Here is a 55,831-nt window from a genome sequence, read left to right as displayed (position 1 = left end):
CTGCCTGGGCTGCAATGCCCGAGGTGAACTGGGCGATGACCAGGGCGGCCAGGAAGATCGCGCCGAAGAGGTTGCCGCCGATATGCTGTGCGATCTCAAATCCGGCAGCGTCAGAGTTTTCAAAGACTCCGCCCGGGTTCACCAGCTGCACCGTGTAGGCCACGACAACAAAGATGCCGCCGCCAATCAGCGCAATCAGCATGATCGCCTTGGGCACGGTGCGGCGGGGCTCCACGGTTTCTTCGGTCAGCGTGGTGACCGCATCAAAACCGAGGAAGGAATACGCGGCGATGGCAGCTCCGGCTGCGATCCCGGCGGGGGTCGCGCCGATCCCGGTGAAAGGCGTAGCGCTCACCAAGGCGCCTGCGCCGTGGTCACCGGAAACGCTGGCTATGGAGAGAATTACGAAGAACACGATGACCAGGATCTGGAATGACATCAACACCAGATTCACCCGGTCGGCCACCTTGATGCCGATGATGTTCAAGATCGTGGTCAGCACGATGAACCCGAGAATCCACGCCGGCATGGGCACCGCCGGGAATTGGGCCTGCAGGTAGGATCCGCCGATCAGCCAGATGACCATGGGCAGGAACAGGTAGTCGAGCATGGTGGCCCAGCCGACCAGGAATCCGACCCGTCCATCGATGGTTTTGCGCACGTAGGTATAGGCGGAGCCAGCTACCGGGTAGGCGGCAGCCATCCGGCCATAGCTGTTCGCGGTGAAGAGCATGGCCAGCAAGGCGATCACGTAGGCGCTGGCGCTGGCGCCACCGGTTTCAGAAGCAATGACCCCGAAAATGCCCAGGACAATCAAGGGAGTCAGGTAGGCCAATCCGAAAATAACCAAGGACGGCAATTTCAGGGTGCGAGTGAGTGCAGGGGTGGAAGACATGGAAAACTCCGTCGTTTTCTAAGAGCGATGTTTAGGTTGCTGCGGGGCCCAGCGCGCTGGATCAAGTTCGCCGTTGTAGAGCGGAAGCTTGATCGAGGCATCGCCGGGATGGAATTGCGACCAGACGCGGTTGGTGCCAGCGGTGCCGTGCTCGCGGACCCTTTGCACTGCCGCCGGATCAATGCGAACCACCAGGGTGTCTTCGCCGAGACCGGCTTCGCCGAGGACCATGCCCTCGGGATCCACGGCGATGCTTCGTCCGCGTCCTATCGGGGAGGCGCAATTGACGCTGAGCATGTAGACCTGGTTCACGATGGCATTGGCGCGGGCCAGGACCAGCTCTTGTTCGCGGTCTTCGCTGGTGGTCTTCACGATATTCAAGATGGCGTTGGCGCCCATCCATGCAAGGTGGCGCGAGTGCTCGGGGAACCATGCGTCGTAGCAGATGGACAGGCCGACGGCCCCAGCGCCGGGCACCTTGGCCACGACAAATTCTGTGCCCGGCTGGTGCGGCTCGAAAGGGCGCCACGGGAACATCTTGCGATAGCTGGCAACGAGGGTGCCATCCGGGGCGAAAAGCAATTGGGTATTGCGGAATCCTCCGTCGGCGTCGCGCTCGCCGATGCTTCCCGGGCAAAGCCAGATCTGATGTTCTGCGGCGATGGCGCCGAGGGCGGCGACGAACGGATCATCGAGCGATACGGCGGCTGCTTCCAGGGCCGCGCTGCGTTCTTCAACCGGCAGGTGCTCTGTACCCTGCAGATGCAATTCCGGGTAGACCAGCATCTGCAAGGGGCCGTAGGTCTCCAGGGTCTTGGCGACATCATCGGCAAAAAGCTGGAGCGGATCCTCCAAGGGCAATGGGACCCGCTGGGCCAGGCCTGCGGTAATCATGTGGGGCATCGTGAGCTGCTTTCGAAAAACCTATAACTGATCAATATGAACAGTTATTCAAATGTATGTGACGCAGCCGATAGACTCAATACATGACGGCGAAAAATATTTCGGGGCTAACCCACGCCGAAGAGCGAGAAATCGACCGGCTGCTCCATGCGGCACCCGGCGCTGCGGCAGTAACCCGCTTGTCAGCCGTGGAAACCGTCAGGGCGAGAATTCTGCTCTCGGTGGAGCATGGACTGCTGGTTCCGGGCGGAAAACTTCCCGGTACCGAATTGATCGCTGCCGGCCTTGAAGTCAGTGTGATCACCGCGCGCCGCGGTTTGGAAAGCCTGGTTGAAGATGGCGTGCTGGAGCGCCGCAGGGGGCGAAACGGTGGCACCTTCGTGGCCCAGGCGCCGCCCGAACTCAACGATGTTGCTGTGCAAGCTTTCCATGATGACGTGCCAGAGGTGCTGCGCTTGATAGACCAGCGAAGCCTGATGGAAAGCGCCATCGTCGCTCAAGCGGCCTTGAATGCCACCGAAGCCCAATGCCAGCAGCTGGAAGAACTGATTCGGCTCTCTGCCAGCGCAGCCAACTGGCATGAGCACCATATTCCGGATACCAAGTTCCATCGCCTGGTAGCCGAGATCAGCGCACTGCCTGAAGTTCCCACCTATTTGTCCAGCTATGAATCCTTGCTCAAGTATTTTGTTCCCTACCCCCAGGAGAAGCTCAACGAGGGGCGAGGGCATCACCAGCAACTCGTGGAGGCCTTCCGCAAGCGGGATCCGCTGGCGGCGATCGCGGTCACCAGGGAACATGTGGATGCTTTGCGGAGGGAAATGTTCTTCGGGCTTCACGCTGAACCGCCGGCTGAATAGGGCAAACCGGTTAGCGGCCAGCTATTCGTCACGTAGGTGGCGATACCTACCGTCAATGAAAGCAAGAGATAGGATCACACCATGATCCGTGCTTTCTTTTTCCTTGGTGTGGGGTTAATAGCCGGTGGCTTCATTGGCAGCTATATTGGCGAACCGGGAGCTGGTGCATGGGGCATCGGGTTCGGAATTCCGGTAGCGTCCATGGCCCTGGTGTTCTGGCTTGTCAGCCGTACCTTGCGAGGGATCCATCCAGATAACCCGGTGATGGCAAAAATGGCCGTGCAAGCCGGGCGGGTGGGCATGGCCCGTGTTGAGCATGTCGGAGAAACCGGTACTCGAATCAACGAGCGGCCGCTTTGCGACATTGAGCTAACCGTGCAACCACGACATGGGCAGCCCTTCCGGACGAAATTTCGCAGAGTCCTGAACTTTCAAGCGAACGTTGCCCTGACGCCCGGCTCGGTGCATCCGGTGGCCATCTTGATCGAGGGGGAGCCGGATGTCAGCTTCCTCAAACCCGAGGAACTGAGCGATCCCGGCTTGCTGAAGCTGCCAATCCCTTCTGCTGCTTCCGCCGGAGAAGTGCGCATTCCAAAATCGGGGAGACTGCGACCCAACGGGACGCGGACCAAGCCATTGATCGGAACCAGCAAGCGATGGTTCCCGCTGCGCGCGGTGCTGTATCTCGTCATGATCTGCGTTGGTGCTGTTATCGTGCTGCTGCCGATGCGCGGTGCAGTGGAACTAAGCGTCGAATCCAAGGAACTCACCGGCTCCTGGATACCCGACATGAGAACAGAACCAGGGGTGAGTGCTGCGCTCAACGCCCTGGAGCAGAAGGTCGGACATGACCGGGTCAGCCGGGTGAGCCTGTACAAGGACTTTGTTCTCATCGATGCCCCGGTGGGGCCAGGCACGCTGAACACCGATAGCTGGCAGTTCCGCGGCGGGAAACTGACCAGTAGCGGACCTGCTTCCACCCAGCCTGAATCCGAAGAGGAACTCTTCAGGATCCCTGATGTCCACTGGCAGGCCTATTGGCCTGCCGTGCAGTCCGTCAGCTCTGGACTGGACAAAACAATTACCGATGACATCGGAATCTTCTCGGAACGGGAGACAAATTCTGATCTTGGCGACGATTCATTCATGCAGCACACCGGGGATGTTATTGCCCGATTCACCGTCGATGAACCGTATTCTTCCATCGCCTACACAATGGACGGACAGGGTGAAAATATCTCCGATGACTGACTCTCAAGACTTGAAGCCGCGTAACCGCCTGGCTTGCTGGCTGTCCATCCTGCTGGACACCTGGGTTCGAATCGAAGTCGAATAGTTCCACCTAAGCGAGACGGTGGAACTATTCGACCGTTTCGGCAGGCATCGGAAAGAAGCTCCGGCAATAGACCGCGGCGCTACCCGAGGGGCATCTCCATGGACTGCTGGGTCTCTGGGGTGAAGACCGGAACGGCGTTGGCCACGGCGCTGTACTTCCAATAGCGCGCCCTGAACGACAACATCCCTTGCCCCTCGGATTGATCGAACAAAGCGCGTGTCCGGGTATTCCGGGGCAGCTCGTCGACAATTTCCAAGGCAGCATTGGGAGGCGAGACATGGATGAAGCGCAATGTCTCGCACGGCGTGTCCAACATAGCCACGAGAACCGGGCAATTGTGGACGGAGACCAGAGCCATGACATCTTCTGCAGGCTCATGGGGTTGTGCAATGATCACGGGCATGCCTTGAGCCCATCCGTACCGGCTGAGATGGCGACGACCATCTCGTGATCCCAGAAGTTCCGCGACGCGTTCAGCAGTTTTCGACCTGACGATACGTCCTGGCATTATTACTACCTCCACTTTGCTCGTAACTTTCGAGTGAATCCCCACAAGTCACGCCACTTCCAATCTTGCGCAATGCCCCGTCATGCAGGCAAGGTTCGCCATCGAGAGGAAACAGAGTGTACCTCCAATCTAATTCACCCGGGCAGTGGGCGAGATGGGCGGCAAATGGCTCACAGCGTTCTCTCAGCTTTTGTGGTGGTTGAATAAGATTTTTCGACTTTACTAGTTGATGACTATATTTTCAGCAAGTCAGGCCGATCTGCTCGATTCATGTGGCTCGTCGGCCCTCAAAGCGTTCTAAGTCCAAGCTTGCTCGCCCATCTGCCAGCGATTGGTGGGAAAAGGATGGGAATGCATCGTCTTGCGGGGTGGGCAAGCAGGCAAGATGTAGGGTGTCAGAATCCAGCGCCCCGTGGTAACGGGCATCCGCGGAGGATTTTGCCCTTCGCTGAATCCACAAGGCGGATCACTCAACTGAATAGCGGCAGGCACCGCGCCGAGCCTGGCTAATCCATCCGGAGAACGCGAGGGCGGCTGAAGTCTCGAGTATCACCAGGGAGGCATGAAATGAGCACTTTTGGCATAGAAGAAGAATTCTTCTTGTTCGATGGCGAAACAGGGCTGCCTGCTGATTCAGCAGGGGAGCAGTTTCGGCATGTCTTGGATATCCGACGTGATGGCGAAGTGCAGAATGAATTCTTGGCGTGCCAGATAGAGCACGCCAGCTCCATATGCCATGACCGGGAACAGGCTTTGGAAGAATTAGCCGGTTTCCGCAGGGACCTGGCGGCACAAGCGGCTTCTCTTCAGCTGCTGGTCGGCGGAGTGGGGACGGCGCCGATGGCTGCACCATGGCCCCCGGAACTCACCGATAATGAGCGGTACCGTCAGATCGGGAATTTCCTTTCCGGAATCGCCACGGAGCATTACGTCTGTGGCTTGCACGTACACGTTTCCATCCCTGATCCGCAATCGGGCGTCATGGCGCTCAATTTCCTGCGCGGCTGGCTGCCCTTCCTATGCGCGCTGGGCGCGAATTCTCCATATTGGAAGGGTGCGGACAGCAACTTTTCATCGTGGCGGACGATTCATAGCCGGCAGTGGTCAGTGCAGGGAATTCCGCCATATTTCAAGGATTACGAGGACTATTCCGCGAGGCTCGAAAGGATCAACGGAATGCCGGCCGTGCCCGATTCGGGCCATATTGGATGGGCGGCGAGGCTTTCGGACAAGTACCCAACGATTGAGGTCCGCGTTGCTGATTCGCAGTTGCGGGCACAAGACTCGGTATTGCTCGCGGTGCTGATGCGCGGGCTGGTGGATACCGCGGTGGCGGGGAAGCATCCTCCCGCCGAGTACCTGCCGGAGATCATGGACCTGTCATTGTGGCAGAGCGCCAAGCATGGAACCAGCGGAGCGCAGGTGGACACGGAAACGGGACGCTTTGCCAGCGTGGAAGATTTGGCCGGCAGGATGCTGCGGCTCATTGAACATGCCTTGAAAGCTCATGGAGATTACGAATTTGCAGTGATCTCCCTGAGAAACCTGCTGGAGGCCGGCAACGGCGCGGTGCGGCAACGGGCGGCTTTCGACCAAGGAGGCATTTTGCATCTGCTGGCCAACGCCCACGCTGAAATGCAGGTGTAGGCAGGCTGCATCGCGAGGCCCGCCCCTCCTTCGAAGTGTTGGGGCGCCAGGCAGGTGTCAAACGCCAGCAGGCCCCTGCCGGAGTGGGTCCGGCAGGGGCCTGCTGAAAGTGGTTTCTAGACGGCGAGGGAGTCGCGAAGGCGTGCCACGTGTCCTTGGGCATCCACGCCGTATTCGATTTGGCGTATGGTGCCATCCGCGTTGATGACTGCTGTCGAGCGGAGGGTTCCCACCATGGTTCTCTCGCCGAAGGTCTTTTCTCCGTAGGAGCCGTAAGCGATAGCAACTTCATTGTCAGGATCGGAGAGCAACGGGAAATTCAGCGATTCTTTGCTGGCGAAAGCAGCAATTTCTTCGGGTGCGTCCGGGGAGATGCCTAGCACGGAGTAGCCCGCAGCCTGCAGCGAGTTGAGGTTGTCGCGGAAATCGCAGGCCTCTGTGGTGCAGCCAGGGGTTGCGGCCTTGGGGTAGAAGTACACGATGACATTCTGGCCGGAGTAGTCCGACAACGAAATGGTGGCTCCCGTGGAATCCTTCAGCGAGAACGAAGGAGCAGGCTGGCCGGGGGTCAGTGGGGAAGAATGAGAAGCCATGAGCATCAACTTTCGTATAGTGATAATTTATTTTCATTCTAAGTGATGGGAGGCGTTGATTGCCAGAGCCCTGGCGAGCTTGCCTGCCTCGAATTAAACACCACGCGAGTAGACGTTCAGTCCGCTGGGACAGGTCCAAGAAGGAAAGATCAACCATTAGCGCGGCTGAGCTTCTGCGCCCTACCGCGCGGATGGTGCTGGGTCGGCGCTATGGCGCGCACGTTGAAGCTGCCGATGCTGGCCTCTCCGCCCTCGCCCGACTGCTCTTCCGTATCTCCAAGACTGCCGAACTTTCCAGGGTTGCGCTTGTCGGCCGTTGCGGCGCTCCTTTCGCCAGCTCTCCTGCGGCTTCCGGAAGCCGACTCTGGGACGACGGCTACGTCCTACGGGTCTGCAGCATAACGAGAACTGCGTGGGTCCCGGGATGAGGGCATTAGACAGCCGAGGCCTTGTCCTCAAGTGATCGTGTCCATCGCTTGGCCAGCGCCTGGATCGCCGCAGCGCTGGCTCCGGAGATCACCGCGAAAGACAGCACCTTGCCCAAGGCCGCTTGCTGCTGTTCCTCAGGATGCGCCACGGATGGCGGCTGCTCGCCTGTTGCCTTCTTCCAGGCGCTGGCGACCAACTTGGCCCCAAGCCATCCCGCTCCCAGCGAGAGGACTGACCCAAAGATCTTGGCTAGAGTTTTCATTCCATTCTCCTATCTTGTTTCGATGATCGAGGTGGATTCCCACCGGACCTCGTGCGGTTCCTTGTCCTCGCGCAAGCCTCGCCACACCGGGTGGCGCAGCAGCCCGGTGCCGGTCAACTCGCTGTAGCGCACCTCGCCCACGAGCTTGGGGCTGGTCCAGTGGGCATCGCGGCGGTGCGCCGCCGGGATGTCCTTGGCAGGAGGAGTCTTGCGCCCCAGCTTTTCAAGCCGATGGCGTATCGCGGTGAGCTGGGCATCGCTGAATCCGCTGCCCACCCGGCCCGCGTAGCGCAGCCCATCGCGCCCCGGGACGGCCAGCAGCAGCGAAGCGAAGCTGCTGCTTCGTGCGCCGAGGCCTTTACGCCAGCCGATGACAATGACTTCCTGGTGGATTTCGTGCTTGAGCTTGATCCAGCTCCCGTTGCGGCTTCCGGGCTCGTACAACGACGCGCAATCCTTGGCGACTACGCCTTCCAGGCCGATGTCCTGGCTGATCCGCACGGCTTCGGCAACCGTGCCGTGGTAGGCCGGAGGGATCTTGGCGCTTTGATGCTCGAGCGTGAGGGAATCCAAGCGGCGGCGGCGTTCGGCATAGGGCAGGCCGGTGAGGTCCTCGGGTCTGCCGGACGCTGAAGGCAGCTGCAGCGCATCGAAGAGCAGGTACTGGATGCTGATGGCGCGGGCTTGCCGGGTCTGCTTCTTGCGCATCGCGGCGACGTAGCGTTGAAGCAAGGAGAAATCCGGCCTGCCCGCCTCATTCAATGCCACGATTTCGCCATCGACCACCGAACCGTCTGGCAACAGGCACCCCAGTTCTGCCAATCCCGGAAAATCAGCGCCCAGTTCGTGGCCATTGCGGCTGAATAATGAGAGCGTTCCGCCTCTGGCAACGCCGATGGCACGGTAGCCATCCCATTTCATCTCAAAGCTCCAGTCCTGCGTGCTGGAAATGTCCTCGGCGGTACCTGCGGTGGCGAGCATCGGTCGTGGCGGCCGCCGGGACAGGTATGCCGCGGCCTGGACAGGTTCTGAGGCCAGATCATCCGTTGCAGTGTCCGCGGCGGGCTGGTCCTTGGCCAGCTGCAACAGCCAGTTGTTCTTCCCTCCCATACCCGGTGCGTGGACCAGCACGAAACGCCGGGGAATAGCGCCGAGCCCACCCCCGGGCTTGCCCTGGAGTACCGCAATGACTTCCTTGCCTTCACGCCACTTTTCAATCCTGCAGGTGCCCGCATCCCAGATGGCCACTTCACCGGCGCCGTATTGACCCTTGGGGATCCTCCCTTCGAAGCTCCCATAGGACAGGGGATGATCCTCGGTCATCACGGCCAGCCGCTGGATCCCGGATTCCAGCGGCGGCCCCTTGGGTACCGCCCAGGAAACCAGCACCCCGTCGTGCTCTAGGCGGAAATCCCAGTGCAGCCGGCGGGCATGATGTTCCTGGATGACAAAACTCGACCCTGAATCCGCACTCTGGCTGCTGCCGGTTCGTCCTGCGGTGGCGGTTTGCCGGGGTACCGGCTCCGGGGTCTGCAATGCATCGCGCTTGGAACGATAGACGGCCAGCCGGTCGGGATCTTCCCTGGCCGATTCGCCGGCGGCCAGCGGAGCCAGCGGGTCGATCCCGTCCTGCAGCCGGTCCAGGACTTCGGGGTACTCCAGCTGCTCCAGCCCGGTGGCCTCGACTTCCTGCCAGGTCCGGGGCGCGGCGACGGTGGGCCGGGAGCGGCCGCGCAACGAGTAGGGGCAGACGGTAGTTTTCGCTGCATTGTTCTGGCTCCAGTCAACCAGCACCTTGTTCTCCCTCAGGGAGCGCTTCATGCTGGAGACCACCAGCTGCGGATGGTCCTTTTGCAGCGCGCTGGCCAGCTCCTTGGCCACTTCGCTGATCTGGTCCGAGCTGTATTTTCCATCCAGGCCCGCATACAGGTGAATGCCTTTGGAACCGGAGGTCACCGGGATACTGGGCAACTTCATGCCCTCGAGGATTTCCCGGCAGATCAAGGCGACTTCCGCGCACTGCTCCAATCCGGTTCCCGGGCCGGGATCCAGATCCAGGACCAGGCGATCCGGGTTGGCAGGGTCCAGGGAGGAATCGAAACGCCACTGGGGCACATGGATTTCCAAGGCGGCCACTTGGGCTATCCATGCCAGCACGGCTTCGTCATTGACCATCGGATAGGTATTGGCGTGGGTCTTGTGCTCAAGTTTGGCGCGGGGGATCCAGTGGGGCGCGGACTCTTCCAGATCCTTGCGGAAGAAGACCTTCCCGGGTTCCGCGGCGGTGCCGACCCCGTCCACCCAGCGCTTGCGCGTGGCAGGCCGCCAAGCTGCGTGCGGCAAGAGGGCCGGGGCAACCTGCTGGAAGTAGTCCATCACCTCGCCTTTGGTGGTTCCGGTGGCCGGATACAGGACCTTGTCCAAGTTGCTGACCTTGAGGGTGCGTCCAGCGACCTCTACAAATTGCTCCTTGCGTGCCATACCAGTCCTCCGCTTGGGGTGTGCAGCCCAATCTTCCGGGGCTGGAGCAGATAAGCCAGCGTTCCAAGCAAGCTTTGTGCTTGGTGCCGAAGCTTGGGAGACCCTGCCAATATGCCTTGGGCCGTGACGGTCCTGGGCATCTGATGCTTCACTGGCTCCATGCGAGCTATCTGGACTGGATCAATTGCCTTCGGGCTGGTGAACGTCCCGGTCAAGGCGTACGGCGCCACCGAGGACCACGACATCGACCTGCACCAGGTCCATGACAAGGACGGCGGGAGGATCCGCTACGAGCGCCGCTGCGAAGTCTGCGCGAAGAAGATCGCCTATAAGGACCTGGACAAGGCCTTCGAAGATGGCGAACGGACCATCGTGCTCACTGATGAGGAGATGGAGGAGCTGCCTGCGGAGAAAAGCCGCGAAATCGAAGTGGTCCAGTTCGTTCCGGCGGACCAGATCGATCCCTTGATGCTGGAGAAAGGCTACTATCTGCAAGCCGATTCCACATCGCCCAAGGCCTACGAATTGTTGCGGCGCACCCTGCAAGACACCGAGAAGCTGGCCGTGGTGCGTTTCGCCCTGCGCCAGAAGACCCGGCTGGGGATCTTGCGGGTGCGCTCCACGACGATGGTGTTGCAAGCGGTCATGTGGGCAGACGAGTTGCGTGATGCAGAGGCGCTGGCACCGGAGAAGTCACCTCGGATCAGCGAGCAAGAGCTGAAGATGTCGTCCAGCCTGGTGGAGCAGTACAGCGGGGATTTCACGCCGAATCAATTCCAGGACGACTACCAGGTCCAGCTCAAGAAACTGATTGAAGCGAAAATCGAACAAGGAGAGCAGCTGGATACCGAAGCGACCTTCGGAGAGCCGGAAACTTCCGAAGGGTCCGGCGAGGTCATCGATCTGATGGAAGCGCTCAAACGCAGCATCGACGGGCGCAAGGCAAAGACCCCGAACAAGGCATCCACGGAGGGGAAAACCTCAGCTATGAAGAAGGCCTCCAAGAAAGGGCAGGCGAAGAAAACGGAGACGAAGAAATCGGCTTCGTCCTCATCGGGCAAGAAGAAGGCCTCCGGCTAAGCGGGGAACTGCGGTACATTATTCGAATCCCGTATGGATGAAGGCGTACGGGAAAGTTCCACGAAAAACATGCGCGCCGGAACCGGGGCCAGCAAGCCGTCCGCGCCACACCGGATATCCAAGGCAGGGACAACATGAGATTTCGGCATTTGACTATCGACTGCGTTGAACCGTACGCCCTGGCGGTCTATTGGAGCCAGCTGACCGGTTGGCCTATCTCGGAGGTTGATGTTCCAGGTGATTCAGAGGTGCTCATCGAGGCCCCCGCTCCGCTGCCGGGCTTGTTGTTCATCAGGGTGCCTGAAGCGAAATCGGTGAAAAACCGGGTGCACATTGACTGGCAGCCCACCGGCCGCAGCCGAGATGACGAGGTGGAGCGTGCGGTGTCCCGGGGCGCGTCGATCCATGAAGACCACCGTTCAGCAGATGGACGCGGGTGGGTGACCCTGCATGATCCCGAAGGGAACGAATTCTGCATAGAGCGGAGCGAAACCGAATTGGCTCGTTGACGCGGGTTGGCCCTTGCCTATCGCGCTTCGGATAGCGAGATTCTCTCGACTATGCCCCTTATACGCAACATGGGATCGCGGACCTGTGCAAGCGGTGCAGTCTTGAGGGCCGCTCGGACCACTTTGATCAGGGGTTGAGCGCGTACTCGGCGAAGTGGCCGCATTCGCTGAATCCAAGGCGCCGGTAGACGGGTTCTCCGTCGTGGGACGCTTGTAGCGCTGCGGTGTCGTAGCCGGCAGTGCGGGCAGTGTGCAAGGCGGCCAAGGTGATGGCTGTTCCGTATCCTTGGCGGCGTTCCGATTGCAGTGTTGAGATGTTGTAGATGCCGGCGACTCGGGCGTGGAGGAAGACTTCTGCCGAGCAGACCGGGTGGCCGTTGGCATAGCCGACCAAATAGCGGGCTGGTGCATCGGCGGACAGCGCAGTTGCCGAGGCGCGGGCGTAGAAGCCCTGCACCGTGGTGGCCGGCGGGTTCCAATTGGCCGAGAGCACGGTTGCGTAGTCGGCGAGTTCCTCAGGGGTGCTCACTAGGCGGATGTCCAGGCCTGCGTCGTGGGCTTGGGGGAGTGCTCCGCGCAGGTCTTTCCACATGCCGGTCTCAGTTTCAGAGGCTTCCAGCCCGGCGTTTTCGAGGTGCTCGGCCAGATTGCCGGGTGTGCTGGCCGGGCCGACCCACCAGGAAAATGGACGTCCATCAGAAGCCAGGCGCTGAAGTGTCTGCGCGATGCGGGTGGGCGCGGTCGCTGCGGTGAATCGGGCGGCGGCGATGATGTTGAAGGTGTCGTCGTCGAGGCCGCTATCAGCGATCATCAGGTCGCTAGTTTCAATGACTGTTGCGCCGTCCATGCTGCGGTGAAGGTGGCAGGCGTGCTCGGCCAGGTTCTGTTCCATGGCGAGTCGAGGATCGGTCCTGCCGGGTGATGATTGCTTATCGCGTTCCATGATTATCCATACTAGACATCCAGGTTAGGCGGCCTCCTTGGGGAACCACGAAAAACTGGATGATTCCGGGTACGTGCCATCCCAGGCGTTCAGTCTCTTGCCAGCGTGCTCCAGCAACGGCCGCGCGGATTTTGCAGCGAGGCAGGATAGCCGGGAGAGGAATCGGCAGGTTTCAGCAACGCCAAAGGCATCGCCTTCCTCCAAAAGTAGTATTGACATGAATCAATAATTAATGAATTTAGCCCTTCCACTAGTTATTAAATAGAAAGTCATTCAGTTAAAACCGTAATATTTGCGAATATTGGTCAAGAGTTCGCTTCCGGTTGCTAGATTCCCTTACATCAACACCTGTTGATACATCGCGAATCGCTCGACCTCAGATACGGAGAACATCATGGAATTGATCAACACTCTGCTTGAAATCATCAAAGGCCTTCTCGGTGGCTTGGGTGGCTAGAGTAAACCTCTAGAGCTTGCTTCGAGGGGTCCTGCACTATTAGCGGTGCAGGACCCCTCTGCGTTGTTGGTGCATGCCGGCAGCCCGGCAGTCGCCGATTCCGGAAACGTTATTCGAGCCTCGGGCCAGCACCCCGTGGTGTCCTTCCGTGGTAGTTGAGAATCCAGCTCTAAGGAGCTTGTGGCCGCTCATTTGGCTATCCGCGCCGACTGACTAAAGGATGTCCCCTGAGCAATGCGGGAATCGGGTCGCTAGCGGAGCTGTGGAATCTGGGCAATTCTCGAGCCGCCCGGCGGTCTCCACGACTGGTCAAACTAGCCGCGCGCGACGAGCGCCATTTGGAGCCGACCTGATTGCTGATTGCTGGCGCTGCTGCCTGCCGCCCCTCTGCATGTCGAGGCCTGTGCAAGTGCGGCGTTCTTCAGTTTCCCCCCCGTTGCAGCATCTTCGGGCGGCCGTCTGTCAGATCTCGGGTTATATTTAATTCCCACTAATGTTGTTGTATTAGCATGAATGCGGATAATAAGGACTGCGGGCTGGACCCGTCCTCTAAATACGTTGACCTGGCCGCCGAGGTCTTCGGATTCCTTTCCGATGTCACGCGCATCAAGATCGTGCTGGGGCTTCGCCGCGCTGGTGAGCTGTCAGTCAGCTCGATTGCCGAGCTTGTCGAGAAGAGCCCCTCCGGAGTGTCACAGCACCTGGCTCGGCTGCGCATGGCCCGCATGGTCACGACCCGCCAGGAAGGGACCATAGTGCTATACCAGCTGGCAAACGGTCACGCTGCCACGCTGGTAGCCGAAGCGGTCAAGCAAGCCGAGCATTCCGTAGCCAACGGACTTCCTCCCCATCACCATCAGCCACAGGGCTGAGGCAGATCCCCCGCGTTAGGCATTGTGATGCTCGAAGTTCTGCGCAACCGTCCCTACGCCAAGCTCTTCAGCGCCCAGGTCATCGCGCTGCTCGGCACGGGACTGCTCAACGTGGCCTGGGGCTTCTGGCTTTTGGCGTGGCCGGCAACCAAGCTGGCCGGGTGCTCGGCTTGGCCATGACCATTAAGATGGCCGCCTATGTCCTTGTCACTCCGTTGATCAGCGCCATCGCGGCCCATATTCCGCGCAAGCCGCTGCTTATCGGATCCGACGCCATCCGCGCAGTGGTTGCGGTATGCCTGCCATTCGTCAGCGAGGCCTGGCAGATCTATGTGCTGATCTTCGTGCTGCAATCGGCCTCTGCCACTTTCACGCCGGCGTTCTAGGCCATCATTCCCTCGATACTTCCTGATGAACGCGAGTACACCGGGTGCTGTCGCTTTCCCGTCTGGCCTATGACATGGAATCGCTGATCAGTCCGCTGTTGGCCACGCTCCTGCTGGCCGCCACGAGCTATCACAGCCTCTTCTTGGGAACGGTTCTCGGGTTTTCCTGCTCCGCGGTGCTGGTCTCAGTTACGGAATTCCCGGAGAGCATGGCGCCAGGCAACACCAAATTCTTCCATCGGTTCACTGGAGGCGTGCAGGCATTCTGGGCCCGTCCCGAACTGCGCAGCTTGATGGCGTTGAATCTGGTGGTGGCCGCGACTACAGCCATGGTCATTGTCAACGCGGTGGTCCTGGTGCAAGGCGGGCTCGGCCGCTCCCAGACGCATTCCGCTCTGCTGCTCGGTGCTTATGGCGCCGGATCGATGATGGTGGCTTTGACCGTACCCGGCTTGCTGGATCGTTTCCCCGACCGCCGGGTCATGCTCTGCGGTGCAGGCTGCTTGCCCCTGCTGCTTTTGGCTGCATCCGGCACAATCCATTGGGGACGGGGGACAAGCCAGTGGATTGCGCTGATGGCCACCTGGCTGCTGATCGGCGCCGCGATCGCGACAATTCTCACCCCTTCCTCGCGGCTGCTTCGGCGCAACAGCACAGAACAGAACCGGCCGGGCATCTTCGCGGCCCAAATCTCGCTGTCGCACGCGTGCTTCCTGATCACCTACCCCTTGGCAGGAGCAACGGGAGCGGTGCTCGGGCTTGCCGAAACGGCACTCGTCCTCGTGACCATAGGCCTGCTGGGCTCAGTCCTCGCCGTCTTTTCCTGGCGAAGCGGCATTGAGCCCTGCACCTTGGATGCCTCCACGGGAATCAGCTAGCTGGCCAGATGGCCCGCTCCAAGGCGCCAGGATGGAATCAGTCGGGATTGAACTGGCTGGTGTCCACCTGGTCCGGATCCTGGTCCTCGGGTTGCTGCTCAACATCGAGCTGATGGCCGTCATGATCATGTAGATGTTGGGACGGTGAGAGAGGCTCGAAGAGTGGCCACACAGGTGTGGCCGTCCGCGGAATCTTCGGGACTGCCCCAAAGCAGTCCCGATTCCGGAGGTGGCAGTTCCCAGTTGTTCGCCACGAGTGGGTAGCGCTGGAACATGGGAACTAGAGTCATGGCTAGTGGTGGTGTTCTTCCTGCTTCATCTTGTCGATGATGCCCGGCTCAATGCCTTCCGTATGGTGGGCTCCATGCTCAGAATGCGGTACCGCCAGATGGCCCGCGGCGGAGGCCGCTAATCCCATACTGGCGATCGTGGACACCACCACCGATGCGGCAAATATGCCTCCGACCACTGCTAGGCTGCCGGACCGAGCGGGTCCGCGTGTCGATTTGCGTTGCCGTTTTCGCTGCCACATGATGGCTGCGACTACAGATAGCTCCAGCAATAGCAGGGAAACGACGGTGAGATCCAGGAATTTCTCCCTTCCCGGGATTCCCGCAAGACCCAGGGCGATGCTGGCCAGATGTGCTAGCGAGACTACCGCCAGGCAGCGAACCGCGATCTTCGGCGCTGGCGCTGATGACTTGCGCAGGCTGGCCACGGAGTAGATCAGTGCTAGCCCCGCCCAGGCGGCGGACGCTATGGCGCCGAGCCACACCCACCAGGGAGCCGTGGTGGCTTCGACCGAGAACCTTGATGCCAAGCTGGAGGAGGATGCCGCGGCCAGAGCCGCGATGCCCAGTCCAGCGATTCCCGCGTAGATGCCGCCGATGGCACCGGAGCCTGCCACCGCACCTTGCCTTTGGACGGTGGGTTCGATGGCAGGCCGCCGGCCTAGTCGGGAATTCATGACCGTGCAGTACGTGCTACGGGTGCTTTGTCCTGGGACAGGCCCACCGACAACAGGACGATCGCGCTGGCCAGGTGCAGGACGTTATCGGCACCGTTCAGGGCAATGATGTTCAGGGACGTCGATGCTAGGAAGAGCCCCAAGATGCCCACCAGAAGGTAGACGGCGCCCACGGTCGAGTTGGCGAGTTTGGACGCCCTCACGGATCCGAGCCCGGCGATGAGCAGTACTGCGCCAATGGCCAGGTGGATGACGTTGTGCAGTGGGTTGACCTCGAAAATGATCAACTTGCCACCCTCTGTGGCGAAGAAATCCACGCCCGCGGTGACGAGGAACCCGAGCAAGCCGACGAGGAGGTATACAGCTCCGAAAGTCGTTGCGAGCAAGCGATTAGGTGATGTGCGCATTGCAATCAGTCCTTCCTGGGACGCGGAGTGGATTCCGCGTCGAGTTGTGCAGGTTCCGGAACGAACCCTGTAGAAGTACTTCGGAGAACCCGCGGCAGTGGATTGGGTGCCGCTGAATTTATTTGCCTGCATGGTTGCTGCTGGTGCCTCGGCTGCACCAGGTTCTGCTGTGGGCAAATAGGCGAGGTGGGCTACGGGCTCGGGGCTCAATCTGGAAGGGCGGGCGTTCGCCAGCTACGAACATGGCCCGTTATTTGGGAAAATGCCTATGGTGCGCCCCCGCGAAATGACAGTGTTGGAAGCAAGCACAACAACGTCTGAGGAACAGGAGCAGCATGAGCATGTACGCAGTGACCAATCCAGCTACCGGTGAAATCGAAGCAGAATTTGCCACGGCCAGCGATGAGCAAATCCAACAGGCCTTATCCAGCACGGATCAGGCCTATCAGGCATGGTCGGTGTCCGCGCTGGAAGATCGAGTAGCCTTGCTCAACCGTGTGGCGGACATCTACGAGGCCCGCGCGGACGAGCTCGCGGCGATCATCACCCGGGAAATGGGCAAGCCCATCAAGCAGTCGCTGGGTGAAATCAGCATCGTGGTGGCGATCTACCGCTACTACGCGAAGAACGGCCCGAAATTCCTGGAGGACGAAGAGCTGGAGATCGCTTCCGGCGGCCGCGCCCTGGTACGCAAGGAATCCGTGGGTGTGCTGCTGGGGATCATGCCGTGGAACTTCCCGTACTACCAGGTGGCCCGGTTCGCCGCTCCCAACCTGATGAACGGCAACACCATCCTGCTCAAGCATGCCCCGCAATGTCCGGAATCGGCGCTGGCCATGGAGCAAATCTTCCAGGAGGCAGGTGCGCCACAGGGCGCGTACGTGAATATCTTTGCCACCAATGACCAGGTTGCAGACATCATTGCCGACCGCCGGGTGCAGGGAGTTTCGCTGACTGGTTCGGAGCGGGCTGGTTCGGCCGTGGCGGAAATCGCCGGGCGCCACCTTAAGAAGGTCGTGCTTGAGCTGGGTGGTTCTGACCCGTTCCTGGTGTTCGCGGACGCCGACATCGCCCGCACCGCCAAGCTGGGGATGCGCGCACGATTCGGGAATACCGGCCAGGCTTGCAATGCGGCCAAGCGCTTCATCGTCGACTCCTCGGTCTACGAGGAATTCTCAGCGGCGTTGGTGGACCAGGTGGCCGGCATGAAGGTCGGGGATCCGACCCAGGGTGAAAACTTCCTCGGACCGCTGTCCTCGGCCGCGGCGCGCGATGGCCTGGCGGCCCAGGTCCAGGACGCCATCGACAAGGGTGCGACGGTGTTGGCCGGCGGCAAGCAGGTAGAAGGGCCTGGCGCCTTCTACGAGCCAACCATCTTGGCCGGGGTCACCGAGCAGATGCGTGCCTTCTCCGAGGAACTCTTCGGCCCGGTGGCGGTCTTATACAAGGTGCACGGCGAGAACGAAGCCGTTGAACTGGCCAACAACACCGATTACGGGCTGGGTGCCTCCATCCACACCCAGGATCTGGAGCAGGCCGAGCGCATTGCCGCCCGGTTGAGCAGCGGCATGGTGGCCATCAATGAGCCTTCGGCGTCCTCTCCTGAGTTGCCTTTTGGCGGGGTGAAGCGTTCTGGCATCGGACGTGAGCTGGGTAAGTACGGGATGGATGAATTCATCAACCGCAAGCTGGTGAAAATCGCCGGACGCTAGATCGCACCATGAGCTGCAGCGCTCCGGTGAAGTGCAAGACACCCTTGCTTCACCGGAGCGCCGCCGCGTGAATTCCGGTTCTTCGTCCTAGAGACCGAGCGGCTGCCTCAGGCGCGCGACGTGGCCCTTGGCATCCACCACTTATTCAATCTGGGAAATCTTCGCGTGCGGATCGATCACCGCGGTGGAGCACAGGGTGCCAGAAAACATCTTGTCGCGAATAGTCTTTACCCCGAAGGAACCGTAGGCCTTGCCCACGGCATTGTCCGGGGGTGACAGGAGGGGGAAGTTAGGGGATTCATCGTCGGCGAAGCTGGCTGAAGAGTCGGGGCTTCGGGGAAGTGCCCAGCACCGCGTAGCCAGCGGCCTGCAGCGAGCCCAGGTTGTCGCGGAAGTCGCAGGCCTCGGTCATGCAGCCGGAGTGGCGGGCTTGGGCTAGAAGTAGACGATGACGCATTGCCCTGCGTAGTCGGCCAGCGAGACGGTCATTCGGCGCGCGTCGTCGAGGCTGAAGGCTGGTGCGGCATCGACAGGGGCCAGGGCAGCGGTGGACTAGGAGATGATCTCCAACTTTCTTATTGCGGAATTTTTATTTTCACTCTAACCCCAGGGTAGATGGGGCTGCGTCAACTTTCCTGCAAGATTGCTGGAGCGGCCTGCGGCTGTCCGAATTGCTTCCTAGGGTGGAAGAAGAAATCATTCCAGGAACACAGAGACCATCAGGGGTGCCTATGAACGTGCCAGAATCCTCGGCCTGCGTGGTCGGACTGATAGCCGACCCCGGCACAGCCGATGCCATGGCCAATCGCGTAGCCAGGCGGCTCGAAGGAGTGCTGGCGAAGCTGGAAGAGCATGAAGTCCATTGGGAGGTGCAGGTCGCACCGTTCTCCCTGCCCTTGGGAGACTCGGGCAGGGTGGCCCTGGAGGACAAGGTGCCGAAGCTGCGCGAGAAACACGGTTGGGACTACATCATCTACCTCACCGATGCACCGCATTACGTACAGCAACGGCCGGTGCGCTCGGTCGTGGCATCGGAATCCTGTTCGGCGGTGCTCTCCATGCCCAGCCTGGGACTGGCCCGGCCGCGCACCGTGGCCTCGGCACTGGCCGAGCTGGTCAAGGAATTATCCACTGGCCAGTCCCCCGGCTCGGCGCCCACACCGCTCGGGCGTGCCATAAGCGTGCACGCAAGCTGGCAGGATGCGGAAAACGAGCAGAACCGGATCTCGAGCATCGAGGGGCTGCGTGGACGGCTGCTGCTCATCGCCGGCATGGTGCGCAGCAACCGCCCCTGGAAGCTCGTTCCGCGCTTGTCTTCAGCGCTGGCCGGCGCCGTGGCGACCGGGGCCTTCGGCGTGTTCTACACCAGCATCTGGTCCATGGCCGATTATCTTTCCACCCAGCGGCTGTGGCTGATCACGCTCTCCAGCATTGCGATCCTCACCCTGTGGCTGCTGCTGCATAACCGGTTGTGGGAAAGCCCCAAGGGCAGCCGCCGCCGCGAGCGCCTGGTCGTCTACAACGCCGCCACCGTGCTGACCGTGGGATTCGCCGCCGCGGCCATGTACCTGCTGATGTTCCTGGCTCTGCTGGCCGGCGCGCTGATCGTCATCGACCAGGAATACCTGGCCTACCAGCTGCGCCACGGCGTCACGCTGGCCGACTACGTGAACCTGGCATGGCTGGCATCATCGCTGGGGACCATGGGCGGCGCCATCGGCTCCAGCTTCGAGAACGTGGAAGAAGTCCAGCGTGCCACCTTCAGCCAGCGCGAATACGAGCGGCGCAACATGGACTTCTCGATTTCCGCACCGGGCGATGAACCCAGTTAGCCCGCCTGGCTACGGCTGGTTCTTGCCGCCATTGACATGCACCGTGGAGCCCACCACGTAGGAAGCATCGTCGCTGGCCAGGAAAACATAGGCCGGGGCGACTTCCACCGGCTGGCCCGCGCGGCCAAGCCAGGTATCGTGCCCGAATTCCGGCAGCGCCTCGATGGGCTGGCCATCCGAAGGCTGCAGGGGAGTCCAAATGGGGCCCGGGGCCACGGCATTGACCCTGATTCCGCGCTTGGCTGCCTGGGAGGCCAATGATTTGGTGAAGTTGCTGATCGCGCCCTTGGTCGCGGCATAATCCATCAGGTGATCCGAGGGATCAAAGGCCTGGATGGACGTCGTGTTGATAATCGAGCCTCCCTCGGGCAACACCTTCAACGCGGCGCGGCTCAAGGCGAACATCGCGAAGATATTCACATCGAAGGTAGCTTCCACCTGTTCATCGCTCAGCTCTTCCAATGACTCGACGCTGATCTGCTTGCCGGCATTGTTGACCAGGATGTCCAGTCCGCCCAAGGCGGCCGATGCTTCGTCCACCAGCGAGTCGCGGTAGCCGTGGTCGCGCAGGTCGCCGGGAAGCCGGTGCACATCGATGCCCGCATCATCAAGCACCGCGGCGATCGCCTGGGCATCGGGTTCCTCGGAGGGCAGGTAGGCCAGGGCCACGTCTGCTCCTTCGCGGGCGAAAGCAATGGCCACCGCCGCCCCGATACCCGAATCGCCACCGGTGATCAGCGCCCGCTTCCCGGCGAGCCGGTCCCGGCCCTGGTAGCTGCGCTCGCCGTGATCCGCCGTGGGCTGCAGCTTTTGGTCCAGCCCCGGCTCTGGCTGGCGTTGTTCTGGCGGGCTGATGCGTTCCTTGCCGGCGCGGCTGGACTGCGGTGAATTCTCGGACATGGGGTTCCTCCTCCTAGGGAAACAGGACGCCGAAGTTGCTCGTGTGCCGGCGTCTGGGAGTTCCCACCCTGCTCCCCAAGGGGGATCAGCTGAACCGGCGGCCCTGGTTTTAGCGCGAATGGCCAGCTGGCATTCGGCCGCGATCCAGCTTCCTTCCTGCTGGCGCACTTTGTGCTAGAGCGGAAGTCTGGGATTTAGCGCAAAGACTCAGGGGGCCGCTGTCCTCGGCTGCGGGTTAATGCCTACGGTAGGGTTCCACCCGCCAGCAAGGAGGATGAGAATGGCCAGCGAATCAAAGAGCAGGATCAAGGACGAAGAACTCTACGAAGAACTGCGCGACGAGGGAAACTCCAAGGCGAAGTCAGCGCGGATCGCCAATGCCGCGGCCCGGGACGGGCGTTCGGCGGTTGGCAAGCGCGGCGGAAAATCCGGCGAGTACGAAAGCTGGACCGTTGAGGAGCTGCAATCACGGGCCAAGGAAATTGGCATCGAGGGCCGCTCGAAGATGCGCAAGGCAGAACTGATCGACGCATTGCGCAATTCCTAGCCCATTCACGCAGAGAAAGGCAGGGCAATGGCTGATCACGAGAATCCGGAGAACCTGGAACCCGAGGAAAACGACGAGCAGGTGGTCCGCGCAGGCCACATCAATGATGAAGACAAAGAACTCACCGGGGAAGACGAAGATCGCTTCGATGCCGGATAAGCCGCTTGATGCAGGGAAGGAAATGCCATGCAGGAAAACCAGATCAATAGGAATCGTCCTCGTCCCGGGCTTTGGCTGATGGTCATCGGCGGGCTGCTGGCGGCAGGATTCGCCGTCTATGCCGTGGTGGCAGCGCCGGACAGCACCTCCGGGCCCTTATGGATCGTCGTGGGCTGGGGTGCACTGGTGTTCCTCTACGGCCTGTATCGGGCCGTGCGCGGTCGCAGCAGCGTGGATCATCCGCGAGGGGGAACCGACGCGAACGGCGTGTGACCCGGCGCTGGCGGGAGAGCCAGCACCATGACCTCCGCGCACGAACACCTCGGGGCACCGAGGGGAAAATCTTCCGCCAGGTGCCTGGTGTGCCGGGCTTGGTGGGCCGGAGCATCCGCCGCGTCGCTGGCAACAGCTGATTAAGCATGTACCGCGGACCGCTGAAGCTGGTACCCGTTAGAAGAGCAAGCAAATAATCCGGCAAAGGAGAAGGACCATGGGAATTCTGGACAAGGCAAAAGACCTGATCGGGCATGCCGCAGAGCGCTTGAAGGATCCGGACAAGGACCTGGTGGAAAAGACCTGGCCAGCCGGCCAGCCTGACGACGAGCATCTTCCCGCACAAGCCGATGGCTCCGAGGACGACGTGGAACAGGGAAATGCCCAGCCCGGACCACAGCCGCCGCACACCGAGCCGGTGGCCGGAGCAGACCCTGAGCTCGACGATTCGATCCAGGACCAGTACGAAGCCGGGCAGAACGAAGACGAGGCCGAACGCTAGGATGCTGGCGGTCGCCGCAACGCAGGAGGTTATTGATGCCAGCTTGCCGGGCCAAGCGCTGCCGGCGATCCACCGTGCGCAGCCAGCATGGCGCGGGGAACACCTGAGATGGGCGCTACCAGCGATTTCACCCGCCCTGCCCTGGTGCTGATCGACCTGCAGCAAGGATTTTTCGAAGCGCCGGAACTGGCTGCGGTGCGCGAGCGCATGCTGTCGCACTGCAACCAGCTGGCCGCCGCCGCCCGCGCATCCGGGGTCCTGGTTCTCAACGTGCGCACGGTGCACCAGGAAGACAAATCGACCTGGACGTTGAAGATGCTCGAGGACGACCAGGGCTATCTTTTCGAGGGAACACCGCAAGCAGCCAATCTTCAGGGGCTCGATCTATCCCTGAGCATTGAGGTGATCAAGCATCGCGATAGCGCGTTCTGGAACACCGGGCTGCTCGCGTTGCTCTCGCAGCACCGGGCCACATCCATTGCCCTGGCCGGAGTCTCGCTGGACACCTGCATCGCCGCCACTGCGGCCGATGCATTTGCGGCGAACCTGCCGGTGGCCTTGGGCATCGATGCCACTGCCTGTGCAGAGCCGGATCTGGAGCAGAGCACGCTGAAGTTCATGGAGGAACAGCATCGGCAGAAGCTGATGGACACCAGTCAGCTATGCCAGATGTTCTCCTCGGCGCACTAGCCGCCGGGAAAATCAAGGAAAGGAACAATGATGACACTGGAAAATCCCGAATTCTACGACTTGCGCCAAGACCTGGACGCCGAGGAGCCACTGGATGGCCGCAACAGCCAGCCTGCAGAAGGTTCATCGGATGCGCCCCAGTCGCTGGATGCCGAGGATCCCTTGCATGGCGTGGAGAAGGTATTGGCCGACAATGACCATGACCCGCTTGCGCTGAACCCCGAACCGCTCGATGAGCAGCGAATTGCCGACCCGATTCCCCTGGATGACGAGGCGGAGGAGGACCGGGCGGGCATTGACGCGCAACGGCTGGCCAACCTGCCCGACCAGCGCCAGAGCCCGGATCAGCAGTAGCGCGGCAAGCTTCCCTCTTCGGCGGAGCTATGCCTTCGCCTCTTGGGTGAAGAAGGAGATCTTGCCGCTGGCTTCCAAAATAGCCAGCCTGACAGAGGTGTAATTCTCGATGCCTGATTGCCGGGCCAGCATGCTCAGCTCATCCAGGCCGATGCGCTCCTTATGCAGGGCCTTGCGATCCACCACGCCATCGCGGATCAGCACGATAGGCCGGCCCTGCATCAGCTTGCCCACTTTCGGCCAGCGCATATTCGCATAGTTCAGTCCTGCAGCCAGAACCAGCATGGTGAACACCGCCAGCAGGCTGCCGGTGAGCGAACGGTCTTCCATGGTGATGCCCTGCTGCACCAGATCGCCCAGGACAACAAAGAGGATCAGCTCGAAGGAGCTGAGCTCGCCGAGGGTGGACCTGCCGGAGGCTCGTGTCACCAGCCACAGGATGATGAACGCAACGGCCGCGCGGATGACAATTTCCATCAGGGAGCCCTCCAGGTTTCAAGGTCAATGCTCGTGTGCAGGTCTTCAGCGGTGATGCCCAGCGAACCCTTGGTTTTCGGTTTCCACTGGTCTGAAGCGCGACCGGTCAGCGTGGCCACCATCGACCGTCCCCCTTTCGCCGGGGCCACCTCGAATTCCACCGTGCCATCGCCTCGGCTTGACTGGGATTCCGGTTCAGGGAAAGCAGAGAAATCCTCGAAGAACATGAGGTAGTCCTCGCTGATGGAGATCTTGACCGTTTCGGGCAGTGGCTGAGTCGAGCTGAGCGCTATCCGCAATTGGATTTCATTCCCGGCCCGCACCACCAACGGATATTCCACCTGGATGTCCAGGTTGCCGGCGCGCTGCCCGGTGGTCTTCTCCCGGTCGAATGCGCCAAAGAGGGCCACAAGAACAAGGGCAGCCACCGCGAACAGCGTTGCCAGCCTAATCCGGCGCCGCCCCTTATTGTCTTCTTCTGAAGTGATGTCATCCAAGGTCGAGTCATCGACCGTGGCCTGGTAGATGTTTTGCATGGAACTGGGTCCTCCTTGCGCCTCTGATTTCGAGGCTAATTCGCCCTATCGCTATGAACGACAGCAGGATCCCACTTCACAGGAGATTTCCAGAACTCGACCCTGCCTGCCCCGCGGCGCGAACCTGTGCATTTGGGCAAGGTGCTTGAGCCAGCCAGTAGATGGTGCCACCGTGGCATCAGGAGGAGATCACCATGAACAACCAAGACGTACTCGACAAGCAGCAAATCAGGGACTATCTCAAGGACCTGCCGCACTGGCGCGAAGTGCCCGGATCCATCGCCGCGGTCTTCCAGGCCAAGACCTCGGCAGCAGCCATCGAACTGGTGAACGAGATCGCTAGTGCGGCCGAATTGGACCAGCATCACCCGGACGTCGACTGGCGGTACAACAAAGTCTTCGTCACCACCACCTCCCACGACGCCGGAGGGGCGGTGACCACCCGCGATATCGCACTGGCCAGCAAGATCTCCGAGAGGGCCCAGGCGCTGGGGGTCGCCGCGCACCCCGAGCTCATCGCCGTCGTGGAAGTCTGCATCGACAGCGATGATCCGCAGAAGATCGCGCCGCAGTGGGCCGCCGGGTTGGGCTACCGGGTGATGGATGATGGTTCACTGGTGGATCCCGACCGCAGGCTGCCGGCCATCTGGTTCCAGGAAACCGCCTCGCCCAACCCGAACCGGTTCCATCTGGATGTCTGGAAGCCCTATTCCGAAAGCTCCAGGGTGCTGGAGAAGTTGCGGGAGCAGGAAGCCGCCCTTGATGACCAGCAAGCACCGAGCTTCGTGGTGGCTACCGACCGGCAGGGCAACCGCTTCTGCATCTGCACCGAGCGGGAGCGCTAGCGGCGCCGGCGCTCGCCGTGCCTATCGCCGGCCGCGTTCGGCAGGCCGCCGGCGAAGGCAGAGTTTGACAGCAACTGAGTCAGCTGGAACCTTGGGCTGGACGCTGCTCAGGGAGATGGCAGGACAACCAGTGGGCGTTGCACAAGAAATCATCGCTTCGATTATGGTGCAGCTGCCCTGGAACGCCGAGCCCTACAAGCATTTCCACCGGCAGCCCGGACTGGGACTGGAAGAGCATGGGACCTCGGCGCGGATCGTGTCGGAGCTCTGTGCCCTGGGCTATAAGATCCACAAGATCGGCGGCACCGGAGTTGTCAGTGTGCCGGCCATCGGGGCCGGGCCGGTGGTGCGGGCCCGCGCCGATATTGACGCCCTTCCGGTCACCGAGAATACCGGGTTGGACAATGCCTCCAGTGTCCAGGGCGTCATGCATGCCTGCGGCCGCGACACGTACATCGCCACCCTGTTCGGGGCCGCGAAGATACTCGCCGAGCACCAGGAATCCGGGTCCGGCACCCATATCGCGCTCTTCGGGCCGCCGAGGAAACCGCCGCAGGCACCAAGGCCATGGTGGCCGACGGGCAGGTGGAGAAGATCCCGAAGCCCGACATGGCGCTGGCCCAGCACCTGATGCCCGTGGAAGCTGGGAAGATCGGCACCAGCACGGGGCCGATCCTTTCCGCAGGCGACAACCTGCACATCACCGTCTGCGGGCACGGATCCCACGGCTCGATGCCGCACAACTCGGTGGATCCGATGGTCCTGGATTCGTCCATCGTGCTCATGCCGCAGACCATTGTTTCGCGTGAAACCCGGCCCGGGCAGTTCGCCATTTTGACTGTGCGCGCGTTGAACGCCGGCAGCGCCGCGAGCATGATGCCCGGCGAATGCCAAGCCGCCGGCTTGCTGCAGGAACCTGATTTCTAGTTCTACGACCAGTTCCCGCTGACCGGCAACGACGCCGTGGCCAACGACCGGGTCACCAAGGCCTTCGAGGCCCACTTTGACCAAAGCCAGTTCTAGCAGGCTGACCCGGTCACCGCCTCGGAAGATTGCAGCACCATCCCCAATGCCTTCGGCATCCCTTACATATACTGCACCGTGGGCTGCGCGGATCCGGATGCATATCGGGCCGCGGCCGCCGAGGACACCGTCGCCTCGAAGATCCCGGCGAACCACTCGCCGTTCTTCGCCCCCCGTCATCAACCCAACACTTGAAACAGGAACCCGCACCCAGGTTCTGGCCGCGCTGTCCTACCTGGGCGCGGGAGCCGTAAACTACACGAGTGGCGCTAGGCCACCGGGGTGTAGAGCAACCAGCACAGCGCAAAGCTCATGACACCGATGGCGGTGGCAATCACAGTCCACGTCGACAGGGCAATCTTGGTGGAGATGCCCAGGAAGCGGCTCACCAGCCAGAAGCCCGAGTCGTTGACGTGGTAGAGGGTGATGGAGCCGGAAACAATGGAGACAACTATGCAGGTCAGGGCCAGCGAGGACCTAGTCGCCGAAGGCGGAGACCGCCGACGCCACGAGCCAGGCCGCGGTGGTGTCGGCCATGGTGGCGGAACCCTGGGCAACGCGCATGATCAAGGCGTTCAGGAATCCGGCCAAGATCAATGGCATGCCCACCGATTGCAGGCTGGTCTTGCGCCACACTATAGCCTTTGGATGTCTCCGCCGTTGACCACGGTACGCCAACGCCAACCGTTGAATTCAATGGGGTAAATTGCTGTGGAACGACTGTTGGCCTTGGCGGATGATCCAGGCCGATTTGCCCGCCCTTTTCTGCTGGAGACTCGGCTTGTTGTTCGCGAGTCAACCGCTGCCTCGAAGTAGCGTCGCAAAGGTAGGCGGGTATTCCTTAGGATGCGGATAGCTGTCTGGATGTGACTAATAATGGGCGGTCAAAAGCTCCGGGAGGCTACTGATTCAGAAATCTTCGTAGGGGTTCGCTGGGCTTAGTCGAGTATCGGTTCAAGCACTACGGGGCTACGAAGGGACTATAGCGAGCGTCCATGGAGCCATTAAGCGGAACTAGCCTCGATGCATCCCTGATCGAAAGGGTCGGCATGGAGGCTCTCCACTGCGTAGGGCGAGAACATGAGATGAGTTTCTTGTCGTCAGTGTGTACTGGTATCGGTGTGGGAATTGGTCCGGGGATGACGACCCACGATGAGAACCATTCCAGCACTCGCCTCTGGTGGTCATAGATAGGGTGGGAAAGAGTGTGTACCCGAACGGCGAGATTCCAAATCTCACCGTGCGCGAGCGAGCAATGTAGGGCCGGTTGGTGGATAAACCGATGATGTTCATCGTGGAATAGAACCAACGGCTGGGGAATAGACGATACCGTCCCGGATATCTCACTGCTAGTTAGCTAGTGGCACGATATCCGCGACGGTACACATCGCACAATTGGTGCAGGGCCGCTGATGGTTCGAAAGATCTACAGCAGCAGGCGGCCCAATCACCAACTTCTTCAGTTCTTATCCATGCCTACGGTGTTTCCGAAGTAAGATCAGCACGATTCCTGAAGCTAGAGCCAGCGCGGAAATTCCAAGAATAATCCCGCTAGACGTTCCCGTATTGGCCAGGTGTTCTTCCGGAGACCGTGGTATTTCGCTTGGAGTTGGTTCCGTTGGCGTTTCGCTTGGGGTTGGCTCGGTTGGAGTTGGTTCCGTCGGCGTTTCGCTTGGGGTTGGTTCCGTTGGAGTTGGTTCCGTCGGCGTTTCGCTTGGGGTTGGTTCGGTTGGAGTTTCGCTTGGGGTTGGCTCGCTTGGGGTTGGTTCGGTTGGAGTTTCGCTTGGGGTTGGTTCGGTTGGAGTTTCGCTTGGGGTTGGCTCGGTTGGAGTTGGTTCCGTCGGCGTTTCGCTTGGGGTTGGTTCCGTTGGAGTTGGTTCCGTCGGCGTTTCGCTCGGGTTGGTTCGGTTGGAGTTTCGCTTGGGGTTGGTTCCGTTGGAGTTGGTTCCGTCGGCGTTTCGCTTGGGGTTGGTTCGGTTGGAGTTTCGCTTGGGGTTGGCTCGCTTGGGGTTGGTTCGGTTGGAGTTTCGCTTGGGGTTGGCTCGGTTGGCGTTTCGCTTGGGGTTGGCTCGGTTGGAGTTGGTTCCGTCGGCGTTTCGCTTGGGGTTGGTTCCGTCGGCGTTTCGCTCGGGGTTGGTTCGGTTGGAGTTTCGCTTGGGGTTGGTTCCGTCGGCGTTTCGCTCGGGGTTGGTTCGGTTGGAGTTTCGCTTGGGGTTGGTTCGGTTGGAGTTTCGCTTGGGGTTGGTTCGGTTGGCGTTTCGCTTGGGGTTGGTTCGGTTGGCGTTTCGCTTGGAGTCGGTTCTACAGGGACCGGCGTATTCTGGACAGCGCCAAAGGTGACTTCTTGCTCCTCTTTGCTGATGGTTACAGCCAAGACATCTTCAGATAAGACGTAGCCTTCGGGAGCTTTGGTCTCCTTCAAGGTGTATTCGCCGAGAGGCAAGTCGAGAACCTTCAAACTCCCCGCGTCAGAGTCGGCATCTCTTTGGCCATTGTCGATCACTGCCATTGGCTGACCATCAGGACCGGTCAGTTCCCACTCGGAGCCCGGCAAGGTATCGCCATGTGGGCCAACTTTCGTCCATAGAACGCTTCCATGGACCTCGGGAGCAACCTGTGCGTTATTGGTCAGGGCCAGCTCGACTCCGGCAGTACTTTCTGGCGTTACCTCGTATGTGCCATCTTCAAGCTTGGTGACCCCTGGGCCATCAAGGGTCCACTCGCTCCAAATTACCCCGTCAATCTCCGGAAGATCGATCTCTTCAACAATGAATGTCGACCCCAGTGGCTCGCGGTCACTTTTAGTGGGCTGGCCGACTGGAACGGTCATCAACTTCGGAGCCGCGTCTGACCCCTTGACGCTGTATTCAACCGTAAAGACTGCGTCATTAACAAGAGCTGAGCCGTCCCCCTCGACAGTTTTAGTAACGGTGAACCGGGTGTATTCCTCGCCTGTGCCCGTGCCGCCGCCTTTAGACTTCACGTGGTGCTGCGAGCTAGTCTTCGTAGATCCAACGACAGCTTGATTGCCGAAAACATCGCCTTCAAGAACTACCCCGTCGGCTTCCGTCCAATACTGAAGACGGTACGTGTTCTGATCGCTCACACCGTGAGCCTCAAATTCAAACGACTTCATGTCTTGCGACCATGTCATCGAGTAAAGCGATGGGTCGACAACTTGCCAATTGCCAACCAGCTGACCATCTTCAACTGGTCGTTCGATGAGTTGTGCATCGCCCGTGTAATGGTGGTTTTCATGCGTCGGGTCCAGTTGATCCGAAATCCTGAATCCGCCATCTTGCACGAATCCCGCAGGAACAGCGATAGTCCAGCTAAACCGACCCTCGGTATCAGTTTCTCCGCCCCACTTCACTGGATACTCCGGGGCCGTCATGTCCTCGGGGACAATCCCGCCTTCGCCTGGAAGATCGACAATAACGAACTCGTCGCCGACTTCGAATTCCACTTTTTCTTCTGACGTGGACTTGTCTACTTGGACACTCATCCAGAAGGAGCCACCAATATTCTCTTGGTCGTCAACTACGTTGGTCAGAGTGCAAATGACCTCCGGGCTACCTGCATCGGAGACTTCACAAGTTGCCATGACTTCATTGGTCGCTGGGTCGACAATATTGAAATTTCCCTGACCCCAGCGCGAAAATTCTGCGGGCAGAGTCATGCCAAAGGTATCCCCAGCTTTGGCTCCATTTGGAACAGACCAGTCAGCGGTAATTTTTGCTGATTCCCACTGATTAAGTGGGCCGTCTTGACCATTCTCACGCTCAATCTTGATATTGGAGATAGCGTCAGGATACGTAACGTTAGTCGCGGCATTTGCGGCTGTCGTTCCGGTTAAAAGAGTGCCGATGACAAGGAACAAGGCTAGAAGCCCCGCTCCATATCTATGCATTGGCCTTGCATGTCTTAATTGGTGCATACCCAGTCCTATTCGGATGCGTGCCATGGGGAGATGAACGGTTGCCCCATGGGCAGACGCGATGCGTCCAAGCACATGATTCTGTTTCATTTCCACTCCAAAGCGATCGTTGTCGAATCTAGCGAGCTCGCCGCCGGATAGTCAGTGCGACCAGTCAGGGCATGTGGCAGCGCGAGATCCATCGAGCAAATAGACCTTTGTCTCAATACGGTAGATAGACGATTGCTGTAATCGTGACGCTGTCATAGGAAAGTTCTTGCAAGTTTTGACGTTCTACATCCGCAACGTAGAAGAACGCTCAGCAGGGGGCTTAGGTTCAAGACCATTACCTAACTGATCGCACAGGCTGCAGTGAGCCATCGGTTGAGCCGGATCTAGACTGCAGGCCGTGAATGAGTTGTTTTGTTCCAGATTGGTCCGCACAGGTTTCTGCGTTCCTACTCGTGGGGTATCGACTGGCGCACCGGCTATTCCGCCACTAAATCAATAAGTTATGATTAACGCCATTACGCCCGGGATTCTGCGGAAAGCAGTTGCTTGGTACTGGTTGAGAAGAATCAATCGCAAGGATGACTCCTACTGTCCTATTGTCAAGCTAGACTGGCAAGCGCCCTTCAATCATCGCGCCCTTAATCCGGAGCGGCGCGGTGCCGGAGGGCCTGATGCCAGCGAGGATTTTCCACATGCTTCTCAAGCTCATCTTGAAACATTCCAAGCCCTATACGGGCTGGATTATTGCCGTTATCATTTTGCAGCTGGCCACCACCATGGCCACTCTTTACCTTCCAAGCCTCAACGCCAAGATCATCGACGTAGGTGTGCGAACAGCTGATATCGATTACATCTGGCGCACCGGCGGACTAATGCTCATGGTCGCCCTGGTGCAGGTGGCCACCGCTGTGGCCGCCGTGTACTTCGGGGCCAAGACCGCCATGAGCGTCGGCCGCGACATCCGCCAATCGGTTTTCGAGAAGGTCTCCACCTTCTCGGCCCAGGACGTGAACAAGTTCGGCGCCGCCACCCTGATCACCCGCGGCACCAACGATGTGCAGCAAATCCAGATGCTCACCTTGATGGCGTTGAACTTCATGATCAACGCGCCGATCATGTCCATCGGCGGCGTGGTCATGGCCATCCGCGAGGATCCCGGGCTCTCCTGGCTCGTCTGGGTTTCGGTGCCCCTGGTGCTGATCGTGGTCGGCCTGCTGGTCATCAAGCTGATGCCGCTGTTCCGCGAGATGCAGACGCGCATCGATGGGATCAACGGAGTGCTGCGCGAGCAGATCACCGGCATCCGCGTGGTCCGCGCCTTCGTTCGCGAAAACCACGAGACCGAACGCTATGACGATGCCAACCAGAAGCTGACCGACCTCGGCGTGAAGGTCGGCAACCTGTTCGTCTTGATGTTCCCTGCCATCACCATGATCCTGCACCTGTCCACGGCGGCAGTGCTCTGGTTCGGCGGCCACCGGGTGGACAACGGCGATGTGGAAGTCGGCGCCCTGACCGCTTTCCTGCAGTACATGCTGCAGATCCTGATGGCCGTCATGATGGGCACCTTCATGGCCATGATGATTCCACGTGCCATGGTGTCGGCCGACCGCATCTCCGAGGTCCTTGGCAGCGAACCGTCGATGCAGGATGCGGCAGACCGCGAGGTCCAGCTTCCGGAACCAGGCACCGTTGAATTCAAGGACGTGACTTTCGGCTACCCGGGGGCAGAAGCTCCGGTCCTCTCGGGCATTTCCTTCACCGCCAAGCCGGGACAGACCACCGCCATTATCGGTTCCACCGGTGCCGGCAAAACGACCCTGTTGAATCTGATTCCGCGGCTCTACGACGCGACGGAAGGCGAGATACTCATTGGCGGCGTGCCGCTGAAGGAATTGGGCCGGGAAGCAATCTCGCGCAATATCTCCGCAGTGCCACAGCGCCCCTACCTGTTCTCCGGAACCATCGCCAGCAACCTGCGCTTCGGTGCACAGGATGCCAGCGATGAAGAACTGTGGGAGGCGCTGGACATCGCGCAGTCAACTGACTTTGTCACCGAACGCGAAGGCCAGCTCGAATCCACCATCTCGCAGGGCGGCACCAACGTCTCGGGTGGCCAGCGCCAGCGGCTGTGCATTGCCCGCGCCCTGGCGGCCAAGCCGATGACCTATCTTTTTGATGATTCTTTCTCGGCATTGGATGTGAACACCGATGCCAAGCTGCGTGCAGCCTTGGCTGAACCAACCAAGGACGCAGCGGTGATCATCGTGGCCCAGCGTGTCTCCACGATTACCGAGGCAGATCAGATCCTGGTTCTGGACCACGGCGAAATCGTGGCCCGGGGAACCCACGAAGAACTGCTGGAATCCTCGGAAACCTACCAGGAAATCGTGACGTCCCAGCTGAGCGTGGAGGAGGTGGCCTAAGTGGCGAAGAAACAGAAAAATGCGCAGCCGGAGCAGCTTGATAGCGAGCTGGCCGCAATTGACGAATTTGAAGTAGCCGCCGGTGCCGATGACTGGAGCGGTGGTGCTCCAGCGCGCAAGGCAGAGCACTTCTGGCCATCGGCCAAGCGCCTTGTCGGCCTGATGTCCCCGTACAAGTGGGGCATGGTCCTGGTGTTCGCGCTGATCACCGTGTACGTGGTGCTGTCGGTGATTGCCCCGCGTGTTCTGGGCAAGGCCATGGACGTGATCTTTGCCGGTTTGATCGGCAAGAACATCCCTGCCGGGACGCCGGCCGATGTTGTCATCCAGCAGCTGCGCGATTCTGGCCAGGGCACCCAGGCGGACATGCTCTCGAAGGTCGATTTTGTGCCCGGTCAGGGCATCGACTTCACCCAGCTCTCGCAGTTCATCCTGATTGTCCTTTCGATGTACTTCGTGGCGTCGGTCTTCTCCTGGGCTTCGGGCTGGCTGCTGAACAAGCTGGTCATGCGCGTGGTCTACAACCTGCGCAAGGACGTCGAGGACAAGCTCAACCGCCTGCCGCTGAACTACTTCGATACCCGCCAGCGCGGAGACGTGCTCTCGCGCGTGACCAACGATGTGGACAATATCCAAAATGCGCTGCAGCAGGCCTTGAGCCAGCTGGTGCAGTCCATCATGACGGTCATCGGCATTGTCATCATGATGTTCGTGGTGTCCTGGCAAATGGCCTTGATTGCCCTGGTTGCCTTGCCGCTGTCCGGTATTGCCGCCGGTGTCATCGGCTCCAGGGCGCAGAAGCTGTTCACAGCACAGTGGAAGAACACCGGAGCGCTCAACGGCCAGATCGAGGAATCCTTCTCGGGCCACGAGCTGATGAAGGTCTTCGGCCGCGAAGAGGACATGGTTGATCGCTTCACCGCCCGCAACGAAGAGCTGTACAAGGCCAGCTTCGGTGCCCAGTTCGTTTCCGGCATGATCATGCCGGTGATGAACTTCGTGTCCTACCTCTCCTACGTCGGCATCGCCGTCGTGGGTGGCCTGCGCGTGGCTTCGGGTGCGATGAGCCTTGGCGATGCCACGGCCTTCATCCAGTACTCGCGCGAGTTCACCCAGCCGCTGGGCCAGATCGCCGGCGTGGCGAATATGCTGCAGTCCGGTGTGGCCTCGGCAGAGCGGACCTTCGAGCTGCTGGACGCCGAGGAGCAGGATCCCGAGGACGCCCAGGCAACCCTGCCTGAGCGCACCGACGGCCATGTTTCCTTCCAGAACGTGTCCTTCTCCTACACCACGGACAAGCCGCTGATCGAGGACCTGTCCTTTGATGCGGACCCTGGCCACACGGTGGCGATTGTCGGTCCGACCGGTGCCGGCAAGACCACCTTGGTGAACCTGGTGATGCGCTTCTACGAGTTGAACTCGGGGAAGATCATGCTCGATAACCATGACATCACCCAGCTCTCGCGTGCTGATCTGCGTTCCAAGGTGGGCATGGTGCTCCAGGATGCGTGGCTCTTTGGCGGCACCATCATGGAGAACATCCGCTACGGACGTCTGGATGCCACCGATGAGGAAGTCATCGAGGCCGCCAAGGCAACCTTCGTGGATCGTTTCGTGCGTGCATTGCCCGATGGCTATGACACCATCATCGATGAGGAAGGCACCAACGTGTCGGCCGGTGAGAAGCAGCTGATCACGATCGCCCGTGCGTTCGTGGCCAACCCTTCCCTGCTGATTCTCGATGAGGCCACCAGCTCGGTGGATACGCGTACCGAGTTGCTGGTGCAGCAGGCGATGGCCGCATTGCGCAGCGATCGCACCAGCTTCGTGATTGCCCACCGCCTTTCGACGATCCGCGATGCCGACACCATTCTGGTGATGGAAGCGGGCAAGATCGTTGAGCAGGGCAACCATGAGCATCTGTTGAAGACCCAGGGCGCGTACTACCGCTTGTACCAGTCGCAGTTTGCTGGTCCAGCCGAGGACGTGGATGCGAATCCGGATACCGCAGCGGTGGCCGCGGTGTCCGCTGGAACTCCGGTGGCTTCCGAATTGGCACCGGAGGCCAAGGAGGAAACCGAGTAGTTTTCCTCCCTGGAGGCCCCGGGTTCTGGCAGTTCAATCCTGCCGGAACCCGGGGCCTTTGCCGTGCTCGGCCAGGGGTTTCAGAAGCCGCCAAAGTGCGCGACCAGGTCACCAATAGCGCATCTTTCCGCGGATGATGATGCAATGTGATCATGATGCTTAGACAGTTGGAATATCTGGTGGCGCTGGCCAATGAAGGGCACTTTGCCCGGGCAGCCGAGGAATGCGCGGTCTCCCAGCCAGCATTGTCCGAAGGCATCCGAAAACTTGAAAAGGAACTGGGCGCGCCACTGGTCAGGCGCAGCCATGCCTTCCAGAGCTTGACCGTTGAAGGGGAGACTGTGCTCAAATGGGCTCGAAAACTCCTGAAAGACCACGAATCGCTGAAACAGGAAATTGCCCATTACCAGCATGGGCTCAATGGAACCCTGCGCATCGGCACCGTTCCTGCCGCCTCCTCCACGGTCGCAACGCTCACCGACAAATTTGCCCGGGCCTATCCGGAAGTGGGCATCAATGTCCAGGCAAGCCTCCGGTCGGAGGAGATTGTCCGCCAGATCAGGAACTATGAGCTGGACGCGGGGCTGATCTATGCGGAGCCGCAGGACGTGGCCGGGCTGCTGGTATATCCGCTCTATGCCGAGGAGCATGTGCTGCTCACCGCGACGGGCGTACTCGCCCAAGACGCGGTGGTGCCATGGAGCTCAGCCTTGGAGCTGCCTTTGTGCCTTCTCGATTCATCCCTGAGGGGACGCCAAGTGCTGGACCAGACGCTCAGCGAGCATGGCCTGGAAGTCTCTCCGCGCATCGAATGCGACTCGATAGTCACGCTGCTCGCGCATGTGTCAACGGGAAATTGGGCCAGCATTGTCCCGCGCCAGTGGCTGCCTCCGCTGGGCACCCTTCCCGGAATCGAGTTGACCCGGCTGGATGATCCGCAGGTCACGTCGCAGATTTCCCTGGTGATGGAAGATGACAATCCGTTAACTTTGATGACGCGAGCGCTCCAGAAGATTATTTTTGAGATTTTTCCGTCGGCTAATAGCGCTCCCAGTAGTCGTCATAACTAATGTTTATTGGATCATCGGATCTGATTGTTGGATTTGATCAAGGCATATCCCTGAACCTAGAAACAGGCCCGAGCTCATGACCGACTCAGGCCATGCGACGGGAGGCGGGGATAAATCAATGGAACGAGGCAGCGCTTCAGTGCTCCGGGGGCCAAGCGAAAGCGGCAACCGGCCAGGTGCCACGCTGGTCCCAGGGCTGCGCTGACGATGGGCAGAGCAACGCCGCTCCTCACGGCCATCCGGAAGTCCACGCCGAAGCCCGCTTCATTGATTGACTGGCAGCGTTTTGCCATGGCGCACAGCCCGGAGATCCGTCCGGCCGTCCGCGTTGGCCTGGGCCTGGGGATCCCCGGCAGCGTATTGCTGGCAACGGGCAGAACAGACCTCCTCGCCTACGCGGTGTTCGGCTCCATCGTCGGAATGTACGGACGCGCTCCGCATCGTTGGCAGCGGCTGAAGAACCAGCTGCTCGGGGCGGCCATGATGCTCTGCGCGGGAATCTGCGGGATCGCCATGGCTCCCCTGGGATTGCATGGGTGGGTGCTGCTTGCCGGAGGAATGTTCTGGTCAGCCTTCAGCTCGGTGATCGCCGATCGATATGGGATCAAGCCAGGCGGAGCCTTCTTCCCGCTTTTTGCCTTTGGCGCTTTGGGGACCTTGCCGGTGGGGGAGCTGCCTGCAGTGGATGGGCTGATTGCGTTCGTGGCGACCGCGCTGTTCAGCGTTTTGCTCGGCCAAGCCGATCGATTTGAAGCCATGGGCGAACGCAGGAGGGGCGCCACGGTGATTCCCTGGCCCGCCATCCTGCGCAGGGCAAGAACCTACCTGCTGGTGATTTTCCTGGCTGGAGCTGTCGGGATCTTGCTGCACGTGGAACATCTCCAGTGGATCCTGGCCGGGGCGGCCGTTCCGCTGGCCGCTGGCAATGCCCGAGGGCGCTTGCGGCGAGGCGCTCACCGGCTCGCCGGTACCCTGGCTGGCATTGGCGCGCTGTTGGGAATCAGCTACCTGGCGCCCAGCGAGCCGGTGATCGGGTGCTTGATCATCTTGCTGATGTTCCCTACCGAGGCCTATATGGCTCGAAACTACGGTCTTGCCCTCAGCTTCTTCACCCCGCTGATTATCTTGATGCTCCAATTGGCCAATCCGAAGATCGGATCGCAGCTGGTGTGGGACTGCGCCATGGGAAATCTGCTGGGCGTGGTGGTCGGCATTGCGGCGGCCGCCGTGTTTGAACGGCGCCCTTCATCCATGAAAGCCAACCTAGGCGAAGCGCGGAAATCGAACAGCAGCATGAACCCCGATGAAAAATAAGACAAATGAGTTCTATTAAATAGTCTGAGGTCTACCCGAATCCGGCTGTCAGGACATAAGCTGTCCTTGAACTCGCATATTTTCATCGAGGAAAGGAAAAGAAAGCATGTCTGATGCATCCGTGCCTACTGTGGGCGCAAAACTTTCGGCAGAATTCTTGGGCACCTTTGTGCTGGTCTTTGGTGGCTGCGGTTCGGCCATTTTCGCGGCAAAAGTCATGGCAGATGAATCCGTCAACATGGGGATCGGATTCATGGGCGTCGCTTTGGCCTTCGGCTTGACCGTATTGGTCATGGCCTACGCCGTCGGGCATATCTCCGGAGGGCACTTCAATCCTGCGGTCACCCTGGGCACCGCCTTCGCTGGCCGCACCCCATGGAAAGACGTGGCACCTTATATCGTCACGCAGATCATTGCCGCTTCGGTGGCCGGCGCGGTGCTGTTCTGGATCGCCTCGGGCAAGGATGGCTTCAGCGCAGTTGATTCAGGATTTGCCTCCAACGGCTACGGCGATCGTTCACCCGATGGCTATTCCCTGGTTGCGGCCTTGGTTGCTGAAATCGTCCTCACCGCTATTTTCCTCTACGTGATCCTGGGTTCCACCGACGAGCGCGCGCCCAAGGGCTTTGCCCCGATTGCCATCGGCCTGTCGTTGACCCTGATCCACCTGGTGTCGATTCCGGTCACCAACACCTCGGTCAACCCCGCTCGTTCGCTGGGCGTAGCCTGGTTTGCCGGTCCTGAGGCCTTGGGCCAGGTCTGGCTGTTCATTCTCGCGCCGATTATTGGCGCGGCTATTGCCGGTGTCAGCTACAAGGTCTTGTTCCCGGCCTTCGTCGACAAGGGCCGCGAAGGATTCGACCGCAACTAGGGTCTGATCCTCTCTGGCGCCTAGTGCCAGCTCTCTGCGCCCGAGGGTGATCACTGATCATGCAGTGATCGCCCTCGGGCGTTGTAGCGCCTGGGCACCGGCAAGGACGGCGATCTGCGTCTGCTCGCTCACGGTTGAGGCAAATCCATAGGCAAGCCCATTAGGCTTGTACCATGCAACAATGGCCAGAGCACCCAGTTCGATACATGGCTGTACGGCCCAGGCAACGCGTCTTCAACGCCGGCAAGTTCAGCAAGGGCGATGCGTGGACGATGCTGGCCTACCTGGTCTTCTTCATCGGGGGAGCAGCCGGGCTGATTGCGCTCGTCCCGGGCTACATGGCGGCGTTCGAAACCCAGGAGCAAGCGCTCTTCGGCATCAACCTCATCCTGTATGTCGGCTTCTTCATTCTCGCGATGTTCCAATGCGGTCCGCAGTTCTTCGATTCCTTCAAGACCATGCGCTACCACCCGTGGGCGAAGTGGCTGATGCTGCCCGGAGGCTGGCTGCTGACCATCATGGTCAACGCGATCATCGCAGGACTCACCGGCCAAGTGGTGACCAGCGAAAACCAAGCCGCCCTGGAAGGCATGGCCACGACCGTGCCGCTGCCCGTGATGCTGGTCGTCACAGCGCTCTTTGGCCCGTTTGTCGAGGAATACTTCTTCCGCCACCTGCTGATCGGCAAGCTGTCACGCAAATTCAATATCTGGATTTGCCTGCTGTTCTCCACCGTCCTCTTCGCGGGGATCCACTTCGTCGGCGCGGGCGTCGGGTCCTGGCTGGAAGTCGTCCCCTATTTCATGCTCGGCATCACGATGGGCCTGGCCTACATCCTCAGTGGCAAGTCGATGGCCTACTCCTACATGCTGCATGTTCTGAATAACACCATTGCCCTGCTGGTCGTCTATCTTCTCTACCCGCTACTACCTGCAGGAGCCTGAAGCAGTGCCGTTTGCCGGACATGAACCACGCACTCCTGCTTACCGCGGCATGCTGCTGGCCCTCTTTGCCAGCGGCGTGGCCACTTTCTCCCAGCTCTACGCAGTGCAGGGGCTGCTGCCAGTCATCTCCAATGACTTCCGCATCACCTCGTCCCAAGCCGCGCTGGCGGTCTCGTCAGCGACCTTGGGGCTGGCCCTTGCGGTGACGCCGTGGGCCATTATCTCGGATCGGATTGGCCGGCGCAGGGTCATCTGCGCGGCGCTGGTCGCCTCGGTACTGCTGGGACTGCTCAGCACCCAGTCGCCGACGTTCCAGTCGCTCGTTGTCATCCGGTTCTTTGAAGGCATCGCCCTGGCCGGGGTACCCGGATCTGCCCTGGCATTCCTCGTGGACGAGGTCAGCCCCAGGGCCGTGGCCGTAGCCAGCGGCACCTACATCTCGGGAACCACCTTGGGCGGACTGGCCGGAAGGCTGGTGGCCAGTTTCGTTGGCGAGCCTGCGGGGTGGCGTTGGGGGATCGCGGCGGTGAGCATCATGGCCGGACTGGCCACGCTGTTCTTCTTGCTCAAAGCCCCCGCAGCCCAAGGCTTCGCACCCATCCGGGACCAGAACCTCAAGGCGATCGCCGCGAAGTTCGGCCAAGCGCTGCGCGGGAAGATGATTCTGGTCTATGCCCAGGGCTTCTTGCTCATGGGCGGCTTCGTCGCGGTCTACAACTATCTGGCGTTTCGGCTGGAAGCGCCTCCCTATCTCATCCCGTCATCCCTCGCGGCCCTGGTGTTCTTGGCGTATCTGTCTGGCACCTACACCTCGGTGGCCAGCGGGAAGGTGGTGGCCAGAATTAGGCGCCGCAATACGCTGCGCCTGAGCATCTTGTGCAGCGCCGCGGGACTGGCCTTGACCCTTGCGGGCAATCTCGTCGTCATTGTTGCCGGGCTGCTGGTCTTCACCGCGGGCTTCTTCGCGGCCCATGCGGTGGCCAGCGGCTGGGTTCCGGTGCTCGCCTCAGGCGCGCGAGCCCAGGCATCGAGCCTCTACAACCTGTTGTACTACGTCGGTTCCTCGGTGCTGGGATGGCTCATCGGCATCCCGTTCATGCACTACGGGTGGGGCAGCGTGGTGCTCTCGGTGGTCGTGCTGCAGGCGGTGGCGATGGTCTTGGCCTCGTTCCTCTCCAAGCGCGATCCGTCATTGGGCAAAGCCTAGATATTCCGCAGGAGGAATATCTGAAATCCCCGCCAGATCAGGTCAGATGGTCGAATTCTCCCGACACCCAGCGGGCGTAGCGATCCGCGGAAAACTGGACAATCCGCTGCGCATCCGTGAGGACGCAACTGGCGAAGTTGTTGTAGAGGCGGTCAAATTCGAGCTCTTCCAAGCTCTTGGCCATGCGGCGCACCACGGGCGCCGAAAGCGGAATCCGGTTGGGGTAGCTGCGCAGAAAAGTCACGTTGCCATCAGCCACCGGGAAGATGGCATCTCCAGCCAAGAGCACACCACGCCCATCGGCGCCGGCCTGCCAGCAGGCGACGGTGCTGCCAGGGAAATGCCCGCCCAATTGCTTCAGCGTGATGCCGGGCAGGACCTCAAAGGCATCCTTCCAGAGCTTGATCGCCGAAGATGAATATTGGACCCACCGGGCATCCGCCTGTGCCACGTAGATCGGGACGCCGCCAAATGCCTGGCTGTACTGCTGCTGCACCCCGTACATGTGCGGATGGCTGGCGACGATCCCGGCCAACCCGCCACAGGACTGCAGCCAGGCGATGATCTGCTCGGTGATCAGCCCGGGAACATCGAAGAGCAGATTGCCGCCGGTGGTCTGAACCAGCAAGGCGCTTTGCCCAATGCCGATTTCCGGGGAAGCGATGGCCGTCAGCCCGGGTTCAAGTTCCGTGAGGGTCAGCTCGTGGCCGTCCGCCACCAGATCACCGGTCCGCATCCAGCGTTGGGTGCCTCCGGGAATGTATTGGCGCTCGTCGGCGCAGATCGGGCACAGCCCCTCAGGCTGCGCGCCGGGCGGGAACTCCACGGCGCATCCTGCGCACTGCCACTGATCGAGGTGCTCCTGGCTCATGGGCACTGCTGCTCCTTCTGGCCGCGTCCCCACGGCCTCTTGGGTTGCTTCCAACCTAATGCGTTTCTACTCCATCCGGTAGACGGCATCTGCCTGAGGCATCTCGCCCAGCGATATTAAATGGTGAAACGTCCTTGCGCTTCGTAGAGTGGGAAGCGTGAGTTCCTCAACCCCCACCGATTCCCCGAAGAACATTTCCCGGCAGATCCTGGCCCTGGCAGTTCCTGCCCTTGGCGCGCTGATCGCCGAGCCGCTCTTCTTGCTCGCTGATTCGGCCATCGTCGGCCACCTTGGCGTGGACGAATTGGCGGGTGCTGCCCTGGGCACCACGGTCCTGCAGACCGCGGTGGGGCTGATGATCTTCCTGGCCTATGCCACCACCCCTGCGGTCGCCCGCGCGATTGGCGCGGGGCGTCCCGGGCAGGCGATGGCCGCCGGACGCGATGGCATGTGGTTCGCGGTGGTCCTGGGCGTGGTGCTCTCAGTGCTGGGATACCTCACCGCCAGGCCCCTGGTGCAGGCCATGGGTTCTGTGGGGCCGGCCACGGATTTTGCGGTGGACTACATCCACTATTCGCTGCCGGGGCTGACCGCGATGCTGCTGGTATTGGCTGCCACCGGCGTCCTGCGCGGAATGCAGGATACCAAGACCCCGCTGGTGGTTGCCACTGCCGGTTTCGGCTTGAATATCGTCCTGAACTTCGCCCTGGTCTACGGGGCGAACATGTCCGTGGCCGGTGCCGCCCTGGGCACATCGATCGCCCAGTGGATCATGGCAGCGGTCTATTTGTGGATGCTCTTGCCGCGGATCCGCCAGCAAGGAATCGCGCTGGCTCCCAGCTGGGCCGGATTCATCTCCACCGGCCAGGTCGGGTCCTGGCTGATGCTGCGCAACCTGACCATGCGCGCGGCCCTGCTGCTGACCGTCTTTGTCGCCACCAGCTCCGGAACCCAGACCCTGGCAGCCCATCAGCTGGTCTTCACCATCTTCAGCTTCCTGGCTTTTGCGCTGGATGCGCTGGCCATTGCGGCCCAAGCGATGATCGGCCAGGAGCTGGGGCGCGGGGATGCGGTGCGGGTCCGCAAGCTCACCGGCATCATGAGCCGCTGGGGAATCTATTTCGGCGTGGCCACCGGCCTGCTGCTGCTCGCCTCGTCATGGGTTTTCCCGATGATGTTCACCCCCGACGAGCAGATCCGCGAGCTGACCACCGTGGGACTGTGGGTTCTGGCTTTGTCCCAGCCGCTGTGCGGACTGGTCTTCGTGCTCGATGGGGTGCTGATCGGCGCCGGGGATGCCCGCTACCTGGGCCTGGCCAGCGTGGTGAATCTGGCGGTCTACGCTCCGATGCTTTGGGCGGTCCTGGCCTTCACCAGCGATCCGCGCTCGGCAATCTGGTGGATCTGGGTGGCCTTTGCGCTGGGATTCATGGCTTCCCGCGGGATCACCTTGTGGGTGCGCGCCCGGGGAACCGCCTGGATGCGCTTGGGCCACTAGCTAGGACGCTGGCTGCTGGTTGCCCAGACCAGCACCTTTCATGTCCACCCCGTCCACTGGGGCTCTGGGAACTGTGCCGGAGCTGGGCGACCAGCACGGTGCCGGCAACGGGCGCTATATCGACCCGCCGGTGTGGGCCGCTCCGGGGAAGAATCTGGCTAGTCCGCAGAGCAGTTCCGGATTCCACCATGACCAGTCATGCCCACCGCTCAGCGACTCGAAGTCCACCTGGGCCGCCGGCGGATACTCGCACAGGTGCTCCATGAGGCGAAGGCACCCCTCGTGGATATCCGTTTCGTAACAGCCAGCCTGGATCAGCACCGTGCTGTTTTCCGGCAGCGCCACGATGTGCTTTGCAAGGTCGGTGTGCCATAGGGAGGGGGACTGTGCGATCGCGCGACCCACCAGATGCGGGTAGTGGCAGAGCATCAGCAGGGCTGCCAGACCGCCAAAGGAAGCACCATTAATTAGCACGTCGTCGCGGCGCATGGAGATCCGGTAATGATTGCGGGCCCACGGCAGGAACTGCTCGGCGATAGAAGTAGTGGTTCCCGCGAGCACGGGGAGTTCCTCGCTTCTGATCTGAACAGTGGTGCTGTCGATGAACAGCACATGCAGCGGGGCAAGCTCGCCGGAAGCAATAGCTGCATCCAATGATTCCGCGGCCGCAAGGAACCGAGCGTAGGTGGCACCGTCGTGCACAATGGCCAGTGGTGTAGGGCCAACGGCCTGGGCCGGTACATACATCCACAGGTCTCGGGGGCGTTGGCAATTTTCATCATAAAGTTCGTGATGATGCAGCCTGGGGTGCTTGATTCCAGGTGCTTGTCCCGGCCCTCCCCAGCCCCCGACCGCGGGACCAGGGCGGTGCCAGTCCGGGGTCGCAGTCGCCAGCGAGCTAGGAATCCGGCTGGCAGGGGCATAGGCCAAGGACACCGGGGCGCCATTCATGGTTGCTCCCACCAACTGATTGGATTCATCAATTCCTCCGGCGTCGGCGGCCAGCCGGATAGGCCGGCGTTCGGTTTCGATGCGCCATGCGGGCAGACCGGCGCCACGGTGGGTGGTGATGCGGTAGCCAGCACGCCAATCGGCGGGAACCTGCAAGGTCACCGCCCACAAGCCGTCCGCGATTTTCTCGAATTCGCTGGCGGCGAGATCACGGTGATCCACCAGCGCATTGGCCGACAAGATCGCTGCGGTCAGCGGCGCAGGCTGCCCATCATCGGCCAGAAGGAAATGGGCGTACACCAGGGCTGGATCTGCCGTTGCCTCAAAGACCGGGGTGTGCAGCTCGCCGTTGCGGAGTGCGTGCCTCCAGGCGCGTAATTCTTCATCGGGCCGGGTGGCATTCAGGTAGCCGAAACAGCGCGGGGACCCCGAGGCCGTGCCGGGCCTAGTGCGCATGTTCTTCATGGCCGGGGCGTTCGTAGGCCATCTCGTCGGCGACGCGGTCATGGTCCGAATCATAGGCATAGGACACCTCATCGAGGGTCCGATGCCAATAGCCGATAATCAGGCGGTTCGCCTTGGGGATTTCGGCCTGTGCAGCCCATGAGCGGGCAAATCGAACCACTTCAGATTCGGCCGACACCCACAGGTGGATCTGCTGCGGGTGTGCCACCTGATAGCTTTCCATGGCGTTGATCAGGTTATGGGTACTGCCCGCTGGTGCGCCGGCGCGCGATAGCCAAGTGATGCGAATTCCTGCTGGCGCACGCAGTTCATGGATTTCTTGCGCGTCGGCCACCTCGATAAACACCTCGCCTTCCTGGTTTTCGGGCATCTGCTCAAGGGTGTCGCTGATCGCCGGCAGCGCCGTTTCATCGCCGAACATGAGCGCTGTCCCGCCGGGCTTGAGTACTCGTCCACCTCCGCCGAAAGCGCCGAGCTTGCTTCCCGCACTGATCCTCTCCACCCACGCGCTGGCCAGTCCTTCGTCGCCGTGGCGGACAAAGTCGATGGCTATCCGCGAGGCATCGGCATCAAGCCAGCGAACCGTGTAGGTCCTCACCCTCGAGCGCTGGTCACCTGCAAAGTGCCACCGGCCGGTGCTGGCATCACGCTGGGGGAAATCCAGTTCTTGCCCGGGACGGGGGAAATAGATCTTGATATTGGGGACGGCTGGCCCGTCGGCGGCATAGGCGCGTACGCCCTCCCCGTGGAAGACGACGCGGCGCATCCGCGGGGTGTAGTCCAGAATTTCTTTGACGATCAAAGTATGGGCACTCACAGGGAAGACTCCTTCGGGTTAGTGAATATTGGGGGTTGCTAGCGCCGTGCAGGAGCCCGGGTCAACAGGAAAAGCAGGTAGAGGCCGCCACCGAGTGCGGTGGCCATGCCGATGGGCATTTGCCACTGCATGGGCAGCTGTTGCAGCGCCACGTCACAGCCGAGCAGCAAGACGGCGCCGGTGAGCGCCGCGGGCACAATGGGTACGTTGCGCGAACCGATCAACTGGCGAATAACCGCCCCTGAAGCCAAGGCCACGAAAGCTACAGGTCCGGCCGCCGCGGTAGCCGCGGCGCTGAGGCAGACTGCGGTGAAGATGGTTACGCGGCGCACGGTTTCGGCCCCAACGCCCAGGGCACGCGCCGCGTCGTCGCCCATTTCCAACAGGGTCATCCCGGTGGACTGCCACAACAGGACCGGCAGGAGGAAAGCCAGAGCCAGCAAGACCAACAGCGCATCAGGCCAGCTGCGTCCACCCAATGAACCTGTGAGCCAGAGGTTGGCCTGTGCGGCCAGGTCTGCGTCGCCCTTGGCCAGGAGCAGTGTATTGGCAGCCGAGAGCATGGCGCTGACCCCGATGCCGATGATGACCAGGCGCTGGCCGCCGGTGCGTGCCCGAGCATAGGAAAGGGAGTAGACCAGCCCTGCGGTGAGCAGGCCGCAAGCCATCGCCGCACCCGCCGTGGCCAGGGCGCCGGCATTGAACACGACGATCTGCGCCACCGCGCCAGTGGCGGCCCCGGTGGTGAAGCCGATGATATCGGGGCTGCCCAACGGGTTGCGGGCGATGGATTGGAAACTGGCTCCGGCCGCGCCCAAGGCCGCGCCCACTCCGATGGCGGTCAATACACGTGGTGCGCGGATAGAGCCAATGACCAGCCGATCCCGTTGGCTGCCGTTTCCGCCCAAGACGCTGAGTACTTCTGCGGGCGCTAGCCTAATGGTTCCAGTGCCCAGCGCCACGATGGCCAATACGCACAGGAGCGCACCCAGAGTGATCATCACCGTATGCCGGCGTGACTTCGTGTAGTGGCTTTTTGCCATTAGCTACCTGCCTTGAGCATGCGTCGAGCCAACAGGATGAATAGCGGTGCGCCGATCAATGCACTCATGGCCCCGGCGCCGACTTCGTCGGGTATCACGACAACTCGACCGAGGATATCGGCAATGAGCAATGCGAGGGCTCCCAAGGCCATGGACAGAGGAAGCAGGCGATGGTGCTGGATTCCTGTTAGCATGCGCGCGGCGTGAGGGGCGGCCAAGCCGATAAAGCTGATCGGTCCGGCTGCCGCGGTAGCGGCCCCGGAGAGAAGGACGATGCCCAGGAGCCCGAGTACCCAAGTACGTTGCGTGCTAATGCCCAGGGCCTTGGCAGAGTCTTCGCCCAGGGCTAGTGCATCAAGGGTGCGTGACATGCCCAGGGCCAGCACCGCGCCAATCAGGATCACGACCAGGGTGGTCGGCAGGACATCGTAGCCGCGCCCTTGCAGCGAACCAGTGGCCCAGGAAGCGTATTTAGTTTGGTTTTGCGAGGTTCCTCCGATGATCAAAATGGTGGTTGCTGCCGCGAGCATAACCGAGAGTCCGGCTCCGGCCAGGACCATGCGGGAGAGGTCATTTCCCCGGGTGCTGCGCTGGCCGAGCATAAAGACGGCGATGGCGCTGATGCCGGCGCCGATAAAGGCAAAGAGCATCAGCACCGCCGGCTGGATCACTCCGAGCGTGATGGCGATGGCCACCGCAAAGGCGGCTCCTGAATTGACGCCGAGCAACCCCGGCTCGGCCAGCGGATTGCGAGTGAGCGATTGCATGAGCGCTCCGGACAGCCCCAGTCCCGCGCCGACCAGCATGGCCAGGAAGGTACGGGGAATGCGCAGCTCATGCACGAGCAGATGCTCGGTATTGGAGGGGTCGAAGTCGGTGATGGCACGCAATGATTCGCGCAGCCCGATGGAAGCGGAGCCGACTGCAAAGGAGCAGGCTATCAGGATGCAGAGCGTGGCCAAGGCGGCCGCCCACCACAGCAGTGGTGCGCGGCGTCCTGGTGTGGGGCGCGGTTGGAACACGTGGCCTTACTTTGCCAAGGAAGGGAAGTCGTTCTCGAAGTAGTCCAGGATCTGGCTGGATGAGTAGTAGTCCAGGCGGAAGGAGTTGGCCAGCGGGAAGACATTCTTGCTTTTGACCGAAGGCAAGTTGGCCAAGGTGGGATCCGAGAGGAAGCTCTTGGCGGTGTCCTCGGTGGCCGCAATCAGGAAGGTCGCATCGCCGGTGGCGGACTTTGCCAGACCCTCGTACGAGGTGAAGACGAAGTCATCACGCTTCTGCGGGTTGGTGTTGTACTCTTCCGGTGGCTCGACGACCTCAAAGCCGAGGGCTGTGATCAGCCGGGAGTGTGGTCCGGTGGTCTTGCCTACCGGGGAGGCCGAGCCCTTGTTGTAGGAAACGATGGAGGCTGTGGTGCCAGACGGAATAGCCAGCTTTTCCTTGACCTGTGCCGCTCGTTCGTCGAATTCAGAGATGATCTTCTCCGCTTCAGCTTCATGCCCGGTGGCCGCGGCCAACTGACGAGTTAGCTCTGGCCAGTCCTTATTGGAGTAGTTCACCACGATGGTAGGGGCGATTTCCTTGAGCTGGTCGTAGTGGTCCATCACCGAGTCGGCGCCGGAGGTTGAGACAACAATCAGATCGGGGTCCTGGGCGATGATTGATTCCAGATCGAAGTTGCCGATCTTGTACAGCGGCTGCACGTTGGCGGCAGCAGCTGCCTCACTCCACTGGGTGAAGAATCCGTTGGAGTCGGCTTCCGGTCCGGGGGTAGTGACAGTGGTGGCAGCCACGGGTGCGTCAATGGCCAGCAGGGACCCGGTGGTGGACATTGCGGTGTTCACAATGCGCTTGGGCTGTTCTTCGATGGTCACCGAACCTTTTTCATCGGTGATGGTGCGTGGCCATTGGCTCTGTTGAGTGGCCGAAGACTGGGTGTCGCTGGTTTCCGGCGTAGCGGAGCCGCTGGCGGTGCAGGCCCCGAGGCCCAGCATCAGCGTCGCGGCTACGGAGGTTGAAGCAATCGTACGAAGGTTGAAACGCACCTGGATTCTCTCCTTGGTGGTGGCTTGCTCGATGCTGCACAGGGCAGGATCCAGGAGCAAGGCGAACGAGCAATAACGAGATGAGAGCCTATCCTTAGCCAGTTAGGGTACCCATACATCAAAGGCCGGGAGAAGTCCGACTCCGAGGCCATAAGGCCTAGAAAATCCGTGAATGCCGGGTTCTCGGATGCAAAAGAAATTTGTCGTTAATAGATATTTCTTTGTCCGGAAACTGTGGAATGGTGCACGGAACCGGGACGACGACCCCGTGCGGCGAGAAAGGCGCGCGAGAAATTCGGGACATGCCCGTAGCCCACCCAGCGGGCCACGGAATTTATCGAAAAACCGGCCGCGAGCATGCCCTCGGCACGCTGCATGCGATAGGCCATCCACCAAGCTGCCAGCGATTGGCCGGTTGCCTCGCGCCATTGGCGTTGCAGGCTCCGCGGGCTTAGTCCGTGTTCCGCGGCCAGCTCGGCGAGATTGGCTGATCCAGCGGTATCCAGAAGCAGGCGCCGGGCAATGCCCGCCAGGCTGGGGTCCTCTGGCCAGCGCAGCCCGGGGTAATGGTTGCCTCGCTCCAACAAAGTGAAAACTTCGCGCCGATCAAAGTGCGGCGGCCGCAGCGCGGTGATGTGGGCGATGGCTTGGCGTATCAGCTGCGGCTCGAGTTCTGGAGGAATACGCAGCGGAAGGCGCAGATGCGTGCGTTGCCCGCTGCCTGCCAATGGCATGCTCAACGGAAAGAAGAGCGCTCCGGAATCAATGGACAGGCGGACCGAATAACCGTCGGGAATCACCAATAGCTCGCCGGCCTCCAGGCGCTGGGTGTGAATCTGCTGCTCGTCCGCGCCGGGGGCGGACAGGCTCACGGAACCGCGTCCCTGGTAGGCCCACAGCGCATACCGATGCTGCGGAAAACTCATCCAGCGTGTAGACATGGCCGGCACCGGCTGCCATGGTCGGTCTTGATCCGGGGTGGTGTCCACAGCGAGGCAGCGTTGCCGGAAATCGCCAAAGCCCATGGCATATTCGGCGGAAATCTGCCGGCGCAAAGTACGTTCGGAAACCGCCAGCCGGGCGGACACATCGCCAAGGGTGCGCACAGTTGCCGGTTCATGGCGCAAGAGCCTGCGCGCACGTTCCAACGCCGGGTGGCGCGCCGGTGGCAGAGGCGATGCTGGAGAGCGGTGCTCTTTAACAACAAAGTGGGCCAGGTGCTCCGCAACACGCGCCGTCGGCATCTGGCCCCGATGCAACGGCGAGAGCGTGAGCAGCATGAGGTAGAACATCCAGCCAGTTTGTCCCGATGGAACTTCGATTCGCAGCAGCCGGCCGGTCGCCGGCCCGCTATGGCGCGCCGGGATGAGGATCGCCAAGGCCAGGCTATCGGCAGCGTGTTCAACCATATGAGCCGTGCGCTGAGGAATCCATAGCGCCTGGCCCGGCCGCAGCGAGATGACTTCATCTTCAAAATGCACGCGCGCGGTGCCCTGGTGAACCCAGACGACGATGGTGTAGTTCAGATTGCATTTCCAGGCGACCAGTACATCGGCGCTGACCGCGGGATAGGCCGATGCCTGGTGCTGCATGGGTGCGCTCCTGGTTTCTGGTGGCAGAACTGCTGTCAGCTTATCAGTGACTGCCGAACCGGGTATTCGCCCAGCATGGCCCGGCGGATGGAATCAAGGTGTTCGGCCATCGCCTGATGGGCTGCGCCGGCATCGGAATTCTGGATAGCGGCCAGAATACGCTGGTGTTCGGCGAGTTCCCCGGATTGCGACATGTAGGGTTGCATGGAAGGCAGGACATAATGGGCGCGCGCGGTTTGCGCCAGGCAGTTCTCCAAGCTGGCGGTGATCCGGGAGTTGCGCGAGGCCGCGCACAGTTCGCTGTGGAACTGGCGGGCCGCGTGCATGGAAGCAATGGGATCGCTGACTGCCAGCTCTTCCTGGTCTTTCAGGTGGGCGCTGAGGCTGGTTGCCAGTTGCGCCGAGTGCAGTGCGGCAACTTCGGATGCCACGTGTGGTTCAAGGAGCCGCCGCAATTCCAGGACTTCGTAAATATCGTTCAGCGAAATGGCGCGCACGAGGTAGCCCTTTTTAGGCAGGACCTCGAGCAGCCCCTCGCTGGCGAGCTGCCGCAAGGATTCACGGACGGGAGTTTTGGAAACTTCAAACTCTTGCGCCAAAGCCGGTTCAATCACCACCGTCCCGGGTGCGAGTTCGCCGCGGTTGATGCGTTCACGCAAGATGCCGGTGAGTCGTTCGGAGAGCGAGCTGGCCATGATTCTCCGAATCTTCCGGGCGTAACTTTGCGACCTGCGCTAGGTGCTGATCTGATAAACAGTTTAGTCTGGCCTGAAATATATTTCAGGAATCTTACGCGGTGGCGTCATCGAAAGCCAGCAAGCAGCGAGGGCAATAAATGGGAAATCTCAAACGGCAACTACCGGATCTGTCCGAGCTGGTGAGCTTGATGAAGTTCAAGGCCCCATCCCTTGACCGGCGCACGGCGCGGCTGGCGGCTGCCGCCGACATGTGGGACCTGCGGGCCATGGCCAAGCGACGAACTCCCACCGCGGCTTTCGACTACGTGGACGGAGCCGCTGGCCGGGAGATCACAGCCCGGCGCGCACGCCAGGTCTTCGACTCGGTGGAACTCCTGCCACGGATTCTGCATGGCACCGCGCATTCGGATCTATCCACCACCATTGCCGGTGCAGCAGCCAAGCTGCCCTTTGGCATTGCCCCCACCGGCTTCACCCGCTTCATGCACTCCGAAGGCGAAATTGGCGGGTCGCGCGCAGCTCAACAGGCGGGCATCCCGTTCAGCCTGTCCACCATGGGCACGCGCTCCATCGAGGAAGTAGCGGCCGCTGCACCCGATGGGCGCCATTGGTTCCAGCTGTACCTGTGGAAGGACCGCGAGAAGTCCGCGGCTTTGGTGGAACGTGCCGCCGCTGCAGGTTTTGATACCTTGCTGGTCACTGTTGATACTCCGGTTGCCGGCCAGCGCCACCGCGATACGCGCAACGGCATGAAGATCCCGCCGGAGCTGACATTCAAGACCATTGTTGATGCCTCCTATCGTCCGGAGTGGTGGTTCAATTTTCTGACCACCGATTCACTGAAGTTCGCTTCGCTCTCCGGAACCTCGGCCGATTTGCCAACCATCATCAACTCCATGTTCGACTCCTCGTTGGACTTTGACGACCTGAAATGGATCCGCGAATTGTGGAAGGGCAAGCTCTTCGTCAAGGGGGTGCTTACTGCCGAAGACGCCGCCAAAGCCAAGGCGGCCGGCGCTGACGGTCTCGTTGTATCCAATCACGGCGGACGCCAGCTGGACCGCGCCCCGATTGCCTTTGAAGCGCTGAGCGAGGTTCGCGCCGAAGTCGGCCAAGACATGGAAATCATCCTGGACTCGGGCATCATGTCCGGTGCGGACATCGTCGCCTCGCTATGCGCCGGGGCCGACTTCGTGCTCATTGGCCGCGCCTACCTCTACGGACTGATGGCTGGTGGCGAGCAGGGAGTCAGCCGTGCCATTGAACTCTTGGCCAGGGAAGTGGAAGTTGCCATGCAGCTGATGGGTGCGGCCTCGATCAAGGACCTGGATGAGTCGTTGATCCGCCGTCGGTAGGCCTGCAAAGAGCAACTGATTCACAGATGGCAAATGATGATTCATATCTTGATTATTGATTTCGGGAACCTATACTTGCGGTATGGACATCACCTTGACGCAGCTTCGGTACTTCAGTGAAGCAGCAGCCCAATTGTCGATGACGGGTGCGGCCGAACGACTGAATGTTGCCCAGTCGGCGGTGTCCAGTGCTGTTGCGCAGCTCGAGAAGCAGATTGGTTCCCAGCTATTCATCCGGCAGCGGGCCAAGGGCCTGCTGTTGACGCAATCCGGCGAGCTGTTTCTGAAGGATGCCAACGCCGTGCTCGCGCATCTCGAAGAAGTTGTAGAGAACGCTAAAGGCGACCAGGCCAGCGTTTCGGGTGTTGTCAGGTTGGCCTGCTTCAGCACGCTGGCACCGTTCCACATTCCCGACTTGGTGAACCGGCTCAAGGCAGATCATCCGGATCTTGTATTGGAGGTCATTGAAGCCGACGCTGCCGGTTGTTCGCGAGCATTGAGCGATGGGCAAGCGGATCTGGCGCTGTGCTATGACCTTGGCTTGCCTGAGAATGTCTCGACGAGCACGGTCAGCAGCGCCAGGCCGTATATCGCGTTGCCGATGGGGCATAAATTCGCCGATAAAAAAGCTGTCAAAGTGCAGCAGCTTTCCGCGGAGCCATTCATTTTGCTGAGCATGCCGCACTCCAAGGACTTGATGCTTTCGATCCTTCGCAACGCAGGCGTGGAACCGGATGTCCGATTCCAGTCAGCAAGCTATGAAACGGTGCGCACCTTCGTCGCGCATGCGCATGGATATTCCATTTTGCATCAACGGCCGACGCACTCAATGACCTACGACGGAAGCCAAGTGGCCATCGTGGAAATCGCTGATCAGGTCCCGGAACTGCGTACGGTCTTGGCTTACCTTCCTTCGCAGCGGCCCACCGGGCGCATGCGGGCCGTCGCCGATGCCGTCCACGCCCAGATTGCCGAACGTGCCAGGGGCCGGGCGCCTGGAGGGGGGCGGTGAGTGCCTACGCCTCTGAGCGATAACGGTTGATCATCGTCTTGATCAGGTGCCGTTGATGCGAAGAGGTGACTTCTGCTGGTTCCAGCATTGAAGTGATGTGCAAGCCCATCATGGCGTTGATGAGCTCGCTGCGCGCATGATTGACATTCAACTTCCGGGGCACCTCACCGAGATCTTTGGCTTCGCCCAGGCACTGGCTGATTTGCACCATCCAGGCGTTGAGAGCCGAGGCGCCGATTTTGCGAAGCGAGTCATCGGTTTGTGCCCTTTGCCAGAAGGCAATGGCCACCCGGGCCTCAGCGAGGGTGGTTTCGTCGGCTGGGATGATTTCAAAGCACAAGGCCAGCAGCGCATCCAGCCCGCGGCGCGAATCCAGAACCTTGGCGATGCGCTGATCGGTGCGCTGGCAGATCAATTCGTAGGCCGCCAGCAGCAGCTCGTTCTTGTTCGCAAAGTAGTGGGAAATGATCCCTGGTGTGGAGTAGCCGCATTCGCTGGCAATGTCACGCATGGTTGCGTTCTCGATGCCTCGGGTGGCAATGATGTTCCACGTGGTGTGAATGATCGCAATGCGGCGCTCTTCGTGGTCGACAAGGCGAGGCATGATGACGCAGCTTTCCGGCGCTCAACGCCAATTCTGGGTGGGTGAAGTGATGGACAGGAGGCGGCCAATGCCGGCTCGCCCCTGTCCATCCTTGCATGCTCGAAGCAGCGCCAAAGCTAGGCTCCGCAGTGTCCTTCGGTTTCAGGAGCTTGCATGGAACAGTGCGAGCTTGTCGAGGCAGGGATATTGAGCATCGGGTTTTCATTGAAGAAACCGTGTGGCTTCAGCGTGAACCCTACGGTATCCACTGGCATGATGGGCCAGTCCTCGGGGCGAGGGAAGTGGGTCAGGCCAAAGGAGTGCCACAACACGATATCTTGTCCGTCGATATCCCGGTCGGCTTCGACGAAGGCAGGAAGCCCTGCCCCGCCTGGATTGCGGTTGACGAAGTCGCCGGCTGCGTAGAGCTCGCCTTCGGCAAAGCGCGTGACCCAGAGGTCGTGCCGGGTAAAGGCGGCACGGGCAGCGATGGACGAATCGTCAGCCATGGCCAGCGTCGGATTGTTCTGCGGGTACAACGTGTAGCCCACCGGCTCGCCCACATGATTCAGGGAACCCGGATTGCTCACCTGCCATACGCGTCCCGCTGCTGCGTTGGCGTCGCGTACCGCCTGCTGCTCGGTGCCCAATCGCAGCCGGCTTTGGGTGAAGGCATTGCCGTGTGGATTGCCTTCGGACTTCGGCAACCGGACGACCTCAAGCTCGTCAACGGCGTTGGCATGCCCGTCGATCATCATGTCCAGGCGGGCGCCAAAGAGATGCTGGTGGAATGGCGCAGCCAAGCCCGGTGCGATTTCTGAGGCGTACTCGTAACCCTTGTGTGGCAACGCCGCGGTGAAGACGATGCCCGTGGCCTTGGCTTCAAACTCGATGGTGCCATCGAGGTACAGGTACCAGTAGAAACCGTAGTCGTAATTGCCCACGGTGGTGAAGAAGGAAACCACCAGACGCCGGTTGCGGCGCACTTCGTTGGATCCGGCCCACTCATCGGTGTGCTTCCATCCGATCCCGGCGTCTTCCTCGTGAATGCAGATGCCGTTGTCGATGACGCGCGGATTGCCAAAATCGTCGGCAACCACGGGAGACATGTAGTGGATTTCTCCGAGGCAGTCGCAGCCGAGCTTCAGCGAGTTCGCGTCGCGTCCCACCAAATATTCTCCGGTGTCGAAATAGTTCTGCCAGCTCCGGTAAGGGGACGGATCGCCGTAGGGCACTACCATTTCGGAGATGGATGCGCGGTGGATCAGCGGGCGGCGAGTCCCGCCTTGCGTGTGGTGGATCTGGTGAAGCACGAGTCCTTCCCGTGAGTCAAAGCCGACGCGCAGATCCCAGCCGAGCCACGAGAGGTGGTTGCCATCCACGGTGAAGCTGGCTCCATCTGGCTGGGTGATTTCGATGGCCTTGAGATCATCGCGCAGCTCACCATGAACTTGTGGATCAGTGTAGTTTCCGTTGATGTCTGGAACGGGAACAGGTCCATCATCGATGAGCCGGTCAACGCAACGGTTTTCGAGGTCGACAAAGGCCACCAAGCGATCGATGGGGTGGGCCCAAGCGTGGTCCTCAGGGGAATTCTGCACGAAGCCCAGTCCGCGCAATAGGCGTTTTCCTTCTTCGTTCTCGTAGTCGAAGACACCTGCTGACAGCGGTGCAACTCGAACCTGGGATGTGCTCAGCCCGCGGCTGGCCAAGGCCTTGATCCATCCTTCGTCGTTGGCCAGGATTTCTTCGACGGTGTCGAATTCTTCCAGCAGCACCGGAACCTGCCCCTCTGTCGCTGCTTCGATTTCGCGCTGTGATTCAATCTCTGCGCTGGCCAAGCAGATCGTGATGTCCAGGGAGCGGGGGATGGCCGGATCGTAGAGCATCACACGAACCTTGCGCGGAACCTCTGTGCCAGCATCGGCATAAAGCAGGTCCTTGGGCGGATCCAGCAAACCCAGGTAGGCAAAACGGGTGGTCTGCTCAACCAGCCCGGCGTCGGCAAGGATATTGCGAGTACGCAGGATCTCTTCACTGGTGATCTGTTCCAGTGGGTGCGCGGTCTCCAACGCTGTCGTTGGGTGAAGGTGTTCCATCTGAATCTCCTCGAATTTTTGTTGAACGGTCGTTCAAAATTAGTATCGATTGTGACAGGGCTGACAAGCATTGGCAACCACCGGATGAAAATATGTTCCACTCGACCTGCAATCCGTCGTGTCTGCGCAAGCTCGCAAGCGGGAGGCGTGTGTTTCCCTAGGATTTCGAAGAATTCACTCTAATTGTTCTCATCTAGCCGGAGGTGGGCATGGGGTTTTCTGGCGTTGGGATCGGCGGCATGGCGTCGTTGAAGCTGCTTTCGTCGGTGGCCGTGACCCGTGCGATCCCAAGGGGAATTGAATCTGAATATTAGATGCTGAACATCTAATAATACTGATTTACTCGATTAGCGTCGCGTTCTACTGTTATCCGTGTGACGCGGCGCACTTCGAAGCTGAATCGCGTGAAGAATGCGTCGCCGCAAGTAACTCCGGTGCGTCCTGACTTTCAGGTCCGCCCGGGAATCATGCCTCCGTCGGCCGCACGCGTCCGCGGAGGAAACGGCAAAAGGAATTAGACATGCATAAGGATGCATCTTCAACACAACTTGCCCAGGACCAGGCGCAGCATCTTCAAAAAAGCTTGGGCCGAATGGATCTTCTGCTTCTGGTGGTTGCCGCGGTTATCTCAATCGAGGTCCTGGGGCAGGTTTCCGGTTTTGGCGCTGAAACGTTTACCTGGACCCTGATTCTA

The 55,831-nt window shown here is 60.7% G+C and carries 58 protein-coding genes (2 of these 58 cut by a window edge); 31 read left to right on the top strand and 27 right to left on the bottom strand.

What is annotated here, in order from left to right:
* Both AOZ07_RS15835 and AOZ07_RS15830 read right to left on the bottom strand, forming a co-directional pair.
* On the bottom strand, positions 1-895 hold the 5' portion of the coding sequence (locus AOZ07_RS15835; protein ID WP_060702864.1) for an APC family permease. Its footprint begins 452 nt before the window's first position; 895 of the gene's 1,347 nt are visible here — the first part of the coding sequence; its start codon is at positions 893-895; its stop codon lies off the left edge, out of view.
* 18 nt (positions 896-913) lie between these two features.
* Complete coding sequence (locus AOZ07_RS15830) at positions 914-1,798, bottom strand: carbon-nitrogen hydrolase family protein (RefSeq protein WP_060702863.1); 885 nt, start codon at positions 1,796-1,798, stop codon at positions 914-916.
* Between the two features lie 83 nt (positions 1,799-1,881).
* Here AOZ07_RS15830 and AOZ07_RS15825 point away from each other — a divergent pair, with 83 nt between their 5' ends.
* Together AOZ07_RS15825 and AOZ07_RS15820 are read left to right on the top strand one after the other, a co-directional pair.
* Complete coding sequence (locus AOZ07_RS15825; RefSeq protein WP_084793304.1) at positions 1,882-2,658, top strand: FadR/GntR family transcriptional regulator; 777 nt, start codon at positions 1,882-1,884, stop codon at positions 2,656-2,658.
* A gap of 81 nt (positions 2,659-2,739) precedes the next feature.
* Complete coding sequence (locus AOZ07_RS15820) at positions 2,740-3,909, top strand: hypothetical protein (protein ID WP_060702862.1); 1,170 nt, start codon at positions 2,740-2,742, stop codon at positions 3,907-3,909.
* A 164-nt stretch (positions 3,910-4,073) separates the two neighbouring features.
* Here AOZ07_RS15820 and AOZ07_RS15815 read toward each other — a convergent pair whose 3' ends face one another.
* The gene (locus AOZ07_RS15815) at positions 4,074-4,391 is read right to left on the bottom strand and encodes a hypothetical protein (RefSeq protein ID WP_236995210.1); all 318 of its coding nucleotides are present in this window, start codon (positions 4,389-4,391) and stop codon (positions 4,074-4,076) included.
* A 678-nt stretch (positions 4,392-5,069) separates the two neighbouring features.
* Here AOZ07_RS15815 and AOZ07_RS15810 point away from each other — a divergent pair.
* Positions 5,070-6,149, top strand: a complete 1,080-nt coding sequence (locus tag AOZ07_RS15810) for a carboxylate-amine ligase (RefSeq protein ID WP_060702860.1) — start codon at positions 5,070-5,072, stop codon at positions 6,147-6,149.
* A 116-nt stretch (positions 6,150-6,265) separates the two neighbouring features.
* Here AOZ07_RS15810 and bcp read toward each other — a convergent pair whose 3' ends face one another.
* The 3 genes from bcp to AOZ07_RS15795 all read right to left on the bottom strand — a co-directional run bounded on the left by bcp (position 6,266) and on the right by AOZ07_RS15795 (position 9,914).
* Positions 6,266-6,742: a thioredoxin-dependent thiol peroxidase gene (bcp, locus tag AOZ07_RS15805; protein WP_060703515.1), complete on the bottom strand. Its 477-nt coding sequence runs from the start codon at positions 6,740-6,742 to the stop codon at positions 6,266-6,268.
* A 433-nt stretch (positions 6,743-7,175) separates the two neighbouring features.
* Positions 7,176-7,433 carry a DUF4235 domain-containing protein gene (locus tag AOZ07_RS15800; RefSeq protein WP_060702859.1) on the bottom strand — a complete coding sequence of 86 codons (258 nt, stop codon included), beginning with the start codon at positions 7,431-7,433 and terminating at the stop codon, positions 7,176-7,178.
* Positions 7,434-7,442: 9 nt separating this feature from the next.
* A complete protein-coding gene (locus AOZ07_RS15795) occupies positions 7,443-9,914 on the bottom strand; it encodes an ATP-dependent DNA ligase (RefSeq protein WP_060702858.1) in 2,472 nt (823 codons plus the stop codon).
* A gap of 159 nt (positions 9,915-10,073) precedes the next feature.
* Between AOZ07_RS15795 and ku the strand changes: the two genes are divergently transcribed.
* Complete coding sequence (ku, locus tag AOZ07_RS15790; protein ID WP_060702857.1) at positions 10,074-10,994, top strand: non-homologous end joining protein Ku; 921 nt, start codon at positions 10,074-10,076, stop codon at positions 10,992-10,994.
* Between the two features lie 134 nt (positions 10,995-11,128).
* The gene (locus tag AOZ07_RS15785; protein WP_060702856.1) at positions 11,129-11,503 is read left to right on the top strand and encodes a VOC family protein; all 375 of its coding nucleotides are present in this window, start codon (positions 11,129-11,131) and stop codon (positions 11,501-11,503) included.
* Between the two features lie 127 nt (positions 11,504-11,630).
* On the opposite strand, the gene AOZ07_RS15780 is transcribed toward AOZ07_RS15785, so the two are convergent.
* Entirely contained in the window at positions 11,631-12,446 is an 816-nt protein-coding gene (locus AOZ07_RS15780; RefSeq protein WP_207758458.1) for a GNAT family N-acetyltransferase, read from the bottom strand.
* A 24-nt stretch (positions 12,447-12,470) separates the two neighbouring features.
* Positions 12,471-12,665 (bottom strand): hypothetical protein, encoded by a 195-nt coding sequence (locus AOZ07_RS18890; RefSeq protein ID WP_194943701.1) that lies wholly within the window; start codon positions 12,663-12,665, stop codon positions 12,471-12,473.
* Between the two features lie 747 nt (positions 12,666-13,412).
* Between AOZ07_RS18890 and AOZ07_RS15775 the strand changes: the two genes are divergently transcribed.
* Genes AOZ07_RS15775 through AOZ07_RS15770 form a run of 4 tightly spaced genes read left to right on the top strand, consistent with a single transcriptional unit; the run spans position 13,413 to position 15,039 of the window.
* Positions 13,413-13,775, top strand: a complete 363-nt coding sequence (locus tag AOZ07_RS15775) for an ArsR/SmtB family transcription factor (protein ID WP_060702854.1) — start codon at positions 13,413-13,415, stop codon at positions 13,773-13,775.
* A gap of 27 nt (positions 13,776-13,802) precedes the next feature.
* On the top strand, positions 13,803-13,955 hold the full coding sequence (locus AOZ07_RS19125) for a hypothetical protein (protein ID WP_236995209.1): 153 nt from the start codon (positions 13,803-13,805) through the stop codon (positions 13,953-13,955).
* Entirely contained in the window at positions 13,913-14,161 is a 249-nt protein-coding gene (locus AOZ07_RS19120) for an MFS transporter (RefSeq protein WP_236995208.1), read from the top strand. The genes AOZ07_RS19125 and AOZ07_RS19120 overlap by 43 nt, the downstream gene beginning before the upstream one ends.
* A gap of 44 nt (positions 14,162-14,205) precedes the next feature.
* Positions 14,206-15,039 (top strand): MFS transporter, encoded by an 834-nt coding sequence (locus tag AOZ07_RS15770; RefSeq protein ID WP_236995207.1) that lies wholly within the window; start codon positions 14,206-14,208, stop codon positions 15,037-15,039.
* 292 nt (positions 15,040-15,331) lie between these two features.
* On the opposite strand, the gene AOZ07_RS15765 is transcribed toward AOZ07_RS15770, so the two are convergent.
* Entirely contained in the window at positions 15,332-16,006 is a 675-nt protein-coding gene (locus AOZ07_RS15765) for a hypothetical protein (protein ID WP_194943700.1), read from the bottom strand.
* On the bottom strand, positions 16,003-16,413 hold the full coding sequence (locus AOZ07_RS15760) for a DUF4383 domain-containing protein (protein WP_060703514.1): 411 nt from the start codon (positions 16,411-16,413) through the stop codon (positions 16,003-16,005). Before AOZ07_RS15760 ends, AOZ07_RS15765 begins: the two co-directional genes overlap by 4 nt.
* A 335-nt stretch (positions 16,414-16,748) precedes the next feature.
* Between AOZ07_RS15760 and AOZ07_RS15755 the strand changes: the two genes are divergently transcribed.
* Positions 16,749-18,125, top strand: coding sequence for an NAD-dependent succinate-semialdehyde dehydrogenase (locus tag AOZ07_RS15755; protein ID WP_060702852.1), 1,377 nt, complete (start codon positions 16,749-16,751; stop codon positions 18,123-18,125).
* A 731-nt stretch (positions 18,126-18,856) separates the two neighbouring features.
* The gene (locus AOZ07_RS15745; protein WP_060702850.1) at positions 18,857-19,957 is read left to right on the top strand and encodes a hypothetical protein; all 1,101 of its coding nucleotides are present in this window, start codon (positions 18,857-18,859) and stop codon (positions 19,955-19,957) included.
* Positions 19,958-19,966: 9 nt separating this feature from the next.
* Here the strand turns inward: AOZ07_RS15745 and AOZ07_RS15740 are convergent, their stop codons facing one another.
* Positions 19,967-20,857 carry an SDR family oxidoreductase gene (locus AOZ07_RS15740; RefSeq protein ID WP_060702849.1) on the bottom strand — a complete coding sequence of 297 codons (891 nt, stop codon included), beginning with the start codon at positions 20,855-20,857 and terminating at the stop codon, positions 19,967-19,969.
* 280 nt (positions 20,858-21,137) lie between these two features.
* Here AOZ07_RS15740 and AOZ07_RS15735 point away from each other — a divergent pair, with 280 nt between their 5' ends.
* The 6 genes from AOZ07_RS15735 to AOZ07_RS15715 all read left to right on the top strand — a co-directional run bounded on the left by AOZ07_RS15735 (position 21,138) and on the right by AOZ07_RS15715 (position 23,382).
* The gene (locus AOZ07_RS15735; RefSeq protein WP_060702848.1) at positions 21,138-21,404 is read left to right on the top strand and encodes a DUF7218 family protein; all 267 of its coding nucleotides are present in this window, start codon (positions 21,138-21,140) and stop codon (positions 21,402-21,404) included.
* Between the two features lie 27 nt (positions 21,405-21,431).
* On the top strand, positions 21,432-21,563 hold the full coding sequence (locus tag AOZ07_RS19170; RefSeq protein WP_257720413.1) for a hypothetical protein: 132 nt from the start codon (positions 21,432-21,434) through the stop codon (positions 21,561-21,563).
* Positions 21,564-21,590: 27 nt separating this feature from the next.
* Positions 21,591-21,836, top strand: coding sequence for a hypothetical protein (locus tag AOZ07_RS15730; RefSeq protein ID WP_060702847.1), 246 nt, complete (start codon positions 21,591-21,593; stop codon positions 21,834-21,836).
* A gap of 217 nt (positions 21,837-22,053) precedes the next feature.
* A complete protein-coding gene (locus tag AOZ07_RS15725) occupies positions 22,054-22,338 on the top strand; it encodes a hypothetical protein (RefSeq protein ID WP_060702846.1) in 285 nt (94 codons plus the stop codon).
* A 108-nt stretch (positions 22,339-22,446) separates the two neighbouring features.
* On the top strand, positions 22,447-23,028 hold the full coding sequence (locus tag AOZ07_RS15720) for a cysteine hydrolase family protein (protein ID WP_060702845.1): 582 nt from the start codon (positions 22,447-22,449) through the stop codon (positions 23,026-23,028).
* A gap of 27 nt (positions 23,029-23,055) precedes the next feature.
* Positions 23,056-23,382: a hypothetical protein gene (locus tag AOZ07_RS15715; protein WP_060702844.1), complete on the top strand. Its 327-nt coding sequence runs from the start codon at positions 23,056-23,058 to the stop codon at positions 23,380-23,382.
* Positions 23,383-23,409: 27 nt separating this feature from the next.
* Here the strand turns inward: AOZ07_RS15715 and AOZ07_RS15710 are convergent, their stop codons facing one another.
* Together AOZ07_RS15710 and AOZ07_RS15705 are read right to left on the bottom strand one after the other, a co-directional pair.
* The gene (locus AOZ07_RS15710; RefSeq protein WP_060702843.1) at positions 23,410-23,859 is read right to left on the bottom strand and encodes a DUF421 domain-containing protein; all 450 of its coding nucleotides are present in this window, start codon (positions 23,857-23,859) and stop codon (positions 23,410-23,412) included.
* Entirely contained in the window at positions 23,859-24,395 is a 537-nt protein-coding gene (locus AOZ07_RS15705; protein WP_060702842.1) for a hypothetical protein, read from the bottom strand. The genes AOZ07_RS15710 and AOZ07_RS15705 overlap by 1 nt, the downstream gene beginning before the upstream one ends.
* Positions 24,396-24,589: 194 nt before the next feature.
* Here AOZ07_RS15705 and AOZ07_RS15700 point away from each other — a divergent pair, with 194 nt between their 5' ends.
* From AOZ07_RS15700 to AOZ07_RS18965, 3 genes are all read left to right on the top strand, one after another.
* A complete protein-coding gene (locus tag AOZ07_RS15700) occupies positions 24,590-25,240 on the top strand; it encodes a 4a-hydroxytetrahydrobiopterin dehydratase (protein ID WP_060703513.1) in 651 nt (216 codons plus the stop codon).
* A 64-nt stretch (positions 25,241-25,304) separates the two neighbouring features.
* Entirely contained in the window at positions 25,305-25,871 is a 567-nt protein-coding gene (locus tag AOZ07_RS18970; protein WP_207758457.1) for a M20/M25/M40 family metallo-hydrolase, read from the top strand.
* Positions 25,826-26,167, top strand: a complete 342-nt coding sequence (locus tag AOZ07_RS18965) for a zinc-binding metallopeptidase family protein (protein WP_207758456.1) — start codon at positions 25,826-25,828, stop codon at positions 26,165-26,167. The genes AOZ07_RS18970 and AOZ07_RS18965 overlap by 46 nt, the downstream gene beginning before the upstream one ends.
* Positions 26,168-26,532: 365 nt before the next feature.
* Here the strand turns inward: AOZ07_RS18965 and AOZ07_RS19115 are convergent, their stop codons facing one another.
* The 4 genes from AOZ07_RS19115 to AOZ07_RS18885 all read right to left on the bottom strand — a co-directional run bounded on the left by AOZ07_RS19115 (position 26,533) and on the right by AOZ07_RS18885 (position 30,143).
* Positions 26,533-26,727: a GntT/GntP/DsdX family permease gene (locus tag AOZ07_RS19115; protein ID WP_257720428.1), complete on the bottom strand. Its 195-nt coding sequence runs from the start codon at positions 26,725-26,727 to the stop codon at positions 26,533-26,535.
* A 13-nt stretch (positions 26,728-26,740) separates the two neighbouring features.
* A complete protein-coding gene (locus AOZ07_RS19110) occupies positions 26,741-26,899 on the bottom strand; it encodes a GntT/GntP/DsdX family permease (RefSeq protein ID WP_236995206.1) in 159 nt (52 codons plus the stop codon).
* 830 nt (positions 26,900-27,729) lie between these two features.
* Positions 27,730-27,798 carry a hypothetical protein gene (locus AOZ07_RS19255; protein WP_417935222.1) on the bottom strand — a complete coding sequence of 23 codons (69 nt, stop codon included), beginning with the start codon at positions 27,796-27,798 and terminating at the stop codon, positions 27,730-27,732.
* Positions 27,780-30,143, bottom strand: a complete 2,364-nt coding sequence (locus tag AOZ07_RS18885; protein WP_194943699.1) for an Ig-like domain-containing protein — start codon at positions 30,141-30,143, stop codon at positions 27,780-27,782. The genes AOZ07_RS19255 and AOZ07_RS18885 overlap by 19 nt, the downstream gene beginning before the upstream one ends.
* A gap of 740 nt (positions 30,144-30,883) precedes the next feature.
* Here AOZ07_RS18885 and AOZ07_RS15675 point away from each other — a divergent pair.
* The 7 genes from AOZ07_RS15675 to AOZ07_RS15645 all read left to right on the top strand — a co-directional run bounded on the left by AOZ07_RS15675 (position 30,884) and on the right by AOZ07_RS15645 (position 40,108).
* Positions 30,884-32,617 (top strand): ABC transporter ATP-binding protein, encoded by a 1,734-nt coding sequence (locus AOZ07_RS15675; protein ID WP_060702838.1) that lies wholly within the window; start codon positions 30,884-30,886, stop codon positions 32,615-32,617.
* Positions 32,618-34,702 carry an ABC transporter ATP-binding protein gene (locus tag AOZ07_RS15670; RefSeq protein WP_060702837.1) on the top strand — a complete coding sequence of 695 codons (2,085 nt, stop codon included), beginning with the start codon at positions 32,618-32,620 and terminating at the stop codon, positions 34,700-34,702.
* A 152-nt stretch (positions 34,703-34,854) separates the two neighbouring features.
* A complete protein-coding gene (locus AOZ07_RS15665) occupies positions 34,855-35,772 on the top strand; it encodes a LysR family transcriptional regulator (RefSeq protein WP_060702836.1) in 918 nt (305 codons plus the stop codon).
* 291 nt (positions 35,773-36,063) lie between these two features.
* Entirely contained in the window at positions 36,064-37,086 is a 1,023-nt protein-coding gene (locus AOZ07_RS15660; RefSeq protein WP_194943698.1) for an FUSC family protein, read from the top strand.
* Between the two features lie 106 nt (positions 37,087-37,192).
* The gene (gene aqpZ, locus AOZ07_RS15655; RefSeq protein WP_060702834.1) at positions 37,193-37,957 is read left to right on the top strand and encodes an aquaporin Z; all 765 of its coding nucleotides are present in this window, start codon (positions 37,193-37,195) and stop codon (positions 37,955-37,957) included.
* Positions 37,958-38,163: 206 nt separating this feature from the next.
* On the top strand, positions 38,164-38,901 hold the full coding sequence (locus tag AOZ07_RS15650) for a CPBP family intramembrane glutamic endopeptidase (RefSeq protein WP_236995205.1): 738 nt from the start codon (positions 38,164-38,166) through the stop codon (positions 38,899-38,901).
* A 4-nt stretch (positions 38,902-38,905) separates the two neighbouring features.
* Positions 38,906-40,108 (top strand): MFS transporter, encoded by a 1,203-nt coding sequence (locus AOZ07_RS15645; protein WP_060702832.1) that lies wholly within the window; start codon positions 38,906-38,908, stop codon positions 40,106-40,108.
* 37 nt (positions 40,109-40,145) lie between these two features.
* Here the strand turns inward: AOZ07_RS15645 and AOZ07_RS15640 are convergent, their stop codons facing one another.
* A complete protein-coding gene (locus AOZ07_RS15640; RefSeq protein ID WP_060702831.1) occupies positions 40,146-40,979 on the bottom strand; it encodes an MBL fold metallo-hydrolase in 834 nt (277 codons plus the stop codon).
* Between the two features lie 157 nt (positions 40,980-41,136).
* On the opposite strand from AOZ07_RS15640, the gene AOZ07_RS15635 reads away from it, so the two are divergent.
* Positions 41,137-42,477, top strand: coding sequence for an MATE family efflux transporter (locus AOZ07_RS15635; protein WP_060702830.1), 1,341 nt, complete (start codon positions 41,137-41,139; stop codon positions 42,475-42,477).
* A gap of 114 nt (positions 42,478-42,591) precedes the next feature.
* On the opposite strand, the gene AOZ07_RS15630 is transcribed toward AOZ07_RS15635, so the two are convergent.
* The 7 genes from AOZ07_RS15630 to AOZ07_RS15600 all read right to left on the bottom strand — a co-directional run bounded on the left by AOZ07_RS15630 (position 42,592) and on the right by AOZ07_RS15600 (position 50,085).
* Entirely contained in the window at positions 42,592-43,893 is a 1,302-nt protein-coding gene (locus tag AOZ07_RS15630) for an alpha/beta hydrolase-fold protein (protein ID WP_194943697.1), read from the bottom strand.
* Complete coding sequence (locus tag AOZ07_RS15625) at positions 43,874-44,710, bottom strand: siderophore-interacting protein (protein WP_060702828.1); 837 nt, start codon at positions 44,708-44,710, stop codon at positions 43,874-43,876. Before AOZ07_RS15625 ends, AOZ07_RS15630 begins: the two co-directional genes overlap by 20 nt.
* 38 nt (positions 44,711-44,748) lie before the next feature.
* Positions 44,749-45,753, bottom strand: a complete 1,005-nt coding sequence (locus tag AOZ07_RS15620) for a FecCD family ABC transporter permease (protein ID WP_060702827.1) — start codon at positions 45,751-45,753, stop codon at positions 44,749-44,751.
* Positions 45,753-46,775 (bottom strand): FecCD family ABC transporter permease, encoded by a 1,023-nt coding sequence (locus AOZ07_RS15615; RefSeq protein ID WP_060702826.1) that lies wholly within the window; start codon positions 46,773-46,775, stop codon positions 45,753-45,755. The genes AOZ07_RS15620 and AOZ07_RS15615 overlap by 1 nt, the downstream gene beginning before the upstream one ends.
* 6 nt (positions 46,776-46,781) lie before the next feature.
* Positions 46,782-47,798, bottom strand: coding sequence for a Fe2+-enterobactin ABC transporter substrate-binding protein (fepB, locus tag AOZ07_RS15610; RefSeq protein ID WP_194943696.1), 1,017 nt, complete (start codon positions 47,796-47,798; stop codon positions 46,782-46,784).
* Positions 47,799-48,004: 206 nt separating this feature from the next.
* Positions 48,005-49,390 carry a helix-turn-helix domain-containing protein gene (locus tag AOZ07_RS15605; RefSeq protein WP_060702824.1) on the bottom strand — a complete coding sequence of 462 codons (1,386 nt, stop codon included), beginning with the start codon at positions 49,388-49,390 and terminating at the stop codon, positions 48,005-48,007.
* A 35-nt stretch (positions 49,391-49,425) separates the two neighbouring features.
* The gene (locus AOZ07_RS15600; protein WP_060702823.1) at positions 49,426-50,085 is read right to left on the bottom strand and encodes a GntR family transcriptional regulator; all 660 of its coding nucleotides are present in this window, start codon (positions 50,083-50,085) and stop codon (positions 49,426-49,428) included.
* Positions 50,086-50,225: 140 nt separating this feature from the next.
* Here AOZ07_RS15600 and AOZ07_RS15595 point away from each other — a divergent pair, with 140 nt between their 5' ends.
* Together AOZ07_RS15595 and AOZ07_RS15590 are read left to right on the top strand one after the other, a co-directional pair.
* Positions 50,226-51,443: an alpha-hydroxy acid oxidase gene (locus AOZ07_RS15595; protein ID WP_060702822.1), complete on the top strand. Its 1,218-nt coding sequence runs from the start codon at positions 50,226-50,228 to the stop codon at positions 51,441-51,443.
* Between the two features lie 82 nt (positions 51,444-51,525).
* Positions 51,526-52,455 carry a LysR substrate-binding domain-containing protein gene (locus AOZ07_RS15590; RefSeq protein WP_060702821.1) on the top strand — a complete coding sequence of 310 codons (930 nt, stop codon included), beginning with the start codon at positions 51,526-51,528 and terminating at the stop codon, positions 52,453-52,455.
* A 4-nt stretch (positions 52,456-52,459) separates the two neighbouring features.
* On the opposite strand, the gene AOZ07_RS15585 is transcribed toward AOZ07_RS15590, so the two are convergent.
* On the bottom strand, positions 52,460-53,059 hold the full coding sequence (locus AOZ07_RS15585) for a TetR/AcrR family transcriptional regulator (RefSeq protein WP_060702820.1): 600 nt from the start codon (positions 53,057-53,059) through the stop codon (positions 52,460-52,462).
* Between the two features lie 116 nt (positions 53,060-53,175).
* Positions 53,176-55,137, bottom strand: a complete 1,962-nt coding sequence (locus tag AOZ07_RS15580; RefSeq protein WP_060702819.1) for a primary-amine oxidase — start codon at positions 55,135-55,137, stop codon at positions 53,176-53,178.
* A gap of 520 nt (positions 55,138-55,657) precedes the next feature.
* Here AOZ07_RS15580 and AOZ07_RS15575 point away from each other — a divergent pair.
* On the top strand, positions 55,658-55,831 hold the 5' portion of the coding sequence (locus tag AOZ07_RS15575; RefSeq protein WP_060702818.1) for an APC family permease. The gene runs 1,359 nt beyond the window's last position; only the first 174 of its 1,533 coding nucleotides appear in the window; the start codon lies at positions 55,658-55,660; its stop codon lies beyond the right edge, outside the window.

Origin of the sequence: Glutamicibacter halophytocola (assembly GCF_001302565.1) — a bacterium.
GTDB lineage: Bacteria > Actinomycetota > Actinomycetes > Actinomycetales > Micrococcaceae > Glutamicibacter > Glutamicibacter halophytocola.
The sequence above is the reverse complement of the archived record's forward strand: the minus strand, read 5'-3'. Positions and strand labels throughout refer to the sequence as shown.

Excerpts from the sequence above, each read along its gene's own strand:
- AOZ07_RS15780 (WP_207758458.1), bottom strand. The coding sequence starts at position 12,446 with ATGGAACGCGATAAGCAATCATCACCCGGCAGGACCGATCCTCGACTC.
- AOZ07_RS15730 (WP_060702847.1), top strand. The coding sequence starts at position 21,591 with ATGCAGGAAAACCAGATCAATAGGAATCGTCCTCGTCCCGGGCTTTGG.
- AOZ07_RS15830 (WP_060702863.1), bottom strand. The coding sequence starts at position 1,798 with ATGCCCCACATGATTACCGCAGGCCTGGCCCAGCGGGTCCCATTGCCC.
- AOZ07_RS15710 (WP_060702843.1), bottom strand. The coding sequence starts at position 23,859 with ATGGAAATTGTCATCCGCGCGGCCGTTGCGTTCATCATCCTGTGGCTG.
- aqpZ (WP_060702834.1), top strand. The coding sequence starts at position 37,193 with ATGTCTGATGCATCCGTGCCTACTGTGGGCGCAAAACTTTCGGCAGAA.
- AOZ07_RS15585 (WP_060702820.1), bottom strand. The coding sequence starts at position 53,059 with ATGCCTCGCCTTGTCGACCACGAAGAGCGCCGCATTGCGATCATTCAC.
- AOZ07_RS15785 (WP_060702856.1), top strand. The coding sequence starts at position 11,129 with ATGAGATTTCGGCATTTGACTATCGACTGCGTTGAACCGTACGCCCTG.
- AOZ07_RS15800 (WP_060702859.1), bottom strand. The coding sequence starts at position 7,433 with ATGAAAACTCTAGCCAAGATCTTTGGGTCAGTCCTCTCGCTGGGAGCG.
- AOZ07_RS15580 (WP_060702819.1), bottom strand. The coding sequence starts at position 55,137 with ATGGAACACCTTCACCCAACGACAGCGTTGGAGACCGCGCACCCACTG.
- AOZ07_RS15660 (WP_194943698.1), top strand. The coding sequence starts at position 36,064 with ATGGCGCACAGCCCGGAGATCCGTCCGGCCGTCCGCGTTGGCCTGGGC.
- AOZ07_RS15650 (WP_236995205.1), top strand. The coding sequence starts at position 38,164 with ATGGCTGTACGGCCCAGGCAACGCGTCTTCAACGCCGGCAAGTTCAGC.
- AOZ07_RS19125 (WP_236995209.1), top strand. The coding sequence starts at position 13,803 with ATGCTCGAAGTTCTGCGCAACCGTCCCTACGCCAAGCTCTTCAGCGCC.
- AOZ07_RS15590 (WP_060702821.1), top strand. The coding sequence starts at position 51,526 with ATGGACATCACCTTGACGCAGCTTCGGTACTTCAGTGAAGCAGCAGCC.
- ku (WP_060702857.1), top strand. The coding sequence starts at position 10,074 with ATGCGAGCTATCTGGACTGGATCAATTGCCTTCGGGCTGGTGAACGTC.
- AOZ07_RS15700 (WP_060703513.1), top strand. The coding sequence starts at position 24,590 with ATGAACAACCAAGACGTACTCGACAAGCAGCAAATCAGGGACTATCTC.
- AOZ07_RS15605 (WP_060702824.1), bottom strand. The coding sequence starts at position 49,390 with ATGCAGCACCAGGCATCGGCCTATCCCGCGGTCAGCGCCGATGTACTG.
- AOZ07_RS15720 (WP_060702845.1), top strand. The coding sequence starts at position 22,447 with ATGGGCGCTACCAGCGATTTCACCCGCCCTGCCCTGGTGCTGATCGAC.
- AOZ07_RS15775 (WP_060702854.1), top strand. The coding sequence starts at position 13,413 with ATGAATGCGGATAATAAGGACTGCGGGCTGGACCCGTCCTCTAAATAC.
- AOZ07_RS15665 (WP_060702836.1), top strand. The coding sequence starts at position 34,855 with ATGATGCTTAGACAGTTGGAATATCTGGTGGCGCTGGCCAATGAAGGG.
- AOZ07_RS15600 (WP_060702823.1), bottom strand. The coding sequence starts at position 50,085 with ATGGCCAGCTCGCTCTCCGAACGACTCACCGGCATCTTGCGTGAACGC.
- AOZ07_RS15820 (WP_060702862.1), top strand. The coding sequence starts at position 2,740 with ATGATCCGTGCTTTCTTTTTCCTTGGTGTGGGGTTAATAGCCGGTGGC.
- AOZ07_RS15760 (WP_060703514.1), bottom strand. The coding sequence starts at position 16,413 with ATGCGCACATCACCTAATCGCTTGCTCGCAACGACTTTCGGAGCTGTA.
- AOZ07_RS15825 (WP_084793304.1), top strand. The coding sequence starts at position 1,882 with ATGACGGCGAAAAATATTTCGGGGCTAACCCACGCCGAAGAGCGAGAA.
- bcp (WP_060703515.1), bottom strand. The coding sequence starts at position 6,742 with ATGGCTTCTCATTCTTCCCCACTGACCCCCGGCCAGCCTGCTCCTTCG.
- AOZ07_RS15630 (WP_194943697.1), bottom strand. The coding sequence starts at position 43,893 with ATGAAGAACATGCGCACTAGGCCCGGCACGGCCTCGGGGTCCCCGCGC.
- AOZ07_RS15675 (WP_060702838.1), top strand. The coding sequence starts at position 30,884 with ATGCTTCTCAAGCTCATCTTGAAACATTCCAAGCCCTATACGGGCTGG.
- AOZ07_RS15765 (WP_194943700.1), bottom strand. The coding sequence starts at position 16,006 with ATGAATTCCCGACTAGGCCGGCGGCCTGCCATCGAACCCACCGTCCAA.
- AOZ07_RS15740 (WP_060702849.1), bottom strand. The coding sequence starts at position 20,857 with ATGTCCGAGAATTCACCGCAGTCCAGCCGCGCCGGCAAGGAACGCATC.
- AOZ07_RS15595 (WP_060702822.1), top strand. The coding sequence starts at position 50,226 with ATGGGAAATCTCAAACGGCAACTACCGGATCTGTCCGAGCTGGTGAGC.
- AOZ07_RS15620 (WP_060702827.1), bottom strand. The coding sequence starts at position 45,753 with ATGGCAAAAAGCCACTACACGAAGTCACGCCGGCATACGGTGATGATC.
- AOZ07_RS15715 (WP_060702844.1), top strand. The coding sequence starts at position 23,056 with ATGATGACACTGGAAAATCCCGAATTCTACGACTTGCGCCAAGACCTG.
- AOZ07_RS15755 (WP_060702852.1), top strand. The coding sequence starts at position 16,749 with ATGAGCATGTACGCAGTGACCAATCCAGCTACCGGTGAAATCGAAGCA.
- AOZ07_RS19170 (WP_257720413.1), top strand. The coding sequence starts at position 21,432 with ATGGCTGATCACGAGAATCCGGAGAACCTGGAACCCGAGGAAAACGAC.
- AOZ07_RS15640 (WP_060702831.1), bottom strand. The coding sequence starts at position 40,979 with ATGAGCCAGGAGCACCTCGATCAGTGGCAGTGCGCAGGATGCGCCGTG.
- AOZ07_RS15735 (WP_060702848.1), top strand. The coding sequence starts at position 21,138 with ATGGCCAGCGAATCAAAGAGCAGGATCAAGGACGAAGAACTCTACGAA.
- AOZ07_RS15810 (WP_060702860.1), top strand. The coding sequence starts at position 5,070 with ATGAGCACTTTTGGCATAGAAGAAGAATTCTTCTTGTTCGATGGCGAA.
- AOZ07_RS15795 (WP_060702858.1), bottom strand. The coding sequence starts at position 9,914 with ATGGCACGCAAGGAGCAATTTGTAGAGGTCGCTGGACGCACCCTCAAG.
- AOZ07_RS18890 (WP_194943701.1), bottom strand. The coding sequence starts at position 12,665 with ATGTCAATACTACTTTTGGAGGAAGGCGATGCCTTTGGCGTTGCTGAA.
- AOZ07_RS15725 (WP_060702846.1), top strand. The coding sequence starts at position 22,054 with ATGGGAATTCTGGACAAGGCAAAAGACCTGATCGGGCATGCCGCAGAG.
- AOZ07_RS15745 (WP_060702850.1), top strand. The coding sequence starts at position 18,857 with ATGAACGTGCCAGAATCCTCGGCCTGCGTGGTCGGACTGATAGCCGAC.
- AOZ07_RS15705 (WP_060702842.1), bottom strand. The coding sequence starts at position 24,395 with ATGCAAAACATCTACCAGGCCACGGTCGATGACTCGACCTTGGATGAC.